Annotated in this window: 51 protein-coding genes (1 of these 51 cut by a window edge); 18 read left to right on the forward strand and 33 right to left on the reverse strand. The window is 63.9% G+C overall.

Annotation, left to right across the window (positions count from 1 at the left end; all coding sequences use genetic code 11):
• Positions 1-208: 208 nt before the first annotated feature.
• The 5 genes from RFM68_RS18220 to RFM68_RS18240 form a co-directional block, all read right to left on the reverse strand.
• The gene (locus RFM68_RS18220) at positions 209-1,321 is read right to left on the reverse strand and encodes an ABC transporter ATP-binding protein (protein WP_320234391.1); all 1,113 of its coding nucleotides are present in this window, start codon (positions 1,319-1,321) and stop codon (positions 209-211) included.
• A gap of 34 nt (positions 1,322-1,355) precedes the next feature.
• Positions 1,356-3,020 (reverse strand): beta-galactosidase BglA, encoded by a 1,665-nt coding sequence (gene bglA, locus RFM68_RS18225; RefSeq protein ID WP_320234392.1) that lies wholly within the window; start codon positions 3,018-3,020, stop codon positions 1,356-1,358.
• A gap of 4 nt (positions 3,021-3,024) precedes the next feature.
• Entirely contained in the window at positions 3,025-4,179 is a 1,155-nt protein-coding gene (locus tag RFM68_RS18230; RefSeq protein WP_320234393.1) for a carbohydrate ABC transporter permease, read from the reverse strand.
• A 1-nt stretch (position 4,180) separates the two neighbouring features.
• On the reverse strand, positions 4,181-5,194 hold the full coding sequence (locus tag RFM68_RS18235; protein ID WP_320234394.1) for a carbohydrate ABC transporter permease: 1,014 nt from the start codon (positions 5,192-5,194) through the stop codon (positions 4,181-4,183).
• A gap of 207 nt (positions 5,195-5,401) precedes the next feature.
• Positions 5,402-6,757 carry an ABC transporter substrate-binding protein gene (locus tag RFM68_RS18240; protein ID WP_320234395.1) on the reverse strand — a complete coding sequence of 452 codons (1,356 nt, stop codon included), beginning with the start codon at positions 6,755-6,757 and terminating at the stop codon, positions 5,402-5,404.
• 357 nt (positions 6,758-7,114) lie between these two features.
• Between RFM68_RS18240 and RFM68_RS18245 the strand changes: the two genes are divergently transcribed.
• Both RFM68_RS18245 and RFM68_RS18250 read left to right on the forward strand, forming a co-directional pair.
• On the forward strand, positions 7,115-8,137 hold the full coding sequence (locus tag RFM68_RS18245; RefSeq protein ID WP_320234396.1) for a LacI family DNA-binding transcriptional regulator: 1,023 nt from the start codon (positions 7,115-7,117) through the stop codon (positions 8,135-8,137).
• Between the two features lie 142 nt (positions 8,138-8,279).
• Positions 8,280-9,626, forward strand: coding sequence for an NAD(P)/FAD-dependent oxidoreductase (locus tag RFM68_RS18250; RefSeq protein WP_320234397.1), 1,347 nt, complete (start codon positions 8,280-8,282; stop codon positions 9,624-9,626).
• Positions 9,627-9,676: 50 nt separating this feature from the next.
• On the opposite strand, the gene RFM68_RS18255 is transcribed toward RFM68_RS18250, so the two are convergent.
• The 15 genes from RFM68_RS18255 to puuE all read right to left on the reverse strand — a co-directional run bounded on the left by RFM68_RS18255 (position 9,677) and on the right by puuE (position 25,148).
• The gene (locus RFM68_RS18255; protein ID WP_320234398.1) at positions 9,677-11,122 is read right to left on the reverse strand and encodes a S8 family serine peptidase; all 1,446 of its coding nucleotides are present in this window, start codon (positions 11,120-11,122) and stop codon (positions 9,677-9,679) included.
• Positions 11,115-11,780 (reverse strand): anti-sigma factor, encoded by a 666-nt coding sequence (locus RFM68_RS18260; protein ID WP_320234399.1) that lies wholly within the window; start codon positions 11,778-11,780, stop codon positions 11,115-11,117. Before RFM68_RS18260 ends, RFM68_RS18255 begins: the two co-directional genes overlap by 8 nt.
• Positions 11,777-12,343: a sigma-70 family RNA polymerase sigma factor gene (locus tag RFM68_RS18265; RefSeq protein ID WP_320234400.1), complete on the reverse strand. Its 567-nt coding sequence runs from the start codon at positions 12,341-12,343 to the stop codon at positions 11,777-11,779. The genes RFM68_RS18260 and RFM68_RS18265 overlap by 4 nt, the downstream gene beginning before the upstream one ends.
• A gap of 391 nt (positions 12,344-12,734) precedes the next feature.
• Positions 12,735-13,574, reverse strand: a complete 840-nt coding sequence (locus RFM68_RS18270; protein ID WP_320234401.1) for an alkaline phosphatase family protein — start codon at positions 13,572-13,574, stop codon at positions 12,735-12,737.
• Positions 13,575-13,651: 77 nt separating this feature from the next.
• Positions 13,652-15,322 carry an ABC transporter ATP-binding protein gene (locus RFM68_RS18275; RefSeq protein ID WP_320234402.1) on the reverse strand — a complete coding sequence of 557 codons (1,671 nt, stop codon included), beginning with the start codon at positions 15,320-15,322 and terminating at the stop codon, positions 13,652-13,654.
• Positions 15,322-16,149 carry an ABC transporter permease gene (locus RFM68_RS18280; protein ID WP_320234403.1) on the reverse strand — a complete coding sequence of 276 codons (828 nt, stop codon included), beginning with the start codon at positions 16,147-16,149 and terminating at the stop codon, positions 15,322-15,324. The genes RFM68_RS18275 and RFM68_RS18280 overlap by 1 nt, the downstream gene beginning before the upstream one ends.
• A 12-nt stretch (positions 16,150-16,161) precedes the next feature.
• Positions 16,162-17,121: an ABC transporter permease gene (locus RFM68_RS18285; protein WP_320234404.1), complete on the reverse strand. Its 960-nt coding sequence runs from the start codon at positions 17,119-17,121 to the stop codon at positions 16,162-16,164.
• A 16-nt stretch (positions 17,122-17,137) separates the two neighbouring features.
• Positions 17,138-18,724 carry an ABC transporter substrate-binding protein gene (locus RFM68_RS18290; RefSeq protein ID WP_320234405.1) on the reverse strand — a complete coding sequence of 529 codons (1,587 nt, stop codon included), beginning with the start codon at positions 18,722-18,724 and terminating at the stop codon, positions 17,138-17,140.
• Between the two features lie 150 nt (positions 18,725-18,874).
• Positions 18,875-20,860 (reverse strand): CocE/NonD family hydrolase, encoded by a 1,986-nt coding sequence (locus tag RFM68_RS18295; RefSeq protein WP_320234406.1) that lies wholly within the window; start codon positions 20,858-20,860, stop codon positions 18,875-18,877.
• Positions 20,861-20,953: 93 nt separating this feature from the next.
• Positions 20,954-21,367: a type II toxin-antitoxin system MqsA family antitoxin gene (locus RFM68_RS18300; protein WP_320234407.1), complete on the reverse strand. Its 414-nt coding sequence runs from the start codon at positions 21,365-21,367 to the stop codon at positions 20,954-20,956.
• A gap of 1 nt (position 21,368) precedes the next feature.
• Positions 21,369-21,674: a type II toxin-antitoxin system MqsR family toxin gene (locus RFM68_RS18305; RefSeq protein ID WP_320234408.1), complete on the reverse strand. Its 306-nt coding sequence runs from the start codon at positions 21,672-21,674 to the stop codon at positions 21,369-21,371.
• A 45-nt stretch (positions 21,675-21,719) separates the two neighbouring features.
• Entirely contained in the window at positions 21,720-22,313 is a 594-nt protein-coding gene (locus RFM68_RS18310) for a nucleoside deaminase (protein ID WP_320234409.1), read from the reverse strand.
• A 16-nt stretch (positions 22,314-22,329) separates the two neighbouring features.
• Positions 22,330-22,821, reverse strand: coding sequence for an ureidoglycolate lyase (locus RFM68_RS18315; RefSeq protein ID WP_320234410.1), 492 nt, complete (start codon positions 22,819-22,821; stop codon positions 22,330-22,332).
• Complete coding sequence (locus tag RFM68_RS18320) at positions 22,818-23,678, reverse strand: bifunctional allantoicase/(S)-ureidoglycine aminohydrolase (protein ID WP_320234411.1); 861 nt, start codon at positions 23,676-23,678, stop codon at positions 22,818-22,820. Before RFM68_RS18320 ends, RFM68_RS18315 begins: the two co-directional genes overlap by 4 nt.
• A gap of 45 nt (positions 23,679-23,723) precedes the next feature.
• The gene (gene puuE, locus RFM68_RS18325; RefSeq protein ID WP_320234412.1) at positions 23,724-25,148 is read right to left on the reverse strand and encodes an allantoinase PuuE; all 1,425 of its coding nucleotides are present in this window, start codon (positions 25,146-25,148) and stop codon (positions 23,724-23,726) included.
• A 177-nt stretch (positions 25,149-25,325) separates the two neighbouring features.
• Here puuE and uraH point away from each other — a divergent pair, with 177 nt between their 5' ends.
• The 4 genes from uraH (at position 25,326) to xdhC (ending at position 30,507) form a co-directional block, all read left to right on the forward strand.
• Entirely contained in the window at positions 25,326-25,700 is a 375-nt protein-coding gene (gene uraH, locus RFM68_RS18330; RefSeq protein WP_320234413.1) for a hydroxyisourate hydrolase, read from the forward strand.
• 3 nt (positions 25,701-25,703) lie between these two features.
• Positions 25,704-27,179, forward strand: coding sequence for a xanthine dehydrogenase small subunit (xdhA, locus tag RFM68_RS18335; RefSeq protein ID WP_320234414.1), 1,476 nt, complete (start codon positions 25,704-25,706; stop codon positions 27,177-27,179).
• A complete protein-coding gene (gene xdhB, locus RFM68_RS18340) occupies positions 27,179-29,542 on the forward strand; it encodes a xanthine dehydrogenase molybdopterin binding subunit (RefSeq protein ID WP_320234415.1) in 2,364 nt (787 codons plus the stop codon). The genes xdhA and xdhB overlap by 1 nt, the downstream gene beginning before the upstream one ends.
• A gap of 62 nt (positions 29,543-29,604) precedes the next feature.
• The gene (gene xdhC / locus RFM68_RS18345; protein WP_320234567.1) at positions 29,605-30,507 is read left to right on the forward strand and encodes a xanthine dehydrogenase accessory protein XdhC; all 903 of its coding nucleotides are present in this window, start codon (positions 29,605-29,607) and stop codon (positions 30,505-30,507) included.
• A gap of 31 nt (positions 30,508-30,538) precedes the next feature.
• Here xdhC and dps read toward each other — a convergent pair whose 3' ends face one another.
• Positions 30,539-31,027, reverse strand: a complete 489-nt coding sequence (gene dps, locus RFM68_RS18350; RefSeq protein WP_320234416.1) for a DNA starvation/stationary phase protection protein Dps — start codon at positions 31,025-31,027, stop codon at positions 30,539-30,541.
• 219 nt (positions 31,028-31,246) lie between these two features.
• Here dps and RFM68_RS18355 point away from each other — a divergent pair, with 219 nt between their 5' ends.
• A complete protein-coding gene (locus RFM68_RS18355; RefSeq protein ID WP_320234417.1) occupies positions 31,247-32,083 on the forward strand; it encodes a PhzF family phenazine biosynthesis protein in 837 nt (278 codons plus the stop codon).
• Between the two features lie 5 nt (positions 32,084-32,088).
• Here the strand turns inward: RFM68_RS18355 and RFM68_RS18360 are convergent, their stop codons facing one another.
• The 3 genes from RFM68_RS18360 to RFM68_RS18370 all read right to left on the reverse strand — a co-directional run bounded on the left by RFM68_RS18360 (position 32,089) and on the right by RFM68_RS18370 (position 35,652).
• Positions 32,089-33,339: an LLM class flavin-dependent oxidoreductase gene (locus RFM68_RS18360; RefSeq protein WP_320234418.1), complete on the reverse strand. Its 1,251-nt coding sequence runs from the start codon at positions 33,337-33,339 to the stop codon at positions 32,089-32,091.
• Positions 33,336-34,301: an LLM class flavin-dependent oxidoreductase gene (locus tag RFM68_RS18365; RefSeq protein ID WP_320234419.1), complete on the reverse strand. Its 966-nt coding sequence runs from the start codon at positions 34,299-34,301 to the stop codon at positions 33,336-33,338. Before RFM68_RS18365 ends, RFM68_RS18360 begins: the two co-directional genes overlap by 4 nt.
• 430 nt (positions 34,302-34,731) lie before the next feature.
• A complete protein-coding gene (locus tag RFM68_RS18370) occupies positions 34,732-35,652 on the reverse strand; it encodes a LysR family transcriptional regulator (RefSeq protein WP_320234420.1) in 921 nt (306 codons plus the stop codon).
• Positions 35,653-35,789: 137 nt separating this feature from the next.
• Here RFM68_RS18370 and RFM68_RS18375 point away from each other — a divergent pair, with 137 nt between their 5' ends.
• From RFM68_RS18375 to RFM68_RS18390, 4 genes are all read left to right on the forward strand, one after another.
• The gene (locus RFM68_RS18375) at positions 35,790-37,016 is read left to right on the forward strand and encodes a urate hydroxylase PuuD (RefSeq protein ID WP_320234421.1); all 1,227 of its coding nucleotides are present in this window, start codon (positions 35,790-35,792) and stop codon (positions 37,014-37,016) included.
• A gap of 2 nt (positions 37,017-37,018) precedes the next feature.
• Positions 37,019-38,332 carry a guanine deaminase gene (gene guaD, locus RFM68_RS18380; RefSeq protein ID WP_320234422.1) on the forward strand — a complete coding sequence of 438 codons (1,314 nt, stop codon included), beginning with the start codon at positions 37,019-37,021 and terminating at the stop codon, positions 38,330-38,332.
• A 75-nt stretch (positions 38,333-38,407) separates the two neighbouring features.
• On the forward strand, positions 38,408-38,911 hold the full coding sequence (locus RFM68_RS18385; RefSeq protein ID WP_320234423.1) for a heme-degrading domain-containing protein: 504 nt from the start codon (positions 38,408-38,410) through the stop codon (positions 38,909-38,911).
• Positions 38,908-40,167: a glycerate kinase type-2 family protein gene (locus tag RFM68_RS18390; RefSeq protein WP_320234424.1), complete on the forward strand. Its 1,260-nt coding sequence runs from the start codon at positions 38,908-38,910 to the stop codon at positions 40,165-40,167. Before RFM68_RS18385 ends, RFM68_RS18390 begins: the two co-directional genes overlap by 4 nt.
• A 128-nt stretch (positions 40,168-40,295) precedes the next feature.
• On the opposite strand, the gene RFM68_RS18395 is transcribed toward RFM68_RS18390, so the two are convergent.
• The 5 genes from RFM68_RS18395 to RFM68_RS18415 all read right to left on the reverse strand — a co-directional run bounded on the left by RFM68_RS18395 (position 40,296) and on the right by RFM68_RS18415 (position 46,234).
• Positions 40,296-40,967 (reverse strand): UdgX family uracil-DNA binding protein, encoded by a 672-nt coding sequence (locus RFM68_RS18395; protein ID WP_320234425.1) that lies wholly within the window; start codon positions 40,965-40,967, stop codon positions 40,296-40,298.
• A 63-nt stretch (positions 40,968-41,030) separates the two neighbouring features.
• A complete protein-coding gene (locus tag RFM68_RS18400) occupies positions 41,031-42,437 on the reverse strand; it encodes a glutamine synthetase family protein (RefSeq protein ID WP_320234426.1) in 1,407 nt (468 codons plus the stop codon).
• A 26-nt stretch (positions 42,438-42,463) separates the two neighbouring features.
• Positions 42,464-43,840: an aspartate aminotransferase family protein gene (locus tag RFM68_RS18405; protein ID WP_320234427.1), complete on the reverse strand. Its 1,377-nt coding sequence runs from the start codon at positions 43,838-43,840 to the stop codon at positions 42,464-42,466.
• Positions 43,841-43,943: 103 nt separating this feature from the next.
• Positions 43,944-44,918, reverse strand: a complete 975-nt coding sequence (locus RFM68_RS18410) for a WD40 repeat domain-containing protein (RefSeq protein ID WP_320234428.1) — start codon at positions 44,916-44,918, stop codon at positions 43,944-43,946.
• Between the two features lie 272 nt (positions 44,919-45,190).
• Positions 45,191-46,234, reverse strand: coding sequence for a CobW family GTP-binding protein (locus RFM68_RS18415; RefSeq protein WP_320234429.1), 1,044 nt, complete (start codon positions 46,232-46,234; stop codon positions 45,191-45,193).
• A gap of 370 nt (positions 46,235-46,604) precedes the next feature.
• Here RFM68_RS18415 and RFM68_RS18420 point away from each other — a divergent pair, with 370 nt between their 5' ends.
• Complete coding sequence (locus tag RFM68_RS18420; protein ID WP_320234430.1) at positions 46,605-47,078, forward strand: MarR family winged helix-turn-helix transcriptional regulator; 474 nt, start codon at positions 46,605-46,607, stop codon at positions 47,076-47,078.
• Between the two features lie 273 nt (positions 47,079-47,351).
• Here RFM68_RS18420 and RFM68_RS18425 read toward each other — a convergent pair whose 3' ends face one another.
• Positions 47,352-48,212 (reverse strand): AraC family transcriptional regulator, encoded by an 861-nt coding sequence (locus RFM68_RS18425; protein ID WP_320234431.1) that lies wholly within the window; start codon positions 48,210-48,212, stop codon positions 47,352-47,354.
• A 46-nt stretch (positions 48,213-48,258) separates the two neighbouring features.
• Between RFM68_RS18425 and RFM68_RS18430 the strand changes: the two genes are divergently transcribed.
• From RFM68_RS18430 to RFM68_RS18450, 5 genes are all read left to right on the forward strand, one after another.
• A complete protein-coding gene (locus RFM68_RS18430) occupies positions 48,259-48,666 on the forward strand; it encodes a DUF2000 family protein (protein ID WP_320234432.1) in 408 nt (135 codons plus the stop codon).
• A gap of 492 nt (positions 48,667-49,158) precedes the next feature.
• Positions 49,159-50,043, forward strand: coding sequence for a DMT family transporter (locus tag RFM68_RS18435; RefSeq protein WP_320234568.1), 885 nt, complete (start codon positions 49,159-49,161; stop codon positions 50,041-50,043).
• Between the two features lie 191 nt (positions 50,044-50,234).
• Positions 50,235-51,257 (forward strand): LacI family DNA-binding transcriptional regulator, encoded by a 1,023-nt coding sequence (locus tag RFM68_RS18440; RefSeq protein ID WP_149790127.1) that lies wholly within the window; start codon positions 50,235-50,237, stop codon positions 51,255-51,257.
• Positions 51,254-52,237, forward strand: a complete 984-nt coding sequence (locus tag RFM68_RS18445) for a 2-hydroxyacid dehydrogenase (RefSeq protein WP_320234433.1) — start codon at positions 51,254-51,256, stop codon at positions 52,235-52,237. The genes RFM68_RS18440 and RFM68_RS18445 overlap by 4 nt, the downstream gene beginning before the upstream one ends.
• Before the next feature lie 148 nt (positions 52,238-52,385).
• Entirely contained in the window at positions 52,386-52,772 is a 387-nt protein-coding gene (locus RFM68_RS18450) for a hypothetical protein (RefSeq protein ID WP_320234434.1), read from the forward strand.
• A 21-nt stretch (positions 52,773-52,793) separates the two neighbouring features.
• Here RFM68_RS18450 and RFM68_RS18455 read toward each other — a convergent pair whose 3' ends face one another.
• The gene (locus RFM68_RS18455) at positions 52,794-53,567 is read right to left on the reverse strand and encodes a gamma-glutamyl-gamma-aminobutyrate hydrolase family protein (protein WP_320234435.1); all 774 of its coding nucleotides are present in this window, start codon (positions 53,565-53,567) and stop codon (positions 52,794-52,796) included.
• Between the two features lie 265 nt (positions 53,568-53,832).
• Between RFM68_RS18455 and RFM68_RS18460 the strand changes: the two genes are divergently transcribed.
• Complete coding sequence (locus RFM68_RS18460; RefSeq protein ID WP_320234436.1) at positions 53,833-54,942, forward strand: TRAP transporter substrate-binding protein; 1,110 nt, start codon at positions 53,833-53,835, stop codon at positions 54,940-54,942.
• Positions 54,943-55,006: 64 nt separating this feature from the next.
• Here RFM68_RS18460 and RFM68_RS18465 read toward each other — a convergent pair whose 3' ends face one another.
• Together RFM68_RS18465 and RFM68_RS18470 are read right to left on the reverse strand one after the other, a co-directional pair.
• Positions 55,007-56,032: a zinc-dependent alcohol dehydrogenase family protein gene (locus RFM68_RS18465; protein WP_320234437.1), complete on the reverse strand. Its 1,026-nt coding sequence runs from the start codon at positions 56,030-56,032 to the stop codon at positions 55,007-55,009.
• Positions 56,033-56,144: 112 nt separating this feature from the next.
• Positions 56,145-57,133 carry the 3' portion of a TRAP transporter large permease gene (locus RFM68_RS18470; protein ID WP_320234438.1) on the reverse strand. Its footprint extends 805 nt past the window's final position, so the window shows 989 of its 1,794 coding nt (coding positions 806-1,794); its start codon lies beyond the right edge, outside the window; the stop codon is at positions 56,145-56,147.

Below are 57,133 nucleotides of genomic sequence, written 5' to 3' on the forward strand. Positions count from 1 at the left end.
CAACCTCGTCCGGGCAATCAACGACAGGCAGTCCATCAAACTGAGGCGCAAAAAGGCCGGATGGAGCCCCGACTACCTCGCCTCAATCCTCGGCCAACTTCCCCGTTAACCTGGATTCGCAGCCCTGGTAAAAAAGGCGGGGGGCTCGGCCCGCCGCCTTTTTCTTTGCCGGAACAGCTCTTCGGCCTCTGGCCGGGAGCACTCGCCATCAGGCCGCCTTCGCTTCCTCGCGATGCAGCGTGAAAGAGTGGCCGTCCGCGTCGAATATGTGCAGATCGCCGCCGCCGGCGTTGAGCCGAAGGGTCTCGCCGCGCTTGACCTCGACATTGCCCGGCAGCTTGGCCACCAGCGGCAGGTCGGTGCGGCCGATATCGACATAGACGAGCTGAACCTCGCCGAGCTGCTCGATGTAGTCGACCTTGCCTTCGAACAGATAGTCCGTGCCGGTGGCGATCGCGAGATCCTCCGGCCGCACGCCGAAGCTGATCGCGCCGCCATTCGCCGAGGCAGGCGTTGCGATCGGCACCGTCGCCTTGCGGCCGCCGACATGGCTGACAACCGTCGGGTTGCCGGCCTTCTCGATCCTGGCCGGCAGGATGTTCATTGCCGGCGAGCCGATGAACTGGGCCACGAACAGGTTGCCTGGACGTTTGTAGAGTTCCATCGGCGTGCCGACCTGCTCGACAACGCCTTCTTTCAGCACCACGATGCGGTCCGCCAGCGTCATCGCCTCGACCTGGTCGTGTGTGACATAGATCATCGTCGTGTTCGGCATCGATTCCTTCAGCTTGGCGATCTCGATGCGGGTGGCGACGCGCAGTGCCGCGTCGAGGTTCGACAGCGGCTCGTCGAACAGGAACACTTTCGGATTGCGCACGATGGCGCGGCCGATCGCGACGCGCTGGCGCTGCCCGCCCGACATCGCCTTGGGCAGCCGGTCGAGATATTTGGTCAACTGCAGGATCTCTGCCGCCTGACGGACACGCTTGTCGATCTCGGCCTTGCTTTCCTTGCCGATCTTCATCGAGAAGGCCATGTTGTCGTAGACGGTCATATGCGGATAGAGCGCATAGGACTGGAACACCATGGCGATGCCGCGCTTCGAAGGCGGCACGTCGTTCACCACCTCGCCGTCGATCTTGAGCACGCCGGACGTGATCTCCTCGAGACCGGCGATCGACCGCAGCAAAGTCGACTTGCCGCAACCCGACGGCCCGACAAAGACGATGAACTCGCCCGATTTGATGTCGAGGTCGATGCCGTGGAGAATGTTGAGGTTGCCGTATGATTTTTTCACCTGGTTGAGCGTGACATCGGCCATGGTTCTCTCCTCCCGTTAATTCCTGTTTGCAAGTTCAGTCAATGCGCCCGAACCAGGCGCCGTAACCGCCGAGGCGGACCGGCCCGGTGCCAGTCTGTCCCGAAAAGCCATGCCCGGGCAAGGGCTGCAGCGTGCCTTGGCCGAGATCGACCACGGCGGGCTTGCTGCCGAGGTTGAAGGCGCAGACGATCCGCTCATTGCCCTCGCGGCGCGTGAAGGCGACGGTGTCGCCACCGCTTTCGATGAAGTCGATGTCGCCCTTGGCCAGCGCCGGATGCTGGCGCCGGAAGGCGAGGAAACGGCGGTAATGTTCGAGCAGCGAGCTTGCATCGCCCTGTTGCACATTGACGGCGTGCGACAGGTGCTTGCCCGGCACCGGCAGCCAGGGCTTGGCGGTCGAGAAACCGCCATTCCTGGCGGCCGCGTCCCACACCATCGGCGTGCGGCAGCCGTCGCGGCCCTTGAATTCCGGCCAGAACCGGATCCCGTAGGGGTCTTGCAGATCCTCGAACTTGAGCTCCGCCTCGCCAAGGCCGAGCTCTTCGCCTTGATAGATGCACACCGAACCGCGCAGCGACATCAACAACGCCGAGATCACCTTGAGATAGGCGGTCGGATCGGGCTCGTTGGCGGCCCAGCGCGAGGCCACGCGCATCACGTCATGATTGGAGAAGGCCCAGCACGACCAGCCGTCGCTGGCGACGGTGCCGAAGGCCTCCAGCACCGCGCGCACCTTCGCCGCGCTGATCTTCTCCGGCGCCAGGAAGTCGAAGGAGTAGCACATGTGCACGCGCTTGCCGTCTGCGGTGTAGGCGGCCACCACTTGAAGGCCGCGCTGCGAATCGCCGACCTCGCCGACCGCGGCCTGCGCCGGATATTCGTCGAGCAGCGCGCGGAACCGCTCGAGGAAGCCGAGGTTTTCCGGCCGGCTCTTGTCGTAGATATGGTCCTGGTAGTTGTAGGGGTTGACCGCCGGCGCCGTCTGGTCGTTGCGCTCTTCCGGCGGCAACGGCGGATTGTCCTCCAGCCCCTGGCTGTGGAAGTAGAAATTGATGGTGTCGAGGCGGAAGCCGTCGACGCCGCGCTCCAGCCAGAAGCGGGTGATGTCGAGCAACGCGTCCTGGACCTCTTTGTTGTGGAAGTTGAGGTCCGGCTGCTCGGCCAGGAAATTATGCATGTAATATTGCTGGCGGCTGGTGTCCCACTGCCAGGCGGAGCCGCCGAAGATCGACAGCCAGTTGTTGGGCGGCGTGCCGTCGGGCTTGGCGTCCGCCCATACATACCAGTCGGCTTTCGCATTGCCACGGCTGGAGCGGCTTTCCTTGAACCAGGGGTGGATGTCGGCGGTGTGCGACAGCACCTCGTCGATCATCACCTTGAGCCCGAGCCGATGGGCTTCCGCCACCAGCGCGTCGAAATCGGCCAGCGTGCCGAACATCGGGTCGACGTCGCAATAATCGGACACGTCGTAGCCGAAATCCTTCATCGGCGATTTGAAGAAGGGCGAGATCCAGATCGCGTCGACGCCGAGCGAGGCGATGTAGGGCAGGCGCCGCACAATGCCTTTCAGGTCGCCGATGCCGTCGCCGTTGGAGTCCTGATAGGAGCGCGGATAGATCTGGTAGATCACCGCGCCCCGCCACCAGTCGCGGTCGACGGCGGGGTCGGGTCTCGAAGTCGCCCTCAAAGCCGATTGCATTTTCTCAACCTCCTTTCACCGAGCCGGCAAGCAGCCCGCGGACGAAATAGCGCTGCAGCGAGAAGAACACGGTCAGCGGCACGATAATGGTGATAAAGGCCGATGTCGTGAGGATCTCCCAGTTGCCGCCTCTCGAGCCGAGCAGCGCGTTGAGCTTGGCCGTCAGCACGATCTGGTCGGGCGCCGTGCCGAGGAAAACCATCGCCACCAGGAGATCGTTCCATACCCACAGGAATTGGAAGATGGCGAAGGAGGCCAGCACCGGGAACGACAGCGGCAGCACGATCTTGACGAAGATCTCGAAGTCGCTGGCGCCGTCGATGCGCGCCGATTCCATGATCTCGCGCGGCAGGCCGGCAATATAGCTTCTGAGCAGATAGATGGCGAAGGGCAGGCCGAAGCCGGTATGCGCCAGCCAGATGCCGAGATAGGTTTTCGACGGCACGCCGAAGAAGGTGCCGACGCCGTTGTAGAGCTTGAGCAGGGGGATCAGCGACATCTGCAGCGGCACCACCAGCAGGCCGATGATGACGGCGATCAGCAGCGCCCGGCCGGGAAAGCGCATCCAGGCCAGCGCATAGGCTGCGAAGGCCGCGATCAGGATCGGGATGACGGTCGAGGGAATGGTGACCGTCAGCGAGTTCATGAACGAACGGCCGATGCCTTCGGAAAATAGCACGGCATCGTAGTTGTCCGTGGTGAATTTCGGCGGCGCCGAGGAGGCATAATAGACGCGCTGGCCACGGTCGCCTTCGAAGGCTTTCGGCGAAGACAGCACGAAACTGCCGTCGCCATTCACCTGCAGCGACACCCCGTCGCCGAGATCGGCGGCCGTCCCGGCCTTGTACTGCGTCGGCGTCGCCGCCTTGGTGCCGAAGGCGCTGATTGCGCGCTTGGCGCCGTCGCCGAAGACGTTTCCCTCGATGACGTATTTGCCGCCCCTCTGGGTTTGCGCGGAGGCAGGCGGCAACCGACCGGCCTCGGTCTGGCTGGAGCTTGAGAAGGAATTCCACCAGCCCGAGGCGATGATCTGGTCCTTGTCGCGCAGCGACGAGACCAGGATGCCGAGTGTCGGGATGGTCCAGATGACGACGAAGACCAGCACGGCGATATGGACGCCGAAGCGGCTGACGAAGGGCTTTCCGCGGGTCGCAGCCATCTCAGTGTCCTCCCGTCTCTTTGTTGGCCTGGCGGATGTTCCAGACCATGATCGGAATGACCGCGATCATGATGATGATGGCGATCGTGGCGCCGCGGCCGAAATCGCCGCCGCCGCGAAACATCCAGTCGAACATCAGATTGGCCAGCACCTGGCTGTTCCATTGGCCGTTGGTCATGGTCAGCACGATGTCGAACACTTTCAGCACCAGGATGGTGATGGTGGTCCAGACGACCGCTATCGTGCCCCAGATCTGCGGCACCATGATCTTCCAGAAGATCTGGAACGGGTTGGCGCCGTCGATCACGGCCGCTTCCAGCGTCTCTTCCGGAATGCCACGCAGCGCCGACGACAGGATGACCATGGCAAAGCCGGTTTGGATCCAGATCAGGATGATCATCAGGAAGAAATTGTTCCAGAGCGGCAACGATATCCACACCTGCGGCTGGCCGCCGAAATACTGGATGACGGCGTTGAGCAGGCCGATCTGCACCTGGCCCTCGCCGCGATATTCGTAGATGAATTTCCAGATCACGCTGGCGCCGACGAAGGAGATCGCCAGCGGCAGGAAGATCAGGCTCTTGGCGATCGTGCCCCACCAGATCTTGTCGGTGAGCACGGCGATGATCAGGCCGAGGAAGGTGCAGGCCGCCGGCACCACGGCCAGCCACAGGATGTTGTTGAAGATCGAGTTGCGGAAATCATGGTCGCCGAATGCCCATTGGTAATTGGCAAAGCCGACGAAATGTTCGCCGCCTCGGTCGAGAAAGGAAAGCCGCAGCGTCTCGATCACCGGATAGATCAAGTAGATGGTCAGGATGATCATTGCCGGGCCGACGAACAGCCACGGCCGCACCAGCCCTTGCCGGCGCAGATTGTCGACGGCGGCGCTGCCGGAGACGCCGCGCGACGGGAAGATAAGGTCGAGCAATTTGTTGGCGCCCCAGAAATAGGCGACACAGCCGCCGACGCCGATGATGATGACGAATATGGCCGAGAAAATCTGAGCCGCCATGGGTCCCTCTCCCTGCGCATGACCGGCCAGGCAAGGCTGGCGGTCGGATGCACCGACCTGTGAGTTATTCGGAACAATCGAGACGCGAAGGCTTCCGGCATGCGTTGCCGGTCGGACCCGGGCCGTAGCCCGGATCCAGTAGGAGGATCAGGAAGATTTCAGGTCGCCACGCGCGGCGGCCTGTTTTGCCAGCTGTTTGCCGGCTGCCTACTTGATGGCATCCCAGCTCTTCTGGATGTCGGCGGCGACGTCCTGGGCGGACTTGCCGCCGACCAGGTCGATCATGCCGGTCCAGAAAGAGCCCGCGCCGACCTTGCCGGGCATCAGGTCCGAGCCGTCGAAGCGCACCGTGGTGGCCCCGACCAGGATCTCGCCCTGCTTCTTCAGCGCGTCGCTGCCATAGGCTTCCTTGTTGGCGCCCTTGAAGGGCGTGACAAAGCTCTTCTGCGCCATCCACAATTCATGCGCGAGCGGCATCTGCAGGAACTTGATGAACTCGCGCGAGGCCTTGGAGTCCTTGGTGATCATCACCAGCGTTCCGGCCACTTCCAGCGGCGTGCCCAGTTCCGGCTTGGAGGCGTAGGGCGGGTAGGGGAAGAAGTCCGCATCCTGACCGAGCTTCACGTTTTCCGGGAAGAAGGAGGGGATGAACGACGCCTGATGGTGCATGTAGCATTTCGGCGGCACGCTGAAGAGGCCCTTCGGGCTGTCGCGGAAGTCGGTCGCCGCGACGGCCTTGGCGCCACCGTCGACCATCTTGTCGTCGGTCGCGATCTTGCCGAAGATGTCGAGGGCGTTGACCACGGCCGGATCGGTGAAGGGGATCTCGTTCTTCACCCATTTGTCGTAGACTTCCGGCGGCTGCGTGCGCAGCATGATGTCCTCGACCCAGTCGGTCGCCGGCCAGCCGGTGGCGCCGCCCGAACCCAGTCCGATGCACCATGGCTTGCCGCCGTCGGCAATGATCTTCTTCTCGAGGTCGGCGAGTTCCTCCTGCGTCTTCGGAATCTTGTAACCGGCCTCTTCGAAATTATCTGGCGAGTACCAGACCAGGCCCTTCACGTCGATCTTGTAGGGAAAGGCATAGAAGCCCGGCTTGCCGTCCTTGCCGTTATAGGTGCCGAGCTTGGCCCAGGAGTCGCCCGCGGCATAATTTTCCTTGATCCAGGCGGCGACGTCATCGCCCAGCGGCGTCAGCACCCCCTTGGAAGCGAGATCCTGGATCAGTCCCGGCTGCGGCAGGACGGCGATGTTGGGCGGGCTGCCGGCCTGTGTGTCGATGACGATCTGCTGCTCATAGTTCTCGGACGAGGAGTATTTGACCTCAGCCCCGGTCGCCTCGGAGAAATAGTCGAGCACCGAACGGACGAGCGTCTCGTCCTCACCGCGCCACGGACCGAAGATGGTCAGCGTTTCGCCCTTGAGGTCGACTTTCTTGAGATCGTCGTAATTCGCCCAGTGGAAGCGCGGGTCCTCACCCGGCTTGAACTTCAGCTCGGCATGCGCCGGCAGGCCAAGAGTGAGCGCGGCGAACGCAGCACCCAAGAGAAGCATTTTCTTCATCGCAATCCTCCCAGTGGTGAAACAGTTCGGACGAAACCTCCATCTCGTCCGCCGACGCCCACGGAACTGTGACTCAGCGAGAAGGCAACTGCAACCTTTCGACGAGTGCTCCAAAGCGCTTTGGCTGATTTGATCTCGCCATTGAATTGCCATGAAGTCAAGAGGTTCTTCTAACCAATCGATTTAGAAAATGCCGAAACATCGAAGAAAGGCGCAATGAAGCACATTTTTTGCACTGCAACAGCGATTTCCGCTTCAAACCGGACTGATGCACCTCTAAGGTCGTCTTGTCTAGCGATGGGGCAGCCATCATCGGACCGATTCAAATTGAAAGCGCTTTGAGGCTGGAGACCTCCGATGAACCTTAAGCAACTGTCGCATATGCTGTCGCTCTCACAGACTACGGTCAGCCGCGCCCTGAACGGCTATCCCGAGGTCAGCGAGGAAACCAGGCGGCGGGTGATGGACGCCGCCAAGCGCCACGGCTACCGGCCGAACCCAAGCGCGCGTCGGCTCGCCACCGGCAAGTCGGGCATGATCGGCTATGTGCTGCCGACGGGCGCCGCCGTCGACATCGATCCGCATTTCGTCGAATTCCTCTCCGGTCTCGGCGACTATGCCCGCTCGCACGAGCTCGACCTCGTGCTCTCGCCGGCCGACGCGGACGATGAGGAGACGACCTACCGCCGTATCGTCGCCAACCGGCAGGTCGACGCCGTCTACCTCTCCGCGCCACGGCCGGCCGACCGGCGCCTGGCGCTGGTCAACACGCTGGGCATCCCTTTCATCGTCCATGGCCGCAGCGAAGGTTTGGATTTCGACTATCCGTATCTCGACATCGACAATGAGGGCGCCTTTCACGAAGCGGCGCGGCTGCTGACCCAGCTCGGCCACAAGCGCTTGGCGCTGATCAACGGCAATGACCGCGAAACCTTCGCCATCCATCGCGAGCGCGGCATGCGCCGGGCGCTTGCCGCGAGCGGGCTGACGCTTGGCGAGCGCCAGGTCTGCTCCGTCACCATGACCGAGGAAAACGGCTATCGTGCCGCCCGTCGGCTGATCGAGGGGGACGAGGCGCCGACAGCCATCCTCTGCTCAAGCCTGATCATGGCGCTCGGCGTCGTGCGCGCCGTGCGCGATCTCGGCCTGACCATCCCGGGCGACTTGTCGCTGGTCGCCCATGACGACGTCTTCCCCTGGCTGCGCCCGGAGAATTTTCCGGTGCCGCTATCGACAACGCGCTCCTCGATCCGCCTTGCCGGCGCGCGCGTCGCCGAACGCCTGGCGGCGCGGATTTCCGGGCTGGAAGAGGGGGCGCGGGGCGAGGTCTGGCCGGTGGATCTGGTGATCAGGGGATCGGTTGCTGGAGCGCCGGTATAGGTCACGATCCAAAAGTTTCGCTGATTGGCTCCCAGGCACCCTTTACTGTCGTGGGACAACGGTCCGCCTTCGGCTGCTCCTGATGTCGGGCGGTGACAACCGTTAAGCCAGAACCGTCAACCAGTCCTTCCAGGTGCGCCATTTGCCGACATTCCCGTTCACCGAAGCGGATCCAATCCAACACCCTGGGCCGCCGCCGAAGACCTCGCAGGTGGTGATCGTCGGTGGCGGTGTTATCGGCGTAACAACGGCCCTTTTCCTTGCGGACCGAAACATTCCGGTGACGCTGCTGGAAAAAGGCCGCGTCGCGGCCGAACAGTCCTCCCGAAACTGGGGGTGGATCAGAAAGCAGGGACGAGACGCGGATGAACTGCCGATCGTCATCGAGGCTTCTCGCCTGTGGCGGCAGCTGGCCGATGAGTGCGGCGAAGACATCGGGTTGAACCAGACAGGCGTGACCTACCTAGCGAACTCCGACAAGTCCATGGGCGAGTTCGAAGAGTTCATGAAGGTTGCCGCGATCCATGAACTCGACACGCGCCTCCTGGACGCCGACGAGACCGCAAAACTCATGAACGGCATGTCGCGCAGGTTCAAGGGCGCGATGACGACGCCCTCCGATATGCGTGCGGAGCCGTGGTTGGCGGTGCCGGCGCTGGCTAGGCTTGCCGTGCGAAAAGGCGCCCGGATCGTGGAAAATTGCGCGGCGCGCGCTCTCGAGATCTCGGCCGGCAGGGTCAAAGGCGTGTGGACCGAGGCGGGATATATCGAGGCCTCTAGCGTGCTGGTCGCGGGCGGAATCTGGTCTTCCCTGTTCCTGGCGAGACACGGCGTGTCCATCCCCCAGCTCAGCGTCCGGGTAACCACAGCTGCAACGGAGCCCTTGCCCGAGATCTATCCAGGCGCGGCCGCCGACGATCACATCGCCTTCAGGCGCAGGCAGGATGGCGGATACACGCTCGCCGCGGGCGGCAGCCACTTGCTTTACCTTGGGCCTGACGCATTCCGGCACGCCGCCAAGTATATTCCCGCTCTTAGGGACAATCCGTTCGGAACGCGCTATTTCCCGTTCGCTCCGTCAGGCTACCCGGATGGCTGGTCGACGCCGCGCGATTGGGCGCCGGATTCCGCGAGTCCTTTCGAGAGAATGCGGGTGCTCAACCCAGCCCCTGAACCTGCCCGGCTTCGTTCGACTGAGCGCAATTTCAAACAGCTTTTTCCGCAGTTCGACAACGTTCGCTTGAAGGTCGGCTGGGGCGGCATGATCGACGCCATGCCCGATGTGGTCCCCGTCGTGGATCAGGTCCAGGCGATCGGCGGTCTTTTCGTCGCGACGGGCATGAGCGGCCACGGATTCGGCATCGGACCCGGCATTGGTCGCGTCGTCTCCGATATGATCCAGGGAAATGAAACCGGGCACGATCTCAGCCGCTTTCGGCTGCAGCGCTTCTACGATGGAAGCCCTGTCCGGTTAGGTCCGGCCCTTTAAATGGGCAACTGGTTGCTACTAGCGGCATTTTGATAGCCGATTGCCTGGACTTATTCCTTCGCTGCCCCAGCCGCCTTGATATCCAGCAACCCATAGCCGAAGTCATTGTCCCGTCCTTTCGGCCCGAGATCCTTGGCCGTTGCGGCAAGCGCCTTCTCGATCTCGTCGGCCGTGCGATCCGGCGTCGCGTGGATCAGGTTGGCGATGGCGCCGGAAACGATCGCTGCCGCGAACGAGGTTCCGGTTACCACATCCGAGCCGGCGCCGCTCGGCGCCACCATCTCCACGCCCGGCGCCGAGATGAAGACGTAGGCGCCGCGGTTGGCCTGCGGCATCAGCCCGTCCTTGGCATCGGTGGCGGTGACCGCGATGACGCCGTCGAACGCGGCCGGATAGCCGTAGGGCGCCTTCGGGCCGTTGTTGCCGGCGGCCGCCACCAGCACCATGCCGAGCGCCCGCGCATTGCGGCAGGCGGTGCCGAGCAGGTCGTTCTTCGGGCCGACGAAGCTCATATTGATGATGCGCACATCTTGGCTCGCCGCCCAGTCGAGCGCCGACAGGATGACGTCCATGGTCGACTTGCCGCCTTCGAAGGCGCGCGCGTGATAGATCCTGGCGCCCGGCGCCATGCCTTCCAGCGGCCCGACGCCGGCGATCAACCCGTCGACCGAGGTGCCGTGGTCGCGCTTCTCGATAGGCACGTTGGGCATGGCGTCGTATTGCCCGGCGATGACGCCGGCGAGCGCCGGGTTGGTGTCGTCTATGCCGGTGTCGATGACGGCGACACGCACATTCTCCCCGCTCGCCTGTTTCGCATCGAGCGTGATGCGGTCGAAGGCATAATTCACGATGCCGGCCGCCTGCTGCAGCGTGTAGATGTGGTTGGGTTCGCGCCGCCGCGTGCGGCCGTCGGCGGCAAGCTGCGCCAGCACCACGCCGACGGGCCGCCCGTCGGTGATGCCGAAGCGCACCAGCGTGGCGCCGAGCAGCCGCGACTGGCGCTGCGAGCGCACCTGCAGGCCGAAGGAATTGGCGATCTGCTGCACGACGCCGGCATCGCCGTCGACCGTCACCAGCACTTCGTCGGGCACGAACTCGCCGGTGATCGCGCGCGGCGGCTCGGCCAGATTGAGGCCTTGAGGCACCGTCACCGGCCCGTTCGGCGCAGGGGCGGGCGGCGGCGTGTTGGCGGGACCGTTCGCTGAGGATGTTCCGTCAGAAGGCGCCGGCGTTTGCGGTGTTGCGCCGGCCGGCGGGTTCGGGAACAGGTCGACGATCAGCGCCGGCAGGAACACCGCGCCGCCCGTGCCGGTGCCCGGTGTCCCACCGCTCTTGGTGCCGCCATTCTTGTCGCAGCCGGCGCCTGCCGCCGTCGTGCGGTCCAGGCAGTCGACCTGCTTTTGCGTCAAGTTCGGGTCATTGGTCTGCGCAAACGCAGGCGCGGCGAAAAATGCCGCCGCCAGGACTGCCGCGTGAAGAATGACCGCCTTAGCCATCGGCCGGTTTCCTTCCCTGCATCACGGTGTCCGCGAAAGGCTGGGCGGCAATAAGGCCGACAAGCCTGTCGTAGTCGGCCGTCGTGCTCGCCGGGATCGTCAGATGGAAGACGCCGTCGGCGGTCGGGCCGCTGGCGATCTTCAGCCCGTTCTGGCCGAGGAAGGCGGCGATATCGGCCATCTTGGCATCCGGCTTGAACTTGACCAGCGCGAAAGGCAGCTTCGCCAGATCGTCCTGCGCGCCGGCTATCTCGAAGTCGTTGCCCTTCCCGCCCGGCTGTTCGAACGACTGCACCAGCACCAGCGCCAGCAGCGCCGCGGCAGCCACCCAGGCGACGCCGGCAGGCATCGCCGTGACCCGGCCGAAGACCTTGGCGAGCCACGACTGGCCGGCAGGCACGCGCACGGGGCCGGCCTCGGCGTCGAGCGCCCTGGCGAAGCGGGAGAGCGCATCGGCGGGCGGCCGGATCGCCTCGTTGGCGGCGGCGTTGCCGGAAAACTCGGCCTCCGCCTCGCCAAGTGCCGTCATCGCCGCCGGATCGGTGGCCAGCCATTCCTCGACGGCCTCCAGCTCGGCGCCTTCCAGCGAGCCGTTCAGGTAGAACGGCAGCAGCGTCTCCATCTCGTCGCGGCGCGACATTTTCTCAGCGGCGCTCATGGCCACCCCCTGTCGTAACCGGCGGCCTTCAAGGCTTCGCCGAGTTTCTTGCGGGCGTAGAACATCCTGGTTTTGACGGTCGCGACCGGAATGCCGAGCACCTCGCCGATCTCGGTCACCGACTGGCCATGGTAATAGGCAAGATCGATCACCGTGCGGTGTTCCTCCACCAAGGCATCGACGAAGCGGCGCAAGGCGGCGGCCTTGTCCTCCTTCATGGTGACGACTTCCGGCGTGTCGGCGCCGTCGGGAACTTGCGCCGCGTCGTCGTCGTCGATCCAGTCTTCCTTCTTCCTGCGCAGCGAGGACAGCGCCTTGAAGCGGGCGATGCCCAGCAGCCACGTCGAGACTTCCGAGCGACCCTCGAAACTGGGCGCCTGTTTCCACAGCTCCAGGAAAACCTCGTTTGCGATATCGTCGGCCATCATTTCCGATCCCGTCTGGCGCGCCACGAAGCGGTAGATCCGCGCGTGGTGACGCATGAACAGGAGCCGAACGGCGGCCCGGTCGCCCTTCGCGACCCGGTCTACAAGCGCGCGATCGGTTTCGGTCGCCGCATTCATGGCCGGTCGAGCCGCCTGGCTCCTCGAAGCTCTGTCGCTGATCGGTCCAAAAAGGTTCACCCTCCGCCAAGGATTTTTCGGAGGCTAACCGAAGAGCGGGAAGGTTGCCAGAGGTGCGCTTTTTCCTTTCCCCTGTGGGGGAGAAGCACAAAGGCACCTATCGCGACCTAGGATCCATTCCGTGAGATCAAGGTGTTGATTCGGATGCAGAATTTTGCTCTGTTGCACCCTCGCGCAAGGTCACGGCATGGATCCTCGGGTCTGCGCGTCCGCTTCGCTTCCGCTCCGCCCGTGGATGACGATGTTGCGTGGCCCCTGCCAGTCCGCAACGTTTGCAGAGGAGCCGACATCGAAGCTGCCAACCTCCGCCCTTACAAGGAAGAAGGAGAGCTCAGTCCAAAAACACCCTCGCCTTCATCGTCTCGGGTATCGCCACGCCGAGCCGGCTCAGCACCGTCGGCGCGAGCTGCAATTGGTCGAGCAGCGTGTCGGCCTCGGGGCCTTTCGCCGGGCCGAAATAATAGAGCGCGAAATCCTGCATCTCGTCGTCATGCCCGCCATGATGGCCGCGGTTCGTCTGGCCATGGTCGGCCGTCACGATCACTTGGTAGCCGGCTTCGCGCCATTGCGGCAGGAAGGCGGCAAGCATGCCATCCATGGCGTAGCAGGCGTGGTCCATCTCGTGGCAGTCATGGCCGAAGCGATGGCCCATCGAATCCAGCGTGCAGGTGTGCAGGATGCCGTAGTCGATGCCGTGGCGCTTCGCCAGCATGGTCAGCGTCGCGAACAGGTCGACGTCGCTCGGCGTCATCTGGTTCTTGAGATTGTAGCCGGTCATGGTGTGGAAGCGGCCATGCGTGATCGGCCCGCAAGGCTCGTCGAACTCCATGTCCTCGACGAGGTCGAACGGACAGGAGCGGAAGAATTCCGACCAGTAGGAATGGGTCACCGCACCCGTCTTGCCGCCGGCCTTGCTCACTTCCGAAAAGATATCCGGCTGGGTGACGCGGAAGCGGTTCTCATTGGAAAGGATACCGTGCACCTGCGGCGTGACACCGGTGTGGATCGAGGCATAGCAGCAGGCCGAGGTCGACGGCAGCACGGAACGCATCTTCCACACCTGGGCTTCACCCGACTGCGCCCAGCCTTCGAGATTGCCCATCAGCCGGCGCCAGTTCCGGTAAGGGACGCCGTCGAGGATGATGAGCAGCAGTTTGGATTTGAGCGCCATGGGCGGCCCGTTGCCGGAGGGGACGACGTCCGGGCCAGACAGCTAGGCCCAAACCCACTGAGAGACGATGTGCGCGCCTAGTTGCCCGCGCTTTCCATACGCCGGCCGGCAATGGCCTTCTCCAGCCAGCCGATCTCCATTTCGGGAACGGAGGACAACAGAAGGTCGGTATAGGCGTCGAAGGGCGGCGTCAGCACCTTGCTTTTGGAGCCGTAGCGCACCACCTCGCCGCGATACATCACCGCGATGGAATCGGCGATCGACTTCACCGTCGCCAGATCGTGGGTGATGAACAGGTAGGCGACCTTCTCGACCTGCTGCAGATTGAGCAAAAGCTTGAGAATGCCGTTGGCGACCAGCGGATCGAGCGCCGACGTCACCTCGTCGCAGATGATCAGCTTCGGCTTGGCGGCAAGCGAGCGGGCGATGCAGACGCGCTGCTTCTGGCCGCCGGAGAGCTCGGCCGGGTAGCGGTCGATGAAGCCCTTGCCCATCTCGATCTCGTCGAGCAGCTCGGCAACGCGCTTGTCGCGCTCGCGGCCCCTCATGCCGAAATAGAATTCCAGCGGCCGGCCGATGATGGTGCCGACCGTCTGGCGCGGATTCATCGCCACGTCGGCCATCTGGTAGATCATCTGCAGCTGGCGCAGGTCTTCCTTCGGCCTGTCGGAAAGCCTGTTGCCAAGCATGCGGCCGTTGAAGACGACGCTGCCCTGCTCCGGCGGCAACAGGCCGGTGATGGCGCGTGCCAGCGTCGACTTGCCGGAACCGGACTCGCCGACCACGGCCAGGGTCTGACCGGGGTAGATGTCGACCGAGACGTTCTTCAGCACCTTGACGTGACCGCCGCCATAGGCCGCCGTAACATTCTTCACCGACAGCATCGGCGCCGTGCCGGGCTGCTGCTCGTGGTGCTCGATCTCATGCACCGAGACCAGCGCGTTGGTGTATTCCTGGCGCGGCTCCTTGATGATCTGCCGCGTGCCCCCCCATTCGACCAGCCGGCCGTGGCGCAGCACCATGATCTCGTCGGACACCTGCGCGACGACCGCGAGATCATGGGTGATGTATAAAGCCGCCACATGCGTGTCGCGGATAGCGTCCTTGATTGCCGCCAGCACGTCGATCTGCGTCGTCACGTCGAGCGCGGTTGTCGGCTCGTCGAAGACGATCAGGTCAGGCTCAGAGCACAGTGCCATCGCCGTCATCACGCGCTGCAGCTGGCCGCCGGACACCTGGTGCGGGAAGCGCTCGCCGATGGTCTCGGGATTGGGCAGGCTGAGCTTCCTGAACAGCGCGACGGCGCGTTTCTCGGCTTCGGCCCGGGTCGCCGTGCCGTGCAGCAGGGTCGCCTCCACCACCTGGTCCATCAGCCGGTGCGCCGGATTGAAGGCCGCCGCCGCCGATTGCGCGACATAGCAGACCTCGCGGCCGCGCAATTTGCGAAAACCGTCCTTGCCACCCTTCATGATATCGCGGCCGTTGAGGATGACCTCGCCGCCGGTGATGCGCACGCCGCCGCGGCCATATCCCATGGACGACAGGCCGATGGTCGACTTGCCAGCGCCGGACTCGCCGATCAGGCCGAGCACTTTGCCCTTCTCCAGCGTCAGCGAGACGTCATGGACAAGGGTGATCGTCTTCGGCGCCTCGCCGGGCGGATAGACCGTCGCTTCGATGCGCAGGTTGCGGATGTCGAGCAGCAGGCCGGATTTCGGTTGCCCGGGTTTCGCTTTGCTTTCAGCCATCAGCCGCGTCCTCCCTTAAGGCTTGTCGTGCGGTTGAGGATCCAGTCGGCGACAAGGTTGACCGAGATCGCCAGCGCTGCAATCGCGGCCGCCGGTATGAGCGCGGCGCCTATACCGAACACGATGCCGTCCTTGTTCTCCTTCACCATGCCGCCCCAGTCGGCATCCGGCGGCTGCACGCCAAGGCCGAGGAAGGACAGCGTCGAAAGGAACAGCACTGCGTAGATGAAGCGCAGGCCGAGTTCAGAGATCAGTGGCGACAGCGCGTTGGGCAGGATCTCACGGAAGATGATCCAGCCGCTGCCTTCGCCGCGCAGCTTTGCTGCTTCGACATAGTCCATCACGTTGATGTCGACGGCGACCGCGCGCGACAGGCGGTAGACGCGGGTTGAATCGAGGACGCCCATTACCAGGATCAATGTCACCAGGTTGGACGGTAGCACCGAAAGCACGACGAGAGCCATGATCAGCGTCGGGATCGACATTAGCAGATCGACAAGGCGCGACAGCCCCGTGTCGAACCAGCCGCCGAAAACCGCCGCCGAAAAGCCGAGAATGGCGCCGAGCGAGAAGGACAGCGCGGTGGCGAGCACGGCGATGAACAAGGTGATGCGGGCACCGTAGATCATGCGCGACAACAGATCGCGCCCAAGATTGTCGGTGCCCAGCCAATGCAGCGCCGACATAGGTTCCCAGGGAGTGTCGCTGACGATCTCGGCATTGCCGTGCGGCGCGATCCATGGCGCGAAGACCGCCGCCAGCACGAACAGAGCGGTGAGCACCAGGCCGATCAGCGCCGCGATGGGAATGCGTCTGATATCGAGCATATCGGTCGCCCCCTACTTCGGATGTCTGAGACGCGGATTGGCGACGATCGCCGCTATGTCCGCGATGATGTTCAAGCTGATGTAGACGGCGGCGAAGATCAGTCCGACCGCTTGCACCACCGGCACGTCGCGCTTGGTGACGTGGTCGACGAGATATTGGCCCATGCCGGGATAGACGAAGATCACTTCGACGACGACGACACCCACGATCAGGTAAGCCAGATTGAGCATCACGACGTTGATGACTGGCGCAATGGCATTCGGAAATGCATGCTTGCGGATCACGCTGAAGGCCGACAGGCCCTTCAGTTCCGCTGTCTCGACATAGGCCGACTGCATCACGTTGAGGATGGCCGCCCGCGTCATGCGCATCATGTGGGCGAGCACCACCAGCGTCAGCGCGGCCGCCGGCAGCGCGATCGCCTGCATGCGCTCGCCGAACGGCATGCCGTCATAGACCGTGGAGATGGCAGGAAACCATTGATATTGCACGGCAAAGAAATAGACGAGCACATAGCCGATAAAGAATTCGGGGAACGACGTCGAGGCGAGCGCCAAGCCGGAAATCAGCTTGTCGACCCAGCCATTACGGTAGCGCACTGCGATCAAACCTAGGATGATCGCGAGCGGGATCGCCACGATCGCCGCCCAGAAGGCCAGGAACAGCGTGTTCCACAGCCGTTCCTTGATCGACGTCGCGATATCCTGCCCGCTCGACATGGCGGTGCCGAGATCGCCGGTGAGCACGCCGCCCAGCCAGTGGAAGTAGCGTATATAGGCAGGCTGGTTGAGCCCGAGTTGCTCGCGCAGGTTGGCGAGCGACTCCGGCGTCGCCGACTGCCCGAGAATGGCTTGCGCGACGTCGCCGGGCAGGATCTGCGTGCCGGCGAAGATCAGGACCGAAACGGCCAACAGAAGGAGGATGCCCAGCGCAATGCGCTGGGCCACCAGTTTCAAGACGGGTGAGGACATCTCCGCAAGGCCGTGCTCAGGCTTCCAGCCAGCACTTCGCGAGGGCGTAGCCGTTGCAAAGCTCCTGGTGCGGATCCTCCACCCAGCCTGCCACCTTGGGACCTGTCGCGTCGATGAATTGGTTGAACATCGGCAGGATCAAGCCGCCTTCGTCGCGCACCATGACGGCCATGTCGTGGTACATCGCCTTGCGCTTGGCCTCGTCGAGCTCGGCGCGAGCGGCCAGCACCATCTTGTCGAAGTCCGGGCGCTTGAAACGCGTGTCGTTCCAGTCGGCAGTGGACAGATAGGCGGTCGAGTACATCTGGTCCTGAGTCGAGCGTCCGCCCCAGTAGGAAGCGCAGAAGGGCTGCTTGTTCCACACTTCGTTCCAGTAGCCGTCGCCGGGCTCGCGCTTGATCTCGAGCTTGATGCCGGCCTTGGCCGCGCTCTGCTGGTAGAGCTGGGCCGCGTCCACGGCGCCCGGGAAGGCGACGTCCGAGGTCCTCAGCAGCACGGTACCGTCATGGCCCGACTTCTTGTAGTGGAACTTGGCCTTGTCCGGATCGTATTTGCGCTGCTCGATCTCGGTGAATAGCGGGTAGGACGCATTGATCGGGAAGTCGTTGCCGAGCGAGCCGTAGCCGCGCAGCACCTTGTTCAGCATCTCCTCGCGGTTGATCGCCAGCTTCAGCGCCATCCTGAGGTCGTTGTTGTCGAACGGCGCCGTGTCGCAATGCATGATGAACACGTAATGGCCGGGACCGGAATGGTTGCGGATGGTGACGCCCGGCACGCGCTTGATCAGGTCGACGATCTTCGGCTCGACGCGGTTGATCATGTTGACCTGACCGCCCTGCAGGGCCGCCGTGCGCGCCGTCGCGTCGTTGATGACGACGACCTCGATCTGGTCGGCATGGCCCATCTTGTCGCCCTGCCAGTAATTGGCGAAGCGCTCGCCGACATGGCGCACGCCGGGCTCGTTGACCTTGACCTTGTAGGGGCCGGCGCTAATGCCCGCGTCGGGCTTGTCCTTGCCGCCGTTCGGCTGAACGATCAGGTGGTAGTCGCTGAGCAGGTAGGGAAGGTCGGCATTGGCCTCCTTGAGCGTCAGCACGACTTCCTTGCCATTGGCCTTGATGGTGTCGATGCCTTTCATGTAGCCCAGCGCGCCGGACTTGGACTTCTCGTCCGAATGGCGCTCGAGCGTCGCGGCGACGTCTTCGGCGGTGACCGTCTTGCCGTTATGGAATTCGACGCCGTCGCGGATCTTCAGCGTCCAGACCTTGGCGTCGTCCGACGAGCCGATCTCCTCGGCGATGCGGTTCTCGAGCTTGCCCTCGGGGGAGAGCTCGACGATCATTTCGCCCCAGCATTTGCCGAAGGCGAACGGCACCTGCGTCATCATCAGCGCCGGATCGAGGCTGTTGGTGGATTCACCGCCGACCAGGCCGGCCTTCAGCGTGCCGCCCTTGACGGGGCCGGCGGCGCGGGATGCGCTCGAAAGCAGCGAGTTGGCGAAAGTGGCCGAGACGCCGAGCGCGGCTGCGCGGCCGAGAAAATCGCGACGGCTGAGCTTGCCGAGTGCGACGCGCCGGCTGAGATAGTCCAGTTCATTTGACATTGTAGGTTCCTCACTCTGGGTTCGACCTGAATGGTCGTTTCTTGTTTCTTGTGAGGGAATAATGACCGTAACGGAAAGCGGTAAGCAAGACCGAATGCGACATGCCCTGGCGTAAATCGCACGTCGCAATTGGACCAATCCTGCAAGCCCTCAGACGAGGGCGCGGAGGACTTTCTGCTCGAAATCGCGTTCAAAAACGAGATTCTCGCCCTCATAGGCCTCAATTCTGCCGCTGAGGATGAAATTTTGCGCGTCGCAGCGCATTTCGGCGAAGGTTTCGGTCCGCACCAACCACTCATTTCGCGAAAAGGTCTGCGTCCAATGCGTGCTGCCCTTGGCCGACAGCGGATCGTCCGGGTGGATTGCCCATGTCTCCCTGACGATGCTGCCGTGGACGAGTCCGTGTTCGAGGTCGCGCAGCTCGCCGAAATCGTCGGTTATGGAAAGCGTGACGGTGCCGGTCTTCTCGTCGCGGTCGACATGTCGCTCCGAATTCGCCGCCCTGGTCGTTTCGGTCGCCCAGGGCGGCGCGCCTTCCGGTTCGGTGAAGGAAACCTCGTTGGCCTTGGCTAACGGGCGAAGCGGCAGCTTGAGCGTCGCCTTCGACAGGTCGAGCGTCACCGGTTCCGGCGACGGCCAGATCATCGGCCAGTAAGCGGTCGAAACGGCGATGCGCAATTTGTGGCCGGCCGGCACGCGATAGGCGCACTGGTCTAGTACGACGCGCGCCGAAACAATCTCGCCAGGCACCAGCGCTTTCGGGAATTCATGCGAGTTGCGGTGGGTCAGGTTGAGCACGCCATAGGAGATCAGCTCCGCGGCGCCGTCGGGATGCACGTCGCAGAGACGCACCGCGATGTTGGCCTGGGGTCGATCGGCGGCTATCTGCACTTCGACCTCCGGCGCGCCGACGATGTCGATCGCCTCGGTGAGTTCCGGCTGGTCGAAGCATACGGAGAGCGCGTCGTCGGGGCGTTGGTCGCCCGGCAGCTCCGGGCCGAAGGTGAACGGAAAATACTCGCCGCCGGCAAGTCCGCAGGTCTGCGGCGAAGCGACGATCGAGGGCTTGGCACCGTCAGGGACAAGTTCGATCGCCTCAATCGAGATGTTCGGCGATGGCCATTCCTGCTCGGCTACCCAGCGGCCCGGCCGCTCCGGATGCCAGCGCGCCGGCCGCACGCTGTCCATCACATAGGCGCGATAGTCCGGATCGGCCTCGACGCCGGTCTCCGCGCCCTTCAGCCAGCGGTCCCACCAGCGCAGCGCTTCCTGCAGGAACCCGATGGCCGGCTTGGGTGCCGCATAGTGCGGATATTTGTGGATCCAGGGACCGACGATGCCTTTGACCGGCGCCTGGATGTTAGTGACGAGGTGCGAGATCGTGTTGCGGTAGCCGTCGTGCCAGCCGCCGATCGACAGCACGGCCGCTTTGACGGCGGAAAAATCCTCGCAGATCGAGCCGCGCTTCCAATAAGCGTCGCGATGCTGGTGGCTGAGCCACAGCGGCAAAAGGAAAGGCTGGTTCTCCAGCCGGGTGAGCCACAAATCGCGCCAGCGGTTGCCGCCGGCGATCGCCGGATCCGGCGGCCGCGACGAATAGGACAGCATCGTCGAGGCCCAGCCGAAATTTTCCAAGAGCAGACAGCCGCCCTTGTAATGAATATCGTCGGCATAGCGGTCGACGGTCGAGCAGAGGCTGATCACCGCCTTCAGCGCCGGCGGCTGTTTTGCCGCGACCTGCAGGCAGCTGAAGCCGCCCCAGGAAATGCCCATCATGCCGACACTGCCGTTGCACCAGGGCTGCGCCGCCGCCCAGGCGATCACGTCGCAGGCGTCCTGCAATTCCCGCTCGGAATATTCGTCATCCATCAGCCCTTCGGAATCGCCATTGCCGCGCATGTCGACGCGGATCGATGCGTAGCCGTGCCCGGCGAAATAGGGATGCGTCAGCTGATCGCGAAAAATGGTGCCGTCGCGCTTGCGGTAGGGCAGGTGCTCGAGGATCGCCGGCACCGGATCGTCGCCGGCATCCTCCGGCATCCACACCCGCGCCGACAACCGGCAACCATCCGGCATGACGATGCCCATATCGGGAAATTCGACGACCTTGCGGGGAAATTCGGTGACGGTTTTCATTGCGGGCATAACGCCCTGCCGGGAGATGACTTTCAATCGCTATTCGCGACCTGGCGCAGTGAAAAATACGACCTGTCACGACCGCATCGACCGCTAGCGCAATTCGTCCAGCAATTCAGGATGTCTTTCCAGCAGCGTCATAAGTTGAATGGTTGGGCCGCTTGGCTCGATAAGGCCTCTTTCATATTTATCGAATGCGTTCTCGCCGACTTTGAACAGCGATCCCGCCTCGCGCTGCGACAGGTTGAGTTTGGCGCGAATACGCCGGATGGTTGCTGGAGCGGGGACGCCGTCGATCTTTTCCCTGAGAACGCGCAGGGCGGCGTCGACGGCGACCATGTCATCCCCGACATGCACGCCATTCCCTTCCGAAGCCGGATAATAACCAGGCAGGTCCACCACCATGCTTTCGCCCTTATAGGCCACGGTGAATGGACGCACACTGCGTGTCAGGATTTCTCCAGTTTCGGGAGAGATCATGGTTTGACTGTTTTCTCTTGTAGCCATGTCATTTCTCCTTGAACGCCATGACGGTGAATTCGGTCACCACATCCGTCTGGAACTTCACGTAGAGGAGAAACCCGCGCGCCGGCACATGATAGACATCCTGCCAAACTCGATGATCCGCAAAAGTCGTCATCGACTTAACGAACATTTTTCGCGTCATGCCGCCGATCACCTCGACTATACCGGCGCGGTCGAAGCCGAGGCCGATTGCGTCCCGCAAGGCGGACGTTGTGATGGCCAATGCGTCAACGGACCCAAATGTCGTCTTGATCGCTTCAAGATCGTAGGTGGGCCTGCGCTTCTCCATAGCTCTATATGCCACCATAAAGGTGGCAATTCAAGAGTGAGAAAGTCAATTCAGCGGAATGTCGTTCTCGGCCTTGCTGGCCTGATAGGCGCCTGACAGCTCATCATAGCGGGCCGAGATCTTGCCGATGCGCCTCTCCAGCCGCTTGCGTTCCGCCTCGGGCAAAGCACGCACCAGCCTGCGTATGGAAAAGCTTTTCCAATAGGCGTTCTCGGCGTTGTAGCCGCCGGGGTCGAGGGTGAAGACCTCTTTCAAAATCTTCAGGTCATGCGGGATGGCGAAGCTGTCGCGCGAATCCTCGTGGCTGAAGAGATAGTAGAAATTGTCGAAGCCGGTCCAGGTGATGGCCGACAGGCAGAGCGAGCAGGGTTCGTGCGTGGCGACGAACAGCGCGTCCCTGGTGTCGACGCGTTCGGCCTTCGGCATTTCGTAAAAACGCTTCAGGCAGTGCACCTCGCCGTGCCAGAGCGGGTTCTCCACCTCGTTGTTGGTTTCGGCCAGCACCAGCGAGCGGTCGTTCTTCCGCAGAATCGCGGCGCCGAACAGCTTGTTGCCATGGGCGACGCCTTCGGCGGTCTTTGGCACGATGTCGTGCTCGATCACGTCGAGCAGGCGGTCGATCAGCGAAACGTCGGTCATGGGAAATCGCAAGCTTTCACGGAAGGTGGATCTCGTAGGGGTGCGAGAAATGAAATTCTTCGAGATTGGAGCCGTCGCCGCCGCGGTCGATGATGAGGAAATCCTGTTCCTCGCCGATCGGCGTCAGCACGCCATGCCAGAGGTTGCGGCGGTAGTTGATGCCTTGTCCGGGCGCGGCAATGAAGGCGTGCGGCTCGTCCGGTCCGTCCTCGGCGTCATGGCAGACAACGACCAGGAACGGGCGCGGCGACAGCGGGATGAATGCCTGGCTGCCGAGCGGATGACGCTCGACCATGGTGAGCTTCAGCGGCATTTCGTAGGGCGTTCCGCGCACCATGGAAATCAGCACCCGCGCATTCGGCCCCATCGCCTCGGCGGTGGCGAGGTCGTGATAGCGCATCGCCTTGCCGCCATTGATCGGGTAGCGGTTGTCGCCTCCCATGTCGATGACGTCGCCGAAAGGCGCGAAGTTTTCGCGGCTCAGCGGCTGGGCGACGATGCGCGTCACCGCGCCAGACCCCCAAAGGCGCCGCCAAGCTTGGCGTGACGGTTGACGTCCTTGTAGAGCAGGTAGCGGAAGTTGCCGGGGCCGCCGGCATAGCAGGCCTGCGGGCAAAAGGCGCGCAGCCACATGAAATCGCCCGCCTCGACCTCGACCCAGTCCTGGTTGAGCCGGTAGACGGCCTTGCCTTCGAGCACATAGAGCCCGTGCTCCATGACATGGGTCTCGGCGAAGGGAATGACCGCGCCGGGTTTCAGCGTGACGATGGTGACGTGCATGTCGTGGCGCATGTCGGCCGGATCGACGAAGCGGGTCGTGGCCCAGCGGCCCTCTGTGCCGGGCATCGGGCTCGGCGCCACCTGCCGGTCGCTCGAGAAGAAGGCCTCCGGCGCGTCGATACCATCGAGGGCCTCGTAGGCCTTGCGGATCCAGTGGAAGCGGACGGCAGCGCCGCTGTCGTTGCGCACCGTCCAGCCGCTGGCCGGCGGCAGGAAGGCGAAGCCACCGGGGGCAAGTACATGTTTTTTGCCGGCAAGCGATACGGCGAGCTCGCCCTCGACGACGAAGAGCACACCCTCGGCGCCCGCATCCAGTTCCGGCCGGTCGCTGCCGCCGCCAGGCAGAACCTCGACGATATATTGCGAAAACGTTTCGGCGAAACCCGAGAGCGGCCTTGCGATGATCCACGCCCTCGTCTTGTCCCAGAACGGCAGCGGGCTGGTGACGATGTCCTGCATCACCCCCCTTGGGATAACCGCATAGGCCTCGGTGAAGACGGCCCGCCCGGTCAAAAGCTCGTTCTGGCCGGGATGGCCGCCCTGCGGCGCGTAATAGGTTCGCTCGGCAGTCTTGATCATATCCATCGGGTCCTGATCCTCAGAGCAATTCCAGGAAAAACGAAAACAACATCAGAGCGGCAGCATGTCTTTCAGTCGAAGCAGCGCGATGCGTTCGACCTGATGGCAGGCGGTTTCGAACTCGATGCCGCGGCTGTTGCCGATCCGCGCCTCGAACTCCGCCAGGATTTCGTCCTTGGTCTTGCCCTTGACGGCGATGATGAAGGGGAAGCCGAAGGTGGTGACGTAGGCGGCGTTGAGTTTGGAGAACAGCTCGCGCTCCTTGTCGGTCAGCGCGTCGAGCCCGGCGGAAGCCTGTTCTTTGGCCGATTCCGGCGTCAGGCGCTTGGCCTTGGCCAGCTTGCCGGCAAGGTCGGGATGGGCGTTGAGCACCGAAAGCCGCTCGGCTTCGCTCGCCGCGCGGAAGACGCGGCAGAGCGCGTTGTGCAAGCCGCCGGCGCTGTCATGCGCCGGGCCGAGTTCCAATTCGTACGCACGCTCGGCGATCCACGGCGAATGCTCGAACACGCCGCCGAAGGCATGCGCGAACTCCTCGAACTCCATCCGCGACGGGCGTAGCGCCGGCGCCTCGTAAGGGTGTGTTTCGCGCCAATGCCTGGCGATGTCGATGCGCCGCGTCAGCCACACCCTGTCGTGCGATTTTACATAGTCGACGAAGCGCTTCAATGCCGCGACACGTCCGGGACGGCCGACCAGCCGGCAGTGCAGGCCGATATTCATCATGCGCGGCCTACCCGCCTTGCCCTCGGCATAGAGCGTGTCGAAGCTGTCCTTCAGATAGGCGAAGAACTGGTCGCCGGAATTGAAGCCCTGCGGCGTCGCAAAACGCATGTCGTTTGCATCGAGCGTGTAGGGAATAATGAGCTGCGGCTTATCCAGCCCATCGCGGTCGAACCAGTAGGGCAGTTCGTCGTCATAGGTGTCGGAGACGTAGTCGAAGCCGCCTTCCTCGGCGACGAGCCGCACCGTGTTGACCGAGGTGCGGCCCGTGTACCAGCCGGTCGGCCGGGCACCGGTCACCTCGTAGTGCAGCCGGATCGTCTCTTCGAGATCGCGCCGCTCGTCCTCGGCCGCATGGTCGCGATAGTCGATCCACTTCAGCCCGTGCGAGGCGATCTCCCAGCCGGCCTCCTGCATCGCCGCGACCTGGTCGGGTGAGCGCGCAAGCGCGGTGGCGACGCCGTAGCAGGTCACCGGCACGTCAGCCTCCGTGAACAGCCGGTAGAGCCGCCAGAAGCCGGCGCGGGCGCCGTATTCGTAGATCGATTCCATGTTCCAGTGGCGCTGGCCGACCCAGGGAGCCGCCCCGACGATCTCGGAAAGGAAGGCCTCCGAAGCCTTGTCGCCGTGCAGCACGCAATTCTCGCCGCCTTCTTCATAGTTGACGACGAACTGCACCGCGACATGCGCCCCGCCGGGCCATTTTGGGTCCGGTGGATTGGCCCCGTAACCGCGCATGTCCCTATCGTAACGCATCGCCGCTCCTGCCCGATTGTTGCGTTGAAGATATCGAAAGGAGTGCTGCCGCATTCCCCCGAAAATTTTTGAAAGTGCTTTTTGCCGCACTCCGCTCGACCCGGGCTTATGCATCGCCTTTAATTGGCGCACAATTGACTTGAAAACGTTGAACTGTACCGAGATGGGAGGCGGCCAGTGGCAGAAACGTCGAAAGCCGATGGCGGGCGCCTGACGACCCATGTGCTGGACACCGCGAGCGGCCGGCCGGCAAAGGGCCTGTCGATCGAGCTTTTCCGCATCGAGCGGCAGAGCCGCACGCATCTGAAGACCGTGACCACCAATGATGACGGCCGCTGCGACGCGCCGCTGCTGGCCGGCGCCGACTTCTGCACCGGCGAATATGAGCTGGTCTTCGCTGCCGGTGATTATCTGCGCGGCCAGGGCATCAATCTGCCGCAACCCGCCTTCCTCGACATCGTGCCGATCCGCTTCGGCATGGCGGAGCAGCGGCACTATCATGTTCCGCTCTTGATTTCGCCGTATGGCTACTCGACCTATCGGGGGAGCTGAGACATGGCAGAGACCCGCAACGAGATACGCTTTATCCTGAATGGCAGCGACGTGGCTCTGAGAGACGTCGCGCCCGATGCGACCTTGCTCGACTGGCTGCGGCTCAACCGTTCGCTGCGCGGCACCAAGGAAGGCTGCGCCGAGGGCGACTGCGGCGCCTGCACGGTGCTGGTCGGCAGGCTTTCCGTCGAAGGCCTCGTCTACGAAAGCGTCAATGCCTGCATCCGCTTCATGGGCTCGCTCGACGCCACCCATGTCGTCACCGTAGAGCATCTGCGCGGCGAGGCCGGCAAGCTGCATCCAGTGCAGCAGGCAATGGTCGATTTCCATGGCTCGCAATGCGGCTTCTGCACGCCGGGCTTCATCATGTCGCTCTACGGGCTCTGGATGAAGACGCCCGACCCGTCGAACGCCGCGATCGAGAAGGCGCTGCAGGGCAATCTCTGCCGCTGCACCGGCTACGAAGCGATCATGCGCGCCGCGCACGCCATTTCGAGCTACGGCAAGGCAGCTAAGGACCCGCTGGCGGTGGAGCGCAAGGGCATCACCGCGCGGCTGAAGGCAATGCGCGACGGCGCCAGGGTCGAAATCGGGCCGGACAAGGCACGGCTGATCGTGCCGGCCGATGTCGACGATTTCGCCGCCGTGCTCGAGAAGGAGCCGGGCGCAACCATCGTTGCCGGCTCGACCGATGTCGGCCTGTGGGTCACCAAGCATATGCGCGACATCTCGCCGGCGATCTTCATCGGCGGCCTCGACGGCCTGCGTGAGACGTCGCAGAAAGATGGCGTGATCACAATTGGCGCCGGCGTCACCTATACGGAGGCCTTCGACACCCTGTCGAAGCACGTACCGGCGTTGGGGCCGCTGTGTGACCGCATCGGCGGCGAGCAGGTGCGCAATATGGGCACGATCGGCGGCAACATCGCCAATGGCTCGCCGATCGGCGACATGCCGCCGCCGCTCATCGCGCTAGGCGCCCGGCTGACCCTGCGCAAAGGCAGTGCTCGCCGCACCATTCCGCTCGAAACCTTCTTCATTGCCTATGGCAAGCAGGATCGTCAGCCCGGCGAATTCGTCGAGGCGGTGCATGTTCCGGTGCCGGCTAGTGGGGAAAAGTTTGCCGTCTACAAGGTCACCAAGCGCCGCGACGAGGACATCACCGCGACGCTCGGCGCTTTCCATCTGACCCTGGCCAAGGACGGCACCGTGGCCGGCATCCGCATTGCCTATGGCGGCATGGCGGCAACGCCGAAGCGCGCTACGGCGGTTGAACAGGCACTGATCGGCAAGGTTTGGAGCGAAGCGACGGTGGAGGCAGCGATGGCCGAATACGTCAAGGATTTCACGCCGCTGACAGACATGCGGGCGACCGCCGAATACCGGGCGCTGGCGGCAAAGAACCTCCTGCTGCGCTTTTATGTCGAGACGACGGGAACGAAGGCGCCGTTCCAGGTGTCACGTGACGAGGCGGCCTGATGAACAAGCACGCCACTTCCAATCTCAAGGCCGAGAAGATCGTCGGCGGCGTCGCCACCGACCAGCGCCACGATTCCGCGCACAAGCATGTCAGCGGCACCGCCGTCTATATCGACGACATGCCCGAGCCGGCCGGCACGCTGCATGTTGGCCTCGGCCTGTCCAAGTTCGCGCATGGCACCCTGAAGAGCGTCGACCTGTCGGCTGTGCGCGCGGCGACGGGCGTCGTCGATGTGCTGACCTATGCCGACGTTCCCGGCGAGAACGATGTTTCGCCAAGCAACATGCATGACGATCCGGTGCTTGCCGAAGGCAAGGTGCAGTTTTATGGACAGCCGATCTTCGCCGTGGTTGCCGAGACGCGCGAAGAGGCGCGCCGCGCCGCCCGTTTGGCCAGGATCGAATATGACGAGCTTCCGGCGGTCATCGACATCTGGGACCTCGACCCGGCCAAGGACAAGCAGGTCACCACGCCGCTGATCCTGAAGCGCGGCGATGCCGCGGCGGCGATCGCGGCGGCTCCCCGCCGCATCAAGAACCGCATGTGGCTCGGCGGCCAGGACCATTTCTATCTCGAGGGCCAGGTCTCGCTCGCCATTCCCGGCGAGGACGACGAGGTCATCGTCTATTGCTCGACACAGGGGCCGAGCGAAACGCAGCATTTGGTCGCGCATGCACTCGGTGTGCCGAGCCATGCGGTGACCGTGGAAGTGCGCCGCATGGGTGGCGGCTTCGGCGGCAAGGAAACACAGGCCAATCAAAGCGCGGCGATCGCCGCGATTGCCGCCAAGAAGCTGAAGCGCGCGGTGAAGGTCAGGCTCGACCGCGACGAGGACATGACCGCCACCGGCAAGCGGCATGACTTCGCCATCGACTATGAGGTCGGTTTCGACGACGAGGGCAACATCCTCGGCGTCGACTTCACCTATGCGCTGCGCTGCGGCTTTTCCGCCGATCTGTCCGGCCCGGTCGGCGACCGCGCGCTGTTCCATTGCGACAACGCCTATTTCTATCCGGCGGTGCACGCAAAGTCGGTGCCGCTCTACACCAACACCGTCTCCAACACCGCCTTCCGCGGCTTCGGCGGGCCGCAGGGCATGGTCGGCGCCGAGCGCGTCATCGACGAGGTCGCCTTCGCCGTCGGCAAGGATCCACTCGAAATCCGCAAGCTGAACTTTTACGACCCGATGGAGGCGATCGGCGATCGCTGCTTCACGCCCTATCACCAGAGGGTTGAAGACAACATCATCCAGCGCATCGTGGCGGAGCTGGAGGAGAGCGCGAACTATGCGCGCCGCCGCCGCGAGATCAGCGCCTTCAACGCCAACAGCCGCTTCATCAAGCGCGGGCTGGCGCTAACGCCGGTGAAATTCGGCATTTCCTTCACCAAGACCGAGGCCAACCAGGCAGGCGCGCTGGTGCATGTCTATGCTGATGGTTCGGTGCATATGAACCATGGCGGCACCGAGATGGGCCAGGGCTTGCACCTCAAGGTCGCGCAGGTCGTCGCCGAGGAATTCCAGATCGATCTCGACCGCGTCAAGATCACCGCGACCACCACCGCCAAGGTGCCGAACACCTCGCCGACGGCCGCATCCTCGGGCGCCGACCTCAACGGCATGGCGGCGCAGGATGCCGCCCGCCAGATCCGCAAGCGGCTGACCGATTTCGCTGCGGAAAAGTACCAGGTGCCGCTCGACCAGATCGTCTTCCTGCCCAATCGCGTGCGTGTCGGCAATCAGGAAGTGGCGTTCAACGATCTGGTCAAGCAGGCCTATATCGCCCGCATCCAGCTCTCGGCGGCCGGCTTCTACAAGACGCCGAAGATCCATTGGAACCGCAGCAAGGGCCGCGGCCATGCCTTCTATTATTACGCCTATGGCGCGGCCTGCTCGGAGGTCTCGGTCGACACGCTGACCGGCGAATATGTCGTCGAGCGCACCGACATCCTGCACGACGCCGGCCGCTCGCTGAACCGGGCGATCGACCTCGGCCAGATCGAGGGCGGCTTCATCCAGGGCATGGGCTGGCTGACGACGGAGGAGCTCTGGTGGGACAATAGCGGCCGGCTGCGCACGCACGCGCCGTCGACCTACAAGATCCCGCTTGCCTCCGATCGTCCAAAAATCTTCAACGTCAAGCTGACCGATTGGTCGTCGGCTTATGAGCCGACCATCCACCGTTCCAAGGCGGTGGGCGAGCCGCCCTTGCCGCACGGCATGTCGGTGCTGCATGCGCTGTCGGATGCGGTTGCGAGCGTCGCCGACCACAAGATCTGCCCGCGCCTCGACGCGCCGGCGACACCGGAGCGGGTGCTGATGGCGATCGAGCGATTGAAGCGGGAAGCCGCAAAGCCGGCCTGAACAGGCCAAAACGTGCAAATCGGGATGCAAAACGCTATATTTCCCAAGTGGAAATGCAGATGATGAACTCGAAAGTGCAAGAGTTGAAGGAATTCCTCGGCCGGGCCGGCCGGGCCGCATTGGTCGAAGTGGCGGCGACGAAGGGTTCGACGCCGCGCGAGGCCGGCGCCTTCATGCTCGTGTCGGCATCGGCCATTTTCGGCACCATCGGCGGCGGCCAACTCGAATATATGGCGATCGACAAGGCGCGGCAGATGCTGCGACCCTTATCTCCTCACAAGGGAAAAGATAAGGAAGCCCGCATCGAGGTCGGCGAGGTCTGTGCCACGCTCGACGTGCCGCTCGGACCGGAGATCGGCCAGTGCTGTGGCGGTCGCGTGGAGTTGCTGATCCGCCTCGTCGACCAGCCAATCGAACAGGAACTGATCGCCAACGCTGAATCCGAGGAAGCGCACCTTCCGCATGTCTATCTCTTCGGCGGCGGCCATGTCGGACAGGCGCTGGCCGCGTCGCTGGCGCTGCTGCCGATCCACGTCATCGTCGTCGAGACGCGAGCGGATGCGCTGGAAGGCATGCCGGAAAAGGTCGAGACGCGGCTGACGCCGATGCCCGAAGCCGTGCTGCGCGAGGCGCCGGCGGGATCGGCCTTCGCCATCCTCACCCACGACCATGCGCTGGATTTCCTGATCGTCGCCGAGGCGCTGAAGCGTGACGATGCCGCCTATGTCGGCATGATCGGCTCGAAGACCAAGAAGGCGACCTTCAGGAACTGGTTCCTGAAATCCGCCGAGGGCAGCCAAGCGCAGTTCGGCCGGCTCGTCTCGCCGATCGGCGGCAATGCGGTGAAGGACAAGCGCCCACAGGTGATCGCAGCCCTCGCCGCCGCCGAGATCATGACCGCGCTGGTGTCGCACGCCGTCCGGCCGACAGCTTCGGCTACGCCCGAAAAGGCGATGGCCGGCTAACTTAGCCGGCCATGCAAGAGTACCCGCTTGGCTATTCCTTTTCCTGCGTGTGCGCTTCGAGGAACCACAAGAGCTTGTCCAGCGAGCGCGAATAGGCGGTAAAAATATCGGCGGTGTCGCGATCGCCGGCGTCGTCAGCCTCGTCGATCGCGTCGCGCGTCAGCTTGGCGGCCGCGGCATAGCGGTCGATCAGCGCCGCCAGATGATCCTTGGTCTTGTGGATGTCGGTCGGATAAGGCTTCAGCCTGGTCGCCTTCGCCACGTCCTGCGACGTGCCGTGCGCGGTGCCGCCAAGCTGGACGGCCCGTTCGGCGACGATGTCGACATGGCCGTCGATCTCCTCGCGGAATTCGTCCAGCATTTCATGGATGGCGATGAACTGCGGGCCTTTGACGTTCCAATGCGCCTGCTTGGTGATCAGCGCCAGGTCGATGGCGTCGGCAAGCCTGGCGTTGAGAAGATCGATCGATTCCTTCTTGGCATCGGATTTGAGGTCGTTCTTGGTGACGATGGCGTCCATGGTCGGCTCCTGTCGCGCTGCGTCGATTGGCTGAGGAGGCGGCCTGAGCGACCGCCAACCGTCAAAACGGCGATGAGCCAAGTTTCGTTCCGAGCCGGATCGAAGAGCACCAGCCCCGCCGCAGGTGTGAGCGGCGCTCACGGCTGATTGTCGCTTTCTTCGTTTCCCAAACCGCTCCGGAACGTGTTTGTTGCGCGCCTGGTCAACGAGGCAAGCAACATGGATGTTTTGCGGATAGCGGCCTTTTCGGATGGCAACACCGGCGGCAACCCGGCCGGCGTGGTGCTTGGCGATGTTCTCCCCGATGCCGCCGACATGCAGCGCGTCGCGGCCGAAGTCGGCTTTTCGGAAACCGCCTTCGCCGCGCCCGCCGGCGATGGCTGGCGCGTCCGCTATTTCTCACCGGAATCGGAAGTTCCGTTCTGCGGCCACGCCACCATTGCGCTGGGTGCGGCGCTGGTCAGAAAGTTCGGCGACGGGATTTTCAAGCTGACCCTCAATCAGGCCGACATCACTGTCGAAGGTTTTCGCGATGGCGCCAATTTCGCCGCCGCGCTGCAATCGCCACCGACGCGCAGCCGGCAAGCTTCGTCGGAACTGGCCGGTGAGGCGCTGGCCCTGTTTGGCTATCAGCCAAGCCATCTCGATCCGGCTATCCCGCCGGCGCTCATCCATGGCGGCGCCGATCACCTCGTGCTGGCGCTGAAGTCACGCGAAGCGTTGGCCGCCATGGCCTATGACCTGAAGCAGGGTCAGGCCTTCATGCGGCGCGAAGGCCTGGTCACGATCCTGCTGGCCTATGCCGACACGCCGCGCCTCTTCCATACCCGCAATCCCTTCGCTTCCGGCGGCGTCTACGAGGATCCGGCGACGGGAGCGGCGACGGCGGCCTTTGCCGGCTATCTGCGCGATCTCGGCTGGCCGCATGGCGGCGCGATCGACATCGTCCAGGGCGAGGATATGGGCATGCGTTCGCGCCTCCATGCCGACATTCCGCCAGCGCCCGGCAGCTCGATCAGAGTATCTGGCGCCGCCCGGCTGATGGATGAAGGCTGAGCACTTTACCCAGGCCGCTTGAGGCCGAGGTGATCGCGCAGCGTGCGGCCTTCATACTCCTTGCGAAACAACCCGCGCCGCTGCAGCTCCGGCACGACCAGCCTCGCAAAGGCATCGAGCTCGCCCGGGAACCAGGATGGCATGACGTTGAAACCGTCGGCAGCGCCGTCTTCGAAACGCGCCTGCAATTCGTCGGCAATTTGCTCGGCCGTGCCGACAACCCGCCAGTGGCCGCGTGCGCCGGCAAAATAACGCGCAAGCTCACGGATCGAGAGCCCGTCGCGGCGCGCCTGCTCGATGACCAGCGCCTGCCGGCTTTTCATACCTTCGCTCTCCGGCAGTTCCGGCAACGGCCCGTCGATCGGATAGCGCCCAAGATCGGAGATGCTGAGATAGCTGGAGAGCAGCGCCACGCCGACGTCATCGGGGATCAATTCCTGCAGCGCATCGTATTTTGCCTGCGCTTCGGCTTTTGAGGCGGCTACGATCGGCGCCACGCCGGGCATGATCTTCACATCGTCCGGTTGGCGGCCATAGGCGGCCAAGCGGCTCTTCAGGTCGTCATAGAAAGCCTTTGCTTCCTCGAAAGTCTGTGCCGCCGAAAACACGACATCGGCGGTTCGCGCGGCGAGATCCTTGCCGTCGTCGGAGGCGCCGGCCTGCACCATCACCGGCGCGCCCTGCGGCGAAGGCGGGATATCGAGCGGATCGCGCACCAAAAAGCTCTCGCCGTCATGGCCGGCAGCGCGCCGGTTCCACAGGCCGGTGATCACCGTGGCGAACTCGCGCGCCCGAGCATAACGATCGGCATGCGCTCTTAGCCCCGTCGCGCCGAAATTCGCCGCTTCGATGGGGCTTGCCGAAGTCACCAGGTTCCAGCCGGCGCGCCCGCCGCTCAGATTGTCGAGCGAGGCGAACATGCGGGCCAGCCCATAGGGTTCGTTGTAGCTCGTCGATGCCGTCGAAACGAGGCCGATGCGCCCGGTCTGGGCGGCAAGCGCCGAAAGCAGGCTGATCGGCTCGAAGCCGATCGAGCGGGAAGTCTGGCTGGCGATGTTGATATTGGCCTCGCGCAGGCCGGCGGCGTCCTCGCAGAACACCATGTCGAACTTCGCCGCTTCGGCTGTACGGGCTAACTGGATGTAATGCTCGATATCGATGCCGGCCGTCACATATGCGTCCGGATGGCGCCAGGCGGCGATGTGGTGGCCGGTCGCCCACAGGAACAAGCCGAGCTTCATCTGGCGCGCGCTCATCTCTCGCCTCCCGCGCCGAGTCCGAGATGGTCGCGCAGCGTTGCCCCGGCATGAGCGGAGCGGGCGGGGTTGTGGCGACGAAGGTTCGGCAGGATGCGATCGGTGAAGTCGTCGAGTGCCGAAAGATCGGCCGGCAAAGCAAAGTTGAGGCCGTCGCAGCCTTGCGCTGTAAGCAAGTGGTCCAGCCTGTCGGTGCCGATCTCGGGCCCCGCCTGGAGGGTCGCCAATGTCTTGAGCGCGTTCGGCCCGCGTCCGGCGGTGGCCGCCCGGCGTTTCAGGTCGTCGCAAGCGGCCTTCGCGTTTGCCAGTGATACGGCGTCAAGCAGCGCGATGTCGGCGAAGCGGGCCGCAAAATCGAATTCCGCTTCCACCAGTCCGGACATGACCAGCACCGGCGTATCCTGCGGCGAGCGGGCGATGTTCAGCGGCCCGCGCACCGAGAAGAATTCGCTCTTGTGGTCGAGGAAATGCATCTTGTCGGGATCGTGGAACCGGCCGCCCGCCTTGTCGAACAGCAAGGCGTCCGTGTCCCAGCTTCGCCATAGCCCCTGGACGATGCCGATATATTCTGCCGCGCGGCGGCGAAAATCTTCGTCGGAAAAACCTTCCGAGCGGCTGAAATTCGCCGCCTCGCGCGGGTTCTGCGCCATCGTTGCATTCCAGCCGATACGGCCGTGGCTGATGATGTCGAGCGAAGCAAACCGCCGCGCCAGATTGTAGGGCTGGTGCGCGAGCGTCGAGGCGCTGGCGACGAGGCCGATCTTCTCCGTCACGGTCGCCAGCGCGGCAATGAGGGTGGTCGCTTCGAACGGGCTGGTCGACGGCGCGTCGGTGGAGTCGGAAATGATAACCATGTCGACGCCCGCCGCTTCCAGGTTCCGCACGAAGGCGCTGATCTGGCCGAAGTCCAGGATGTCTTGTCCGTCGTCGTCGGCGATGTCGAGCGAAATGGCGAGATGCATAGTGCGCCCTTCGGCTTCCTTTAAAATAGGGCAGTCGTCTGGCCACCAACCTAGGCCCGCCTTCGCGTAAGGCAACGGGACCAAGTGGGCCACCAGGCTGTCACATGCCGGCCAGCCGTCGCGTGCCTCGAGGTAGAGGTTTTGACGGCCCGGATGCTGCGTTGGCGGCCACATACTTCGGCGATTAGCCTGAACGTCCGTCGTGTCGTCATTCCATGGCGGAGCAAGGAGCGAAGTGACGCGGCGCAGACCATAGAATCCATTCCGTGACTTCAAAGCGTTGCGACGGTGCGGAATTCTGCTCCGCAGCACCCTACGATTAAAGTCACGGAATGGATCCTTGGGTCTGCGCTCCGCTTCGCGCCGCTCCGCCCGTGGATGACGACGTCACGGAGGCTTCGGCCAATCGCGACGCAACGCCACCGACCCCCTACTTGCCGGCCAAGATGTCCTTGATCAGCCGCTGGCAGCGCTCGGCCATGAAGTCGAGCAGCAGCCGCACTTTGGGATCCTGCAATTTCTTGTGCGGATAGACGGCGGCGAATTGCACCGGCGTCGGCGGTGTCCGGGGCAGGATCACTTTCAGCCGACGGTCGCGGATGAACGGCTCGACCTCGAAACGTGGCTTGTTGATGATGCCGCGCCCCGACAGTGCCCAGCCGGTCAGCACGTCGCCGTCATCGGTGTCGTAGGGGCCGTGCACCTCGAATTTCTGCGGGCCGTTCGGCGTCTGCAGCGTCCAGACATATTCGCGCGCGCCGGCATAGCGCAGCATCAGGCAATCGTGCTTCTTGCCGATCAGTTCCTGCGGCTCGGCCGGTTCGCCGCGGGCCTCGAGGTACTTCGGTGCTGCCACCAGGACCCGCTCGCATTCCATGAGGCCGCGCATCCTGAGGCTCGAATCCTCGATGATGCCGAGCCGGAAGGCGACGTCGATGCCTTCCTTCATGATATCGACATTGTGGTCGGAGAGCCTGAGCCGCACTTCGATATCCGGATACCGGTCGTGGAAATCCGGAATGCCGGAGGCAATCAGCCGCCGGCCGAGGCCAAGCGGCGCGGTTACCCTGATGGTGCCGCGCGGCTGGCCGGAAAGCGCGGCGACCGCGGCTTCCGCCTCAGTGATCGCGTCCAGGACCTGCTTGGCGCCGGTATAGAACACCGTGCCATGCTCGGTCGGCATCAACTGCCTTGTCGTGCGGTTGAACAGCCTGACCCCAAGATGCTTCTCCAGTTCCTTGATGCGGTTGGAGGCAACCGCCGGCGAAAGGCGCATGTCACGCCCTGCGGCCGACAGATTGCCGAGCTCGACGACGCGGACGAAGACGGCGATATTGTCGAGATAGGCCATTGGATTTCGTGGCTCTCAAACGGCTGCGTGAGATGAACCTATTATTTTCCATTTTTTTTTGAAAGTCATCGCGCACCTCGCCTCTTTCCGTTTGCGCTCCAGACCGTAAAGTCACCCAATCGGCAGGGACGATCTCAATGATGGATTTCGCGATTTTCTGGGACTGGCTGAGTTTCGCCGTCCGCTGGCTGCATGTCATTACCGGCATCGCCTGGATCGGCTCGTCCTTCTATTTCGTCGCCCTCGATCTCGGCTTGCGCCAGCGCCCCGGCCTGCCCGCCGGCGCCTTCGGCGAGGAATGGCAGGTGCATGGCGGTGGTTTCTACCACATCCAGAAGTATCTGGTGGCGCCGGCCGAGATGCCGGAGCACCTCACCTGGTTCAAATGGGAATCCTATGCCACCTGGCTGTCGGGCTTCGCCATGCTGTGCGTGGTCTATTATGCCGGCGCCGATCTCTTCCTGATCGATCCCAACGTGCTCAACATCTCGGTGCCGGTCGGTATCCTGCTGTCGATGGCCACCATCGGCATCGGCTGGATCGTCTACGATCTGCTGTGTCGCTCGCCGCTGGGCAAAAGCGACACCGGGCTGATGCTGGTGCTCTACTGCGTGCTGGTGTTCATCGCCTGGGGGCTGACCCATCTCTTCACCGGCCGCGCCGCCTTCCTGCATCTCGGCGCCATCACCGCCACGATCATGTCGGCTAATGTCTTCATGGTCATCATCCCCAACCAGAAGATCGTCGTCGCCGACCTGATCGCCGGCCGCAAGCCGGACCCGAAATACGGCAAGATCGCCAAGCAGCGGTCGCTGCATAACAACTACCTGACCTTGCCGGTCCTGTTCCTGATGCTGTCGAACCACTATCCGCTGGCCTTCGGCACGCAGTTCAACTGGGTCATCGCCTCGCTGGTCTTTATCATCGGCGTCTTGATCAGGCACTATTTCAACACGGTGCATGCGCGCAAAGGCAACCCGACCTGGACCTGGCTGGGTGCTGCCGTGCTGTTCATGATCATCATCTGGCTGTCGACCGTGCCGAGGGTGCTGACCGGCGAGCCGAAGATCTCAGCCGCATCCGCCGCCGCGCAGGTCTATATCGCTTCGGCGCATTTCCCGGCCGTGCGCGACACCGTGCTCGGCCGCTGCTCCATGTGCCATACGCAAGAGCCGGCCTATGAGGGCATCTACCACGCGCCGAAGGGCGTGCTGCTCGATACCGATGAGCGCATCGCCGAGCATGCCCGCGAGATCTATATCCAGGCCGGCCGGGCGCATGCCATGCCGCCCGCCAATATCACCCAGATCACCGACCAGGAACGCGCCCTTCTGGTCGCCTGGTTCGAAGGCGCCGGAAAATAAGCATGACATTGAAACTTCTGCGTGGCCGCACGCTGTCTTTCCTGCGCTGGCCCGAAACCATCGACGACCATTCCGCCTGGCGCTTCGAGGAGGATGGCGGGCTATTGATCGACGATGGCAAGATCATTGCCGCCGGTTCCTATGTGGATGTCTCGAAGAAGGGGGGCGCGGGCGTCGAGACGATCGACCATCGCCCGCATCTTATCCTGCCGGGCTTCATCGACGCGCATGCGCATTTTCCGCAGATGCAGATCATCGCCTCTTACGGTGCCGAACTGCTCGACTGGCTGAACAGATACACCTTTCCGGAAGAAAAGAAATTCCAGAACGCGCAGCACAGCCGCCGCATCGCCAGGCTGTTCCTCGATGAGATGCTGCGCCACGGCACGACGACAGTCGCCGCCTATTGCTCGGTGCACAAGTCTTCCGCCGAAGCCTTCTTCGCCGAGTCGCATGAGCGTAACATGCTCAACATCGCCGGCAAGGTGATGATGGACCGCAACGCGCCGGACGGCGTGCTCGACACGCCGCAGACCGGCTATGACGACAGCAAGGCGTTGATCGCGGAATGGCACGGCAAGGGCCGCCAGCTCTACGCCATCACCCCGCGCTTCGCCATCACCTCCTCGCCCGAGCAGATGGAGATGGCCGGCGCGCTCTGCCGCGAGCATCCCGATCTGCACATGCAGACGCATCTGTCGGAGAACCACGCCGAGATCGCCTTCACCGAGGAACTCTATCCCTGGTCGCGCGACTACACGGACGTTTATGAGCACTACCGCCTGCTCGGCAAAAAGAGCCTGTTCGGCCACTGCATCCATTTGTCGGAACGCGAGGCGGACGCACTGTCGCAGTCGGGTTCGGTCGCGGTGTTCTGCCCGACCTCGAATCTTTTCCTCGGCTCAGGCCTGTTCGACTACCAGCGTTATCGCCGGCGCGAAAAGCCGTTGCGCATTGCGGCCGCTACCGATGTCGGCGGCGGCACCAATTATTCGATGCTGCGCACCATGGACGAGGGCTACAAGGTGATCGCGCTGAACGGCGAGAAGCTGAACCCGTTCCAGTCCTTCTGGCAGCTGACACGCGGCAATGCCGAGGCGCTGTCGGTGGCCGGCAAGGTCGGCACGCTGGAGGAGGGCACCGATGCCGACATCGTCGTGCTCGACGCCCAGGCGACGCCGGGAATGCGGCTCAGGATGGAGACGGTGGAGACGCTGGCCGAGGAACTGTTCCTGCTGCAGACGCTGGGCGATGATCGTGCCGTGCGCGAAGTCTATGTGGCGGGCCGGCCGGCGAAGAGCGCGATAGTTGCGTGAGCTTTGATGGGCTCTTCACTTGACCCGGCGTCAGTCATCGGCCAAATCGTGCCTCAACGCTGACAGGGGAACGCCATGGCTGCCGCCGACGACATCGCTCTGATCAAGAAACAGGAAGCCGAGTTGGTCTTCCCGGCCTTCGACGAAGCCGTCGCCTTCAAGATCGGTTCCGCCATCAGGGACCGCGCGCTTAAGGAAAACCTGCCTGTTATCGTCGATATCAGGACCTTCGACCGGCCGCTGTTCTATGCCGCGATGCCGGGCTCCAACGCTTCCAATCCGGACTGGGCACGGCGCAAGATCAATGTCGTGAGGCGCTATCTGAGAAGCACCTATCGGCTGGTGCTGGAGCAGCAGCGCCCTGACCGCACCTTCAAGGTTGGCGAGGCGCTGGACATTGCCGACTATGTGCTGGCCGGCGGCGGCTTCCCCGTCACCGTCAAGGGCGCCGGCGTCGTCGGCGTCATCGCTGTCTCCGGTCTGCCGGAGCGCGACGACCATGGCGTCGTCGTCGATGCGCTTTGCGCCCATCTTGGCATCGATGCGAGCGGGCTCGCGCTGCCACCGGAAGAAAAATGACCGACCCGAGAAGCTTCCTCGTTTCGATCTTCAACGCCGCCGTCGCCGCAGCCGATCCGGAAAAGACGATCCGCGATCATTTGCCGGCAAAGCCGAAGGGCCGCACCATCGTCATCGGCGCGGGCAAGGGCTCGGCACAGATGGCGGCCGCGTTCGAGAAGGCCTGGAAGGGGCCGATCGACGGCCTGGTCGTCACCCGCTACGGCTATGGTGCCAGATGCGAGCGTATCGAGATCATCGAGGCGGCGCACCCGGTGCCGGACGCCGCCGGCCTCGAGGCATCGCGCCGCTTGCTGGAGAAGGTGCAAGGTCTGACATCGGACGATCTGGTGGTGGCGCTGATATCGGGCGGCGGCTCGGCTTTGCTGCCGTCGCCTGCTCCCGGCCTGACTCTAGCCGACGAGATCGCCGTCAACGAGGCGCTGCTCGCCTCCGGCGCGCCGATCGCGGCGATGAACACCATCCGCAAGCATGTCTCGACCATAAAGGGCGGCCGCCTTGCCGCCGCGGCGCATCCGGCGCGGGTGGTGTCGCTGGTCGTTTCCGACATTCCTGGCGACAATCCGGCGCTGGTCGCATCGGGGCCGACCGTCCCCGACATCGGCAGTCGCGAGGAGGCGCTGGCCTCGATCGCTGCCTATGGGATGAAGCTCCCGGCCTCGGTCATGGCGCACATCCAGTCGCCGGCCGCTGACGCGCCCCGTCCCGACGATCCGCGTTTCGCCGGCAATGAGGTGCACCTGACCGCCTCGGCGGGCGTGTCGCTCGAAGCCGCCGCCGCCGAAGCAAAGCGGCAAGGCATCGAGGCCGTCATCCTGTCGGATGCGATCGAGGGCGAAGCGCGCGAGGTCGGCGGCGTCCACGCCGCGATCGCCCGAGAAGTGGCGACGCGCAACCGACCCTTTACCAAGCCGGTGCTGATCCTGTCCGGCGGCGAGACCACCGTGACATTGCGCGCCAAGGGCAAGGGCGGCCGCAACTCGGAATTCCTGCTCGCCTTCGCCATCGGCATCGACGGCATCGACGGCATTCATGCTTTGGCCGCCGACACCGACGGCATCGACGGTTCCGAAAATAATGCCGGCGCTTTCGCCGACGACTCGACGGTGCCGCGGATGCGCGCGGCCGGCGTCGACGCCAAGGCGATGCTCGCCGGCAACAACGCCTGGACGGCCTTCAACGCCGTCGGCGATCTCTTCGTGCCGGGGCCGACCGGAACGAACGTGAATGATCTGAGGGCAATTCTGATCAGGTAGAGCGGAGCCCCACGGAAGTCGTCATTCTAGGATGACGACCTGATGGGCGTTTCGGCTAATCTCCAAGGCCGCGCGACCTCCATACAGGAGGATCCGTCAAACCCTTCCTTGGGCGCGCAGAACAACGGTCACGCCCCCATCAACTCCCTCACCGTCCGCATATCCTTTAAAAACCGCTCGCGCTCGGCCTCCTTGTCCTCCTGCTCGCGGATGCGCAGGATAAGCGAGGGGTGGATGGTGATGAAGATGCGCAAGCCGTCATCGCGCTCGATCACCTCGCCGCGCCTCTTCAACACCGGTATCGCCTTGCCAAGCAGGGACTGCGCCGCCGTCGCGCCAAGCGCCACGGCAAGACGGGGCCCGATCCGGCCGATCTCCTTGTCCAGCCACCAGCGGCAGGCCTGCACCTCGCCGGCGTTGGGCTTGGAATGGATGCGCCGCTTGCCGCGCGGCTCGAATTTGAAATGCTTCACCGCGTTCGTGACATAGACCTTCCGGCGGTCGACGTCGGCATCCTCCAATGTGGCGTCGAGCATTCTTCCCGCCGGCCCGACGAAGGGTTTGCCGGCGAGGTCCTCCCGGTCGCCCGGCTGTTCGCCGACGAAGATCACCTCGGCGTCTTCCGGCCCTTCGCCGAAAACCGTCTGCGTCGCATTGCGCCACAGCGGGCAGCGGCGGCAGGCCGCCGCCTCATCGCGCAACTCGGCGATCGGCACTGCGTCGTCCGGGGGCGGTTCGGCGCGTGCCGCCCGAGCGCGCCTGCCGGGCATCTTCACCTCATGGGGAGCCGTGCCAGCCATCGTCCATCCTCGTCCGCTTCGATTCTTGAATGGACGAGATCGTCGTTGGTTCCTGCCGGCGCTTCACACCTCGTGCAGATAGAGATGGTAATCCAGCTCGCTGACGGTGCGTGCGACGCGCAGATATTCCGCCTGCTTGATCGCGACGAATGTCCGGTGCAGGTCGACACCGAGCGCTGATTTCAGGAAATCCGAGGCCCTTGCCGCCTCGATCGCGGCGCGCCAGTCGGCCGGCATGATCGATTTCTCCGTTGCCTGCTCGTAGCCATTGCCGGTTGTCTCGGGGCCGGGGTCCAGTCCCTCATCCAGGCCCTTGACGATGCCGGCCAGCACTGTCGCCGCGACCAGATAGGGATTGGCGTCGACGCCCGACGGCCTGTGCTCGATACGACGGTTCTTGGCATCGCCCGCCGGCACACGCAGCGCCACCGAGCGGTTGTTGACGCCCCAACTCGGCGCCACCGGCGCGTAGGATTGCGCGACGAAGCGTCGCCACGAATTGGCGTGCGGCGCAAACACCAGCATCGATTCCGCCATGGTGTTGATCAGGCCGCCGAGCGCGTTGAGCAGCTTTGGCGACCATTTTTCCCCGGCGGCCTCGGTGAAGACGTTGCGGCCGGCATCGTCCTGCAGCGACACGTGGAAATGCATGCCCGACCCGGCATAGGCCTCGATGGGCTTGGCCATGAAGCAGGCGGTGACGCCATGCCGGCGCGCCTGCGCCCGCACCAGCCGCTTCAGCATGACGAGGTCGTCGGCCGCCCGCATCACGTCCTTGCGGTAGTTGAGCGTCAGCTCGTACTGGCCGGGCGCGTATTCGGAAATGACCGTCTCGGCCGGAATGCCTTGCGCCTTGGCTGCCGCATAAATGTCGGAAAACAGCGGCTCCATACCGTGCAGATGGTCGACCGAATAGACTTCCGTCTTGGCCGAGCGGCGACCGTCGAGCACCGCGCGCGCCGCCTGCACCTTGCCGTCGGCATCGCGCTCGTTGGCAAGGAGGAAAAATTCGAGCTCGAAGGCGCCGGCCGGATGCAGGCCGCGCGCCGCCAGCAATTCCACCTGCCTTGCCAGCACCAGTCGCGGATCGGAAGTCATCGGCTTGCCGTCGAGATGGTGCATCGACATCAGCACCTGGCCGCGCGGCGGGCTGGTGCCGTGCAGCGGCACCAGGGTGCCGGGGATCGGCCATGCGCGCAGGTCGCCGTCGCCGGTGTCCCACACCAACCCGGTTTCGTGCACGTCCTCGCCGGTGATGTCGAGGCCGAGGATCGAGATCGGCAGATGCCGGCCGTGCTCGAAAATGCCCATCAGCTCGTGCCGGCGCACGATCTTGCCGCGGCCGATCCCGTTGGCGTCGGTGAGCACGATGTCGAACGCCTCGATCCCGGGATGCGCATCGAGAAAGGCCTTCGCCTCGGCGGGCGTCGAGCCTGAAGGGGAGGTCGCAACGGTGTTCGGATTGTCCATGGCCGCCAATCTTCCAACTGCTTGTCTCATGCCGTAAGCTTGGCTGCAACCGCGGCGAAGGCGGCGATCAGCCGGCTCACTTGCGCTGAAGTCGTCGCCGGCGAGATCAGCATCATATTGTGGAACGGTGCGATCAGCACGCCGCGATTGACCAGCGCGACATGTATGGCGGCTTCCAGCTCCGGTGCATGCGCCCTCTCCGCCTCGCCGCCATTTTGCAGCGGCCCGGGCGCGCAGATGAATTCGACGCGCGCCCCGACCCGCGCGACATGCCATGGCAGCCTGTTTCGATCGATGACCGCGCTCAGCCCCGCGTCGAGCCGGCGCGCCAGCCGGTCCATATGGGCATAGGCCTCCTCGGTCATCACTTCTTCCAGCGTCGCCCGCATCGCCGCGAATTGCAGCGGGTTGGCCGACAGCGTCGTGCCCATGCCGGAATAGCCGGGCTCCTTGGTCCGGTTGTAGGCGCCGTAGCGTATGGCGACCTCCTCGCTCATGCCCCAGATGCTCGCCGGCACGCCACCCGCCACCGGCTTGCCGAGCACGAACAGGTCCGGCTCCAGCCCGTGCTTGCCTGTATAGCCACCCGGCCCGGTCGAAATCGTGTGCGTCTCGTCGATCAGCAGCAGCGTGCCGGCCGCGCGGGTCAGGCGCCGCAGCGCGTCGTGGAAGCCGGTTTCCGGCAGCACCATGCAGGAATTGGTCAGCACCGGCTCGGTGATGACGCATGCGACGTCGCGGTCGGCCAGCGCGGCCTCGAGCGCGGCAATGTCGTTGAACTCGACGATCTTGGTTGCTCGCGTGAGATCGCGGAACTCGCCGGCCAATCCCGGTCGGTTCACCGGCCTGCCTTCGATCAACCGCACCATCGTCTCGTCGACCGAGCCATGATAGCAGCCGTTGAAGACCAGGATCTTTTCGCGGCCCGTCACCGCGCGGGCGACGCGCAGCGCGAAGCGGTTGGCGTCGGTGGCGGTCGTGGCGATCTGCCAATAGGGCAGGCCGAAGCGCTGCTGCAGGAGCGGGCCGATCGCCAGCGCATCTTCGCTGGGCAGCATGTAGGTCAGTCCGCGCCCGGACTGGCGGCGGATCGCACGGGCAACCGCCGGCGGCGAATGGCCGAGCATCGAGCCGGTGTCGCCGAGGCAGAAATCGTCAAGCCTGTTGCCGTCGATGTCGGTGATGGTGGCGCCCTTCGCGCCGTCGACTAGGATCGGGAACGGTGTTGGCCAGTCGGTCATCCAGTGCATCGGCACCCCGCCGAGGAAGCCGGCAATGCCGTTCCCCAGCTTCGCCTCGGATTTCGGCCGCGCCTTGCGGAAGGCGGCCGCTTCCGTGTCGCGCAATTCGGCGATGCGGGCGGCAGCGATGCCGCCGATGGAAGTCCGGTCGATTGAATGCATGAAGGCCCCTCAGGCAGTAGGCAGTAGGCGGTAGGCGGTAGGCGGTAGGCGGTAGGCGGTAGGCGCCGACGTCCCTAAGCCCTACTGCCCTATTCCCTACTGCCTATGCCGTGATATCGATGACGCCGCAATCGCCGGCCGCGCTGCCGAACACGACGCGGCGCTCTTCCTTGTCCCACATCATCGCGGTGATGGCGCCCTTGCCGGGGCGGCGCAGCAGCACTTCCTTGGCGTCGGCGAAGCGCGCCGCGATCACCATGCCGTCCTCATAGCCGATGGCCACGACATCCTGGCTCGGATGGCAGGCGACTGAGGTCACCATCGTGTTGCCGCGTGTGCCGAGCTCCAGCGGCGCCTTACCCATCGGCCCGTCCTTGCCGGCGAAAGGCCAGACGATCGCCGCCGGCGCGCCCGAGCTCGCCAGCCACTTGCCCTTGACGCTCCAGGACAGGCTTTTGACCTTACCGGGATAGCCCGACATGCGCATGTGCTTGCCGTCGGCAAGTTTCCAGCCGTGCAGAGCGTTCTCCTGCATGGTGGTCACCAGGAAGGCGCCGTCCGGCGAAAAAATGATGCCGGTATGGGCGCCGGCCCATTCGAGCTCGACCGGCTTGCCCTCGGCGGCCGGGAAATGCAGCGTCGCGCCATTATAGCGGGCAACGCCGAAGCGCATGCCTTTGGGCGAAAAGGCCAGCCCCTCCACTGAGCGCGGATGGACGAATTCCTTGATCTTGCTGTCGGCAAAACGCACGAAAGCGTTCTTGCCGGAGGCATAGGCGATCGCGCCCTGCGGTCCGGCTGCGACGCTGGTGATCCATTTCCTGCCGGCGCTGGCCAGTTCGCTCACTTCGCCGCCGGCCTTCACGGCAAACACCTTGCCGTCCTCGCCGCCGGTGATCAGGAGGTCGTTGGCCGCATCATGGAAAGCGGCGAGCAGGCCGTCATTGGCCTGTACCGTCTTCTGGCCGTTGTCGAGCCGGTGGACCGCTCCATCGGCAAGAGCAAAATGCGGCACATCATTGAGGAAGACGGCCGCGACACAATGGCCTTCGAGATCAAGCGGGGCGACGGTCGGCATTATAGGTTGGTCCATTCGAGATTGCTGCATTCCCATAAGGGGTCGAGCCGCAGGTCTCAACCCATGCTTGGAATCGCTGTGAGGGAAGGGGTGCCGGCGTTGGGACTCTTCCTTCTCTCCTTGTGGGAGAAGGTGGCCTCGCGAAGCGAGGTCGGATGAGGGGTGTTCCAGGGAACACCATCGTCTCACTCCGTCCAGCACCCCTCAACCGTCTCGGCGCTGCGCGCCGATCCCCTTCTCCCACAAGGGGAGAAGGGGAAGGCCGGCGAAAATCAAGCCGCCTGACAGGCTTCAAAACTCTTCCTGAGCCGTTCCGCATCGAGATCGCGGCCGATGAAGACCAGACGGCTCTCGTGCTTTTCGCCGTCTTTCCAGGAGCGCTGGTGGTCGCCTTCGAGGATCATGTGCACGCCCTGCAGCACATAGCGGTCCTCGTCGCCCTTGAGCGCGATGATGCCTTTCAGCCGAAGGATGTTCGGCCCTTCCATCTGGGTCACTTTCTCGATCCAGGGGAAGAACTTCTTCGGGTCCATTTCGCCGCCGCGCAGCGACACCGACTTCACCGTCACGTCATGGATGTCGGAAGCATGATGGTGATGGTCGTGGCCGTCATGATCGTGGTCGTCATGATCGTGGTCATGGTGGTCGTGGTCATGATCATGCGCCTCGAGGAAATGCGGATCGTTCTCCAGCGCGCGGGAAAGATCGAAGGCGCCACGGTCAAGCACTTCGCCCAGCGCCACGCCGGCGCGCTCCGTGCGATGGATTCTTGCCGCCGGGTTGATGGCGCGGATCGTCGCTTCGACCTTTTCCAGCTCTTCCGGGGTGACCAGGTCGGTCTTGTTCAGCACCACGACGTCGGCAAAGGCGATCTGGTCCTCGGCTTCCTTGGAATCCTTGAGCCGCAACGGCAGGTGCTTGGCATCGACCAGCGCCACCACCGCGTCGAGCTTGGTCTTGGTGCGCACGTCGTCGTCCATGAAGAAGGTCTGCGCCACCGGCACCGGATCGGCCAGCCCCGTGGTCTCGACGACGATGGCGTCGAAGCGGCCGGGCCGCCGCATCAGGCCCTCGACGACACGGATCAGGTCGCCGCGCACCGTGCAGCACACGCAGCCATTGTTCATCTCGTAGATTTCCTCGTCGGATTCGACGATCAGGTCGTTGTCGATGCCGATCTCGCCGAACTCGTTGACGATGACGGCGTAGCGCTTGCCGTGATTCTCCGACAGGATGCGGTTGAGCAGCGTCGTCTTGCCCGCGCCGAGATAGCCGGTGAGAACGGTTACGGGGATTTGCGTCTGTGCATCGCTCATGGCTTGCCTCGAAAATCTTGGATTGTCGGCCTCATATAGGATGGCTGCAACGCTTTTGCACGCGCCAAACCGATAGGCCAGCGGCCCCCTAATCGGGATGGCGCCGAGGGCGGATTGGCTGCGGTCGAGGCCGAACAGACGGAGGAGCCACGGGAGCGCCAAACGGCTCTTGCCGGCTTCCGCCGTGAATCTCGCCGGCTCAAAAGTCGTTTGTCATCTAACTGAAATAAACATCTGGCATCACCTGCGCGGGCACCGCAATGCTTGCCGGCAAAGCGTTCCGCAAGCCGGATTCTTAGAGATCGTCATTTGCCAACCGCCGGACAGCCTCTATGCTGTCCGCACCGGTTCGGCCGAAGAGGGAATGACCATGGCCAAGGCGGACAAGACAGCGACAATGAGCCGGCTGCATTCGGCGGCAAGGCTGGCGCGCACGGCGCTCGCGGCGCGGCTTCTGGCGCACGGCTTCTATGCCGGCCAGGACCAGATCATGCTGGCGCTCGACCGCGAGGACGGCCAGACCCCCGGCAACCTCGCCGGCCGGCTCGGTGTGCGTCCGCCGACGATCACCAAGACCATCAACCGGCTGCAGGCGCAGGGTTTCCTCGAAAAACGCGCCTCCAACGCCGATGCCCGCCAGGCGCATATCTTCCTCACCGATACCGGCCGCGAAACCATCCGCGCCATCGAGAAGTCGGTCAAGAAGACCGAGAAGCAGGCGCTGAAGGGCCTCGACAAGAAGGACCAGAAGGCGCTGTTCAAGCTGCTCGCCCGCATCGAGGCGAATTTGTCGAATGAAGATCTGGTCCTGATGGACGACGACGCGGAGTTGGATGAGGCGTGACGCGCAGCGTCATCGCTCAACCGCGAGGCGTTCGCAATCCTGCTAAAGCGCGATGCGCAGCATCGTCGCGGCGCAGTGCGCCAGCGTTGCCCTCTAACGAGCGACGCGAAAGCGTCGTCTCGAGCGACATAAGCGCGATGCGCAGCATCGTCGCTCCACGCACCACCCATCGGCAGCTTAGCAGAAAGGGCGACGACGCTGCGCGTCGCGCCTGAGCGCTATCACCGGACGTCTCACGGTTGAGCGACGATGCTGTGCATCGCGCTTACGACGCTAACGCGTCGCGCTTACCAGCGCCGCCCAACGCCCCGGCGTCAGGCCGAACGCCTTCTTGAAATGCCGGTTGAAATGGCTCTGGTCGCTGAAGCCGGCGCCGGCGGCGATTTCCGCCAGCGACTCTCCCTCGGCGATCATGCGCCGCGCCCTTTGCAGCCGGCGCATCAACAGAAAACGATGCGGGCTGGTCGAATAGGTCGCGCGAAAATGCCGTGACAGCGCGTAACGGTCGAGGCCGGTAACGGCCTCAAGCTCATTGGAGCGCACCGGCCGTCCGGCATTCTCCTCGAGATAATCGCGGGCAAGCGCGGCGGCGCGCCATGCGGTCTTGCCCGTTGACTTTGCCGGCTGTCCGGCGTGGCGCTGAAGGTGTTGCGCCAACTGCGCGACGAAATCGGCCACGAACAGGTCGCCGAGTTCCTCGTCCAGCGGCGCCAGCGCCGACAGCAGCGTGTCGCGCAAGCGAGGATCGTTGACCACGGCATCACGGACGAAAGGCAGCGGCTCGCCGTCGAGGCAGTCGAGCAGCCGGGACGGCTCCAGGTACAGGATCCTGTAGCGCAGGCCGTCCTCGGTGCCGGCGCCGCCGTCGTGCAATTCGTCGGGATGCAGCACGATCGCCTGGCCGGGCAGGCTGTGTTCCAGCGCCCCGCGATAATGGAAGCGCTGCACGCCGTGCAACGTCACGCCGATGGCATAGGTGTCGTGCCGGTGCAGGTCGAAGGCATTGCCATGGAAGCGCGCCTCGATGCGTTCGAGGCCCGGACCGCCCGGCGCCGAAACGATGCGATCCCCGGTCGCATCCGCGCACGAACGTTCAAGACCTTGTGCCACTTCACCGCCTAGACTCTGCGCCATCGCGTCATCCATGCCCGTCATGGGCCACTTTCTGGAGAAACATTTGGTGTTCGACACGAAATTTGCAATCGTGCTGAAGGAAGATCTCGCCGTCTGGCAGAAGCTCAACGTCACCGCCTTCCTCACCAGCGGCATCGTCGCGCAATTCCCCGAGATCATCGGCGAGCCCTATCGCGACCGCGCCGGCAATCTTTTCAATCCGCTCTCGATCCAGCCCGTCATCGTGCTTTCCGCGGACGCCTCGATCTTGGGCGCCATTCACCGTCGGGCGTTGGAGCGCGGCGTCGCCGCTTCGCTCTATGTCGAGGAGATGTTTGCGACCGGCCACGACGTCGCCAACCGCGCCGTCTTCGCCGAATTCGCGCCAGAAGACGCCAAGGTCGTCGGCATCGCGCTGCGCGCCGAAAAGAAGCTGATCGACAAGATCACCAAGGGCGCCCGCATGCATGCGTGAACGGGTGGCATGCTCCTTCGCGCGAAGGGCCATTGCGGACGTTTGGGGTTGGCCTGAACGCCCATCACGTCGTCATTCTATGGCGGAGCAAGGAGCGACGCGGCGCAGACCATAGAATCCATTCCGTGACTTCAAAGCGCTGCCACGACGCAGAATTCTGCTCCGCTGCACTCCACGCGGAAGGTCACTGAATGGATCCTCGGGTCTTCGCTCCGCTTCGCGTCGCTCCGCCCGTGGATGACGACGTCGCGGAGGCTTCGGCCAATCCCTCCACGATCAGCCTGAACGCTATCACAACGAGGGGTGCCCAAGCCAACTGCCGACGGCAATCCGCTCTAAGCCTGTCCGGCGCGCTTGTTGGGCCAGTCGCTTTTGGCTTGCCGGGCAGCGCCGATTGCCGCAAAAGGGCGGAGTCTACTTTTCCCCGGCCCGACTTTGAACATTCCCAAAAATCACGACGACAGCGCAACGCCGCCCGCGGCGATGCTGTTGATGCTGTGCGTCTATGTCTGCTTCACCTTCCTCGACACCTCCAGCAAATATCTCGTGCTGGCCGGTGTTTCGGTACTGATCGTCGCCTGGACCCGCTTTACCGTCCACGTCCTGCTCGTCGGTCTCTTCCTGCGCGGCTGGCGCGAGCCGGCGCGTTTTCGCGCCAACAACCTGCCGGCGCATATCCTGCGCGGTTGCCTGCTTTTCGGCTCGACCATGTTCAACATCCTGGCGCTGAAGACGCTGCAACTGGCCGAAACCACCTCGATCTATTTCTTCGGCCCGATGGTCATCACCGCGCTTGCCGGCCCGCTGCTTGGTGAATGGGCGGGCTGGCGGCGCTGGCTGGCGATCCTCACCGGCTTTGTCGGCGTCCTCATCATCACCCGGCCCGGCGTGGGCGTGTTCGGCATCGGCCATCTCTTCGCGCTGGGCTCGATGCTCTCGAACAGCTTCTACGTCATCATGACGCGGCGCATGTCGTCGACAGAGACCTCCGAGAGCCTGATCCTCTTCTCCGCGCTGGCGCCGGCGGTGCTGCTCCTGCCTCTGCTGCCGTTCTCGCTGTCCCTCCCGCAGGACGGCTGGCACTGGTCGATCCTGCTGATGCTCGGGGTCTTCGGCGCCGGCGGTCACTACCTGCTGGTGCAGGCCTATCGCCTGGCCACCACCACAGCACTTGCGCCTTACCCTTATTCTCAAATGGTCTGGATGATCATTTCCGGCTGGCTGATCTTCCATCAGTTCCCGGACCGTTGGACGCTGCTGGGTGCGGCCATCATCGTTGCCAGCGGACTTTACATCATCCACCGCGAGCACCGGCTGCGCCTGCGCAACCTTGCGACGGTCGATACCGAGGCCGAAACCCTGGCGAAAAAACTTTGAATTGCTCCCGATCGATGGCATAAGGCCGCATTTAAAAAATTTAAAGACGTGTTTGCGAGGACCCTAGAGCCGGATGATTTCAGGTCTAACCTGAAATCTGAATCCGGCTCTAAAATCAAAGAGATAGAGAATGATGTCGCCCGAAAACCACTTCACACTTTTCGGCATCATGCTCTAGGGAGCGAAGGGCACTGGCACAGAAGATCAAGCTTTCGACGATCGCGGATGCGCTCGGCGTCTCCACGGCAACGGTGTCGCTGGCGCTGCGCGACAGCCCGCTGGTGGCCGGCACCACGCGCGAGCGCATCAAGGAACATGCCCGCGCCATCGGCTATATCTATAACCGCCGCGCCGCCTCGCTGCGCACGTCGCGCTCGGGCATCGTCGGCGTCGTCGTGCACGACATCATGAACCCGTTCTTCGCCGAAATCCTGCGCTCGATCGAAAGCGAACTCGACCGCAGCCGCCAGACCTTCATCCTTTCCAACCACTACGACCAGCTCGAAAAACAGCGCACCTTCATCGACACGCTGCTGCAGCTCGGCGCCGACGGCGTCATCATGTCGCCCGCCATCGGCACGCCGGCCGAGGACATCATCATGGCCGAGGAAAACGGCCTGCCGGCGGTGCTGATCGCGCGCACGGTCGCGGGCGCCGACGTGCCGGTGTTCCGCGGCGACGATGCCTATGGCACGGCACTTGCCACCAATCATCTGATCTCGCTCGGCCACAAGCGCATCGCCATGGTCGGCGGCACCGATCAGACCTCGACCGGCCGCGATCGCTACCAGGGCTATGTCAACGCCATGGAGGCGGCCGGACTGGAAGTCAGGCCGTCCTGGCGCATTCCCGGGCCGCGCACCAAGCAGGCCGGTTTCGAGGCCGCGGGACAGTTTTTGGCGCTGAAGGACAAACCGACCGCCGCCTGCTGCTGGAATGATCTGGTCGCGATCGGGCTGATGAACGGCATCGCGCGCGCCGGGCTCGTGCCGGGCGTCGATATTTCGGTCACCGGCTACGACGATCTTGAGGAAGCGGCGATCGCGACGCCGGCCCTGACCACGGTCTGGAACGGCCAGCGCGAAGTCGGCCGCCGCGCCGCCAGCGCCTTGCTCGACAAATTGAACGGGCAGGCGGTTCGGCCCTCGCAGGAATTGATCAAGCCGGAACTGCATGTGCGGCAGTCGACCGGCAAGCCGGTGGAGCGTGCATGACCAAGGCCGAGGAAGCGTTGCCGGTCGCCATTCTGGTGCCGGGTAATTTCAACGACCATGCCATCGGCAGGATCGACAGAGCGTTCAAGCGTGTCCGGATCGAGCGCGCCGACCCTGGGCTGGTGACGGACGAAATACGCAAAACCGTGCGCGGCATCGCCTGCTTCGGCGGTATCGATGCCGCCATGATCGACGCGCTGCCCAATCTCGAAATCATCGCCAATTTCGGCGTCGGCTATGATTCGGTCGATGCCAATCATGCCGCCAAGCGCGGCGTCATGGTCACCAACACGCCTGATGTGCTGACCGAGGAGGTCGCCGACACCACGATCGGCCTGCTGATCAACACCGTGCGTGAAATGTACGCGGCCGAGAAATGGCTGCGCGACGGCGACTGGGTGAAGCAGGGCAATTATCGCCTGAGCCGGCTTACCTTGCGCGGCCGCCACGTCGGCATTTTCGGCATGGGCCGCATCGGCCTTGCCGTCGCCCGTCGCCTTGAAGCCTTTGGCCTGCCGATCGCCTATCACAACCGTCGCAGGGTCGAAGGCCTGCCTTACGAATATCATGCCACTTTGAAGGGCCTCGCCGAAGCCGTCGACACGCTGATTTGCATCGCTCCGGGCGGCGCCGCGACGGAGAAGGCGATCAATGCCGAGATCCTGTCGGCGCTGGGTTCGAACGGCGTCTTCGTCAACATCGGTCGCGGCAGCACGGTGGACGAGGCAGCACTTGCCGCGGCTCTCAAGAACGGCACCATCGCCGCCGCCGGGCTCGACGTCTTTGCCGACGAGCCGAACGTACCGCAGGCGCTTCTGGAAGCGCCAAACACCTCGCTTTTGCCGCATGTCGGCTCGGCGTCGGACCACACCCGCCGCGCCATGGCCGATCTCTGCGTCGACAATCTGGTCGCCTGGTTCGGCAAGCGCCGGCCGCTTACCCCCGTGCCGGAAACGGTGGGCGTCAAGCCCCGCGCTTGATCGCCGGTCGTCGCGTTTGTTAACGCCCGCTTAACCCCTTTGAAACCATTCTGCATATGTCGTTATGCGTGCCGCCCATGGGGTTGGCAGACGGCATGCTTGAATCGGAAGACCGAAAGCGCGATGCGCGTCAGCACGGAGAGGCAGAGTGAAGCTGTTGGCCGGATTGGTTGCGTCGGTTGCTCTGTATGGGGGCGTTCAATTCCTGAGTGGCGGCGAGGGCCGGAGCGTGGCCACCGAGCCCGCCGCGTCAAGCACCTACCGGTTGACGGCCAATGGCCACGAGGCGGCGTGCGCCGTCCGGCGCGGCGCAGAAGTGTCGGACGGCCTGTCGCTGCTGACCGTCGCTCCGGGTTGCCGTAAGCTGATGCCCGGTATCGAGCGTGTGAAATTCTGGCGTGAGCAGGCGGACGGCTCGGTCGCTTTCAGTGAAAACGGCGTCGATCCGATCGTCACCTTCGGCGTCGCCGATGGCGATGGTTATGAATCCTATGCGCCGGCCGCGCCGCTGTTGGCGCTCAACAACGACGAATAGCGGCCGAACTTCCCGGTAACTCTACTCCGCCGCCGCCCGCGTGCCGGCTCTCGCCGCCGCATGCAGGCGCACGGCATCGCCGAAAGCGCGAAAAATCTTGGCGGAATTGCTGTCCGACTTCACCCAATATTCGGGGTGCCATTGCACGCCGACCGCGAAGGCGCGCGCGTCCTTGACCGAGACCGCTTCGACTGTGCCGTCGGTGGCCAAAGCCTCGACCTGGAGTTTGGAGCCCAGTTGGTCGATCCCCTGGCGATGCAGGGAATTGACCTTGATCTCGCCGGCGCCGAACACGCCGGCAAGGCAGCTGCCGGGCTTGATCGAAATCGTCTGGTGGATGCCGAAGCGCTCGTCCTGATTGTCGCTCACCGGCGCGCGGTGGTCGAGCGAACCCTCGCGCTCCTGGATCTCGGTGCCCAGCGTGCCGCCCAGCGCGACGTTCAGCTCCTGGATGCCGCGGCAGATGGCAAGCAGCGGCACGCCGCGCTCGATCGCTTTGCGGATCAGCGGCAGCGTGGTGGAATCGCGCGCCGGATCGTAGGGGCCGTTGGCCTCGCTCGGATCGCCGCCATAGAGCGAAGGATGCACGTTGGACTTCGAACCGGTGACCATGACGCCGTCGACCGACGACAGCAATTCGTCGAGGTCGAGCCGATCGCCGAAGGACGGCACCAGCAACGGGAACACGCCGGCGCCCGTGATCGCGGCTTCCAGATATTGCTGGGGTGCTGCGTGCCAGGTGTAGTTGTCGAACTGGCGGACGTCGGACGAGACTGCGACGAGCGGTTGCTGCATTTCGAATTTGGTATCCATCAGGCCAAGGAACTGTTCTGCCTCTAAAATAGGCGATCCGTCGCGGCTTTTCCATGGCAAGTTTGGCCGCCTCGCATGGGCCAGGGAAGAGAACGTTAGACTATAGTTGCAGGTGGCGGCGGAATGGCGGCAACCTTCGCCGCAGCGCTGGACTCGACTTCTTGCCTGTGTATGTTTCTCCCCCAACCGATCCGGGCAACGAGGATGTCCCGACATCGGTCATCTGATCCGCAAGGGAGGAAACTGCATGGATCGTCGTTCGTTCATCCGCAAGGCCGGCGCGTCCGGTGTGGGCGCTGCGGCAGCGGCCGCGGCACTAGCCACGCCGGCCATTGCCCAGTCCAACCCGAAAGTGACCTGGCGGCTTGCGTCGTCCTTCCCGAAATCGCTCGACACGATCTATGGCGGCGCCGAAGTCTTCTCCAAGATGCTGTCGGAAGCGACCGACGGTAATTTCCAGGTCCAGGTCTTCGCCTCGGGTGAGCTGGTGCCCGGCCTGCAGGCGGCGGATGCCACCACGGCCGGCACCGTCGAGGCCTGCCATACGGTGGCATACTACTACTGGGGCAAGGACCCCACCTGGGCTCTGGGCGCAGCCGTTCCCTTCTCGCTCAACGCGCGCGGCATGAATGCCTGGCACTATCATGGCGGCGGCATCGATCTCTTCAACGAGTTCCTTGCCACGCAAGGGCTGTTCGGCCTGCCGGGCGGCAACACCGGCGTTCAGATGGGCGGCTGGTTCCGCAAGCAGATCAACACCGTCGCCGATCTTTCCGGCCTCAAGATGCGCATCGGCGGTTTTGCCGGCAAAGTGGTGCAGAAGCTGGGCGTCGTGCCGCAGCAGATCGCCGGCGGCGACATCTACCCGGCGCTGGAAAAGGGCACCATCGACGCCGCCGAATGGGTCGGCCCCTATGACGACGAGAAACTCGGCTTCTACAAGGTCGCGCCCTACTACTACTATCCCGGTTGGTGGGAAGGCGGCCCGACCGTCCACCTGCTGTTCAACAAGGCCAAGTACGAAGAGCTTTCGCCGGCCTACAAGTCGCTGGTGCGAACCGCGGCCCAAGCAACCGATGCCGACATGCTGCAGAAGTATGACTACGTCAATCCGGCCGCGGTGAAGCGGTTGGTGGCAAGCGGCGCCAAGCTGGCGCCGTTCAGCCAGGAGATCATGGCCGCCTGCTTCGAGAAGGCCAACGAGGTCTACACCGAGATGGAAGCCTCGAACGCGCCGTTCAAGAAGATCTGGGAATCGATCAAGGGCTTCCGCAAGGAGCACTATCTGTGGGCCCAGGTCGCCGAATACAACTACGACACCTTCATGATGGTGCAGCAGCGCAACGGCAAGCTGTAGGCAAGACCCTCCTTCTCCCCTCACATGAGGGGAGAAGGGAAGAACTGCGCGCAAAGCCGGCGCTTCAGCGACCCGGCACCACCAGCACCTTGACCTCGCCAGGCGCCGGCGGGTTGGCGATCACCTGCGGCGCCTCCTCGAGGCGGACTTGCCTTGAAATCAACCGGTCGATCTCGATCGCGCCCGAGGCAATCAACTGCGCCGCCCGGCCATGCGTGAACGGATTGAGGAAGGAGCCGAGCACCTTCAGTTCGCGAAACAAAAGATCGAACGGCTCGATTTCCACCTTCATGCCTTGCGGCACGACGCCGACGATGACGACCGTGCCGCCGGCTCGCGCCATTCGCATCGACTGCTCGACCGTATCGCGTACGCCGGCGCATTCCAGCACCACGTCGACCCCGCCAGGTGCCAGACCATTCGGCCCGGCGATGGCTGCGACAGGGTCGCCGGTGCTTGGATCGATTGTCGCGGTCGCGCCGAGCTCCTCTGCAAGCGCGCGGCGCGAGGCCTGCCTTGTCGACAGGATGATGGTCGCCGCGCCCGCGAGCTTCGCCAGTTGCACGACGAGCAGGCCGATGACGCCGCCGCCGAGCACGACGACCGAGGCGCCTGGCCGGATCGCGGCGAGGTCGACGCCGTGCAGGCAACAGGCAAGCGGCTCGCAGAAGGCGCCATGTGTCGGCTTGAGGTCGGCGGGCAGCCGGAAGGCCTGCTTGTGCGGCATCAGCACATAGTCGGCAAAGCCGCCGTCGCGATGGATGCCGATGGCCCTGAGGTTGCTGCAGAGATTGACGCGGCCGGCATGGCAGTGGGCGCAGCGCCCGCAGGCGATGTTGGGATCGCCGGTGACGCGGTGGCCGACCGCGACGCCGGATACCGCCCCGCCGACGGCTTCGACGATACCGGCGAACTCATGGCCGAGCGTCACCGGCGGCGTGCAGGGAAACTCGCCATGGAAAAGATGCCGGTCGGTGCCGCAGACGCCGCAGGCCTCGATGCGCACGAGAACGTCCTCGGGCCCGGGAACGGGCTTGGGCACTTCACGCAGCGCGATGTTGCCCACTTTCTCCAGCCGCACGGCTTTCATGGCGATCACCTCAGACCAATTTCAGGAAAAGTGTGAAGCGGTTTTCCGTCCGAAATTGCGTCAAAACAAAGAGATAGGGCATTTCGCCGTTTCTGTGAAACGGTGAATTGCCCTAGTTGAATTTGGGCGGTTGCGAGAGGTCCGGCGCTGGGGCGGCAGGCTTGGCCGGCACGCTGTCGCCGAAATTCGGCGGCTGCGACAGATCGGGCGTACCAGATGGCGCCGGCGCGCCGCCATTCGCCGGTGCTGCGCCATTATTTGCCGGGGCCGTGCCGAGCGGGGATAGCGTCGGCATATCCGGCAGCTTGATGTCGATGCTGCCAGGCTCGACCGCGGCGCCCTTGTAGCGCATCACCATTTGCGGGAAGGCGATGGTCAGCCCGATCATGATCACCTGGATGAAGACGAACGGCACCGCGCCCCAATAGATCTGCCCGGTTGTGACGGGCGCGATCTTCTTGCCGGTGATCCTGTCGAGATAGGGCACGCGGGCCGCGACCGAGCGCAGATAGAACAGCGCGAAGCCGAAGGGCGGATGCATGAAGCTCGTCTGCATGTTGACGCCGAGCAGCACGCCGAACCAGATCAGGTCGATGCCGAGCTTGTCGGCGGCGGGCGCCAGGAGCGGCACGATGATGAAGGCGAGCTCGAAGAAGTCGAGGAAGAAGGCTAGCACGAAGACGAGGATGTTGACGCCGATCAGAAAACCGACCTCGCCGCCGGGCAGCGAGGTCAACAGATGCTCGACCCAGATATGGCCGTTGACGCCGTAGAAGGTCAGCGAGAAGACGCGCGCGCCGATTAGGATGAAGAGCACGAAGGAAGACAGACGCGTCGTCGAGGTCAGCGCCTGCTTGATCACATCCAGCGACAACCGACCCTTGGCCGCCGCCATTATCAAAGCGCCGACAGAGCCCATGGCGCCGCCCTCGGTCGGGGTCGCGATGCCGAGGAAGATGGTGCCGAGCACCAGGAAGATGAGCGCCAGCGGCGGAATCAGCACGATCACCACCTGCTGCGCCAGTCTCGACATCATGTTGATGTTCAGTCGCTTGTCGGCGATCGCCATGACATAGACGAAGAGCACGCCCGCGGCGGCAC

Origin of the sequence: Mesorhizobium montanum (assembly GCF_033977145.1) — a bacterium.
GTDB classification, from domain to species: Bacteria; Pseudomonadota; Alphaproteobacteria; order Rhizobiales; family Rhizobiaceae; genus Mesorhizobium; species Mesorhizobium montanum.

Bases quoted from the DNA above. Each gene is read 5' to 3' on its own strand.
- RFM68_RS18435 (WP_320234568.1), top strand. From the start codon at position 49,159: ATGCTGTGCGTCTATGTCTGCTTCACCTTCCTCGACACCTCCAGCAAA.
- RFM68_RS18300 (WP_320234407.1), bottom strand. From the start codon at position 21,367: ATGGCTACAAGAGAAAACAGTCAAACCATGATCTCTCCCGAAACTGGA.
- RFM68_RS18305 (WP_320234408.1), bottom strand. From the start codon at position 21,674: ATGGAGAAGCGCAGGCCCACCTACGATCTTGAAGCGATCAAGACGACA.
- RFM68_RS18375 (WP_320234421.1), top strand. From the start codon at position 35,790: ATGATGGATTTCGCGATTTTCTGGGACTGGCTGAGTTTCGCCGTCCGC.
- RFM68_RS18240 (WP_320234395.1), bottom strand. From the start codon at position 6,757: ATGAAGAAAATGCTTCTCTTGGGTGCTGCGTTCGCCGCGCTCACTCTT.
- xdhB (WP_320234415.1), top strand. From the start codon at position 27,179: ATGAACAAGCACGCCACTTCCAATCTCAAGGCCGAGAAGATCGTCGGC.
- RFM68_RS18445 (WP_320234433.1), top strand. From the start codon at position 51,254: ATGACCAAGGCCGAGGAAGCGTTGCCGGTCGCCATTCTGGTGCCGGGT.
- RFM68_RS18465 (WP_320234437.1), bottom strand. From the start codon at position 56,032: ATGAAAGCCGTGCGGCTGGAGAAAGTGGGCAACATCGCGCTGCGTGAA.
- RFM68_RS18285 (WP_320234404.1), bottom strand. From the start codon at position 17,121: ATGTCCTCACCCGTCTTGAAACTGGTGGCCCAGCGCATTGCGCTGGGC.
- RFM68_RS18255 (WP_320234398.1), bottom strand. From the start codon at position 11,122: ATGGCTAAGGCGGTCATTCTTCACGCGGCAGTCCTGGCGGCGGCATTT.
- bglA (WP_320234392.1), bottom strand. From the start codon at position 3,020: ATGCAATCGGCTTTGAGGGCGACTTCGAGACCCGACCCCGCCGTCGAC.
- RFM68_RS18370 (WP_320234420.1), bottom strand. From the start codon at position 35,652: ATGGCCTATCTCGACAATATCGCCGTCTTCGTCCGCGTCGTCGAGCTC.
- RFM68_RS18360 (WP_320234418.1), bottom strand. From the start codon at position 33,339: ATGAGCGCGCGCCAGATGAAGCTCGGCTTGTTCCTGTGGGCGACCGGC.
- RFM68_RS18310 (WP_320234409.1), bottom strand. From the start codon at position 22,313: ATGACCGACGTTTCGCTGATCGACCGCCTGCTCGACGTGATCGAGCAC.
- RFM68_RS18415 (WP_320234429.1), bottom strand. From the start codon at position 46,234: ATGAGCGATGCACAGACGCAAATCCCCGTAACCGTTCTCACCGGCTAT.
- RFM68_RS18420 (WP_320234430.1), top strand. From the start codon at position 46,605: ATGGCCAAGGCGGACAAGACAGCGACAATGAGCCGGCTGCATTCGGCG.
- dps (WP_320234416.1), bottom strand. From the start codon at position 31,027: ATGGACGCCATCGTCACCAAGAACGACCTCAAATCCGATGCCAAGAAG.
- RFM68_RS18455 (WP_320234435.1), bottom strand. From the start codon at position 53,567: ATGCAGCAACCGCTCGTCGCAGTCTCGTCCGACGTCCGCCAGTTCGAC.
- RFM68_RS18410 (WP_320234428.1), bottom strand. From the start codon at position 44,918: ATGCCGACCGTCGCCCCGCTTGATCTCGAAGGCCATTGTGTCGCGGCC.
- RFM68_RS18365 (WP_320234419.1), bottom strand. From the start codon at position 34,301: ATGCATCTCGCCATTTCGCTCGACATCGCCGACGACGACGGACAAGAC.
- RFM68_RS18320 (WP_320234411.1), bottom strand. From the start codon at position 23,678: ATGGATATGATCAAGACTGCCGAGCGAACCTATTACGCGCCGCAGGGC.
- puuE (WP_320234412.1), bottom strand. From the start codon at position 25,148: ATGCGTTACGATAGGGACATGCGCGGTTACGGGGCCAATCCACCGGAC.
- xdhC (WP_320234567.1), top strand. From the start codon at position 29,605: ATGAACTCGAAAGTGCAAGAGTTGAAGGAATTCCTCGGCCGGGCCGGC.
- RFM68_RS18280 (WP_320234403.1), bottom strand. From the start codon at position 16,149: ATGCTCGATATCAGACGCATTCCCATCGCGGCGCTGATCGGCCTGGTG.
- RFM68_RS18275 (WP_320234402.1), bottom strand. From the start codon at position 15,322: ATGGCTGAAAGCAAAGCGAAACCCGGGCAACCGAAATCCGGCCTGCTG.
- RFM68_RS18230 (WP_320234393.1), bottom strand. From the start codon at position 4,179: ATGGCTGCGACCCGCGGAAAGCCCTTCGTCAGCCGCTTCGGCGTCCAT.
- RFM68_RS18395 (WP_320234425.1), bottom strand. From the start codon at position 40,967: ATGGCTGGCACGGCTCCCCATGAGGTGAAGATGCCCGGCAGGCGCGCT.
- RFM68_RS18220 (WP_320234391.1), bottom strand. From the start codon at position 1,321: ATGGCCGATGTCACGCTCAACCAGGTGAAAAAATCATACGGCAACCTC.
- RFM68_RS18385 (WP_320234423.1), top strand. From the start codon at position 38,408: ATGGCTGCCGCCGACGACATCGCTCTGATCAAGAAACAGGAAGCCGAG.
- RFM68_RS18290 (WP_320234405.1), bottom strand. From the start codon at position 18,724: ATGTCAAATGAACTGGACTATCTCAGCCGGCGCGTCGCACTCGGCAAG.
- RFM68_RS18400 (WP_320234426.1), bottom strand. From the start codon at position 42,437: ATGGACAATCCGAACACCGTTGCGACCTCCCCTTCAGGCTCGACGCCC.
- RFM68_RS18390 (WP_320234424.1), top strand. From the start codon at position 38,908: ATGACCGACCCGAGAAGCTTCCTCGTTTCGATCTTCAACGCCGCCGTC.
- RFM68_RS18270 (WP_320234401.1), bottom strand. From the start codon at position 13,574: ATGGCGCTCAAATCCAAACTGCTGCTCATCATCCTCGACGGCGTCCCT.
- RFM68_RS18405 (WP_320234427.1), bottom strand. From the start codon at position 43,840: ATGCATTCAATCGACCGGACTTCCATCGGCGGCATCGCTGCCGCCCGC.
- RFM68_RS18265 (WP_320234400.1), bottom strand. From the start codon at position 12,343: ATGAATGCGGCGACCGAAACCGATCGCGCGCTTGTAGACCGGGTCGCG.
- RFM68_RS18355 (WP_320234417.1), top strand. From the start codon at position 31,247: ATGGATGTTTTGCGGATAGCGGCCTTTTCGGATGGCAACACCGGCGGC.
- guaD (WP_320234422.1), top strand. From the start codon at position 37,019: ATGACATTGAAACTTCTGCGTGGCCGCACGCTGTCTTTCCTGCGCTGG.
- RFM68_RS18460 (WP_320234436.1), top strand. From the start codon at position 53,833: ATGGATCGTCGTTCGTTCATCCGCAAGGCCGGCGCGTCCGGTGTGGGC.
- RFM68_RS18245 (WP_320234396.1), top strand. From the start codon at position 7,115: ATGAACCTTAAGCAACTGTCGCATATGCTGTCGCTCTCACAGACTACG.
- RFM68_RS18425 (WP_320234431.1), bottom strand. From the start codon at position 48,212: ATGGCGCAGAGTCTAGGCGGTGAAGTGGCACAAGGTCTTGAACGTTCG.
- xdhA (WP_320234414.1), top strand. From the start codon at position 25,704: ATGGCAGAGACCCGCAACGAGATACGCTTTATCCTGAATGGCAGCGAC.
- RFM68_RS18235 (WP_320234394.1), bottom strand. From the start codon at position 5,194: ATGGCGGCTCAGATTTTCTCGGCCATATTCGTCATCATCATCGGCGTC.
- RFM68_RS18260 (WP_320234399.1), bottom strand. From the start codon at position 11,780: ATGAGCGCCGCTGAGAAAATGTCGCGCCGCGACGAGATGGAGACGCTG.
- RFM68_RS18295 (WP_320234406.1), bottom strand. From the start codon at position 20,860: ATGAAAACCGTCACCGAATTTCCCCGCAAGGTCGTCGAATTTCCCGAT.